Source organism: Streptomyces sp. PTL18, assembly GCF_059510295.1.
Map to the genome: position 1 here is coordinate 1 of NZ_JCAJZO010000022.1, position 55502 is coordinate 55502.

Below are 55502 nucleotides of genomic sequence, written 5' to 3' on the forward strand. Positions count from 1 at the left end.
ACAGGGATCAACGACCCGGAACACCTACCGTTTCGGATCAATAAAGTGGAGCTCAGCTCCCACCCTGCAGTGCGCTACTGATCTCCAGAAGGCGCCCCTCGGGCAGAGCGAATGCGTTGCTTGGGTTTCGATAGGAGTGCCCACCGTCGTTGATCCAGACGCCGCCCGCCGACCTCCACCGAGCGGGAGCCCATTGGCCCTGGTTCTCAAGGAGCATCCTTGCCACCTCAGCGGGCTCTTCCATCAGGGTGAGAGCCGCGAGCGACGTGGTGAGAGCCACGGCTGCATCGTCGGGAAGTAGCACGTCGCCGAGTGTGGGGAAGAGCAGCAAGAGACGGGCGTCAGCATCACCAATGCCTTCTGTTGCCGACTGCCGGGCAGCGGACAGCAGTTCCGGCCAGGCCATGCCGGGCCCCATGAAGTGACCGTCGACCACAGCGAGGGTTTCCGCTTCGGACCAAGCCGGCTGATGGATCAGATAGTCCACGCCCCATCCGTCCACGACGTTGCGGTAGACGATGTAGATGGTGTGACCGGAGCGCAGCGGCACACTGAACACCGGCCACTCATGCTCGGCGGACAGTGTGCGATACAGCTCCATGGCCGCATCCCAGTCGGCGCCGAACGCGGCTCGTTGTGCGTCCTCCCCACGCAGGCAGGAGCCCAGGTGCACAGGCCAGAACAACGGGTCGTCCAGGTAGGCGTCGCCCCGCACCAAGGGGCCGCCTTCGTATCCGGGGATCTTGAGCACGTGCAGATGATGACACGCGGGACAGCCACCGTGTCAGGAGCGAGGTTCGGCCCTCTTCCGTCTCAGTTTCCGTCTCATTCAGCGCCGGTCACGGCCGTTCAGACGAGACCAGGGGCGGTAGCCGCCCAGACCGACCGGCCGCCCATGAACGCAGGTGAACAGCCCCGCCCAAGGCGCCCGCGGCCACCACCACAGTTGGAAAGCGTGTTGGGGGCAACCCCTCACGAGTTCGAATCTCGTATCCTCCGCAGCCGCCTGAACAGGCGAAACGAAGCGGCCCCGCTGATCACAGTGGGGCCGCTTCGTTGTTCACTCAGTCGTCGTTGTCCTGGTTTCTGTCCACAGGGGGCGTTTCCAGGGGTCCCCAGATGGCATCGGCGATCTTCTTGGCCACGTCCTTGAGCATGGCGTCCGGCACATGCGGGTACCTCGCGCGCATGCTCGCGGAGGTGCCCGGCTCCCATCCCGTGATCTGATCGATGACGCGGTCCGGGACTCCGAGCAGCATGAGCACGGTGGCGGCCGTGTGCCGGGCGTCGTGCAACCGGGCTTTCCGGACTCCCGCGTCTTCCAGCAGCCGCTTCCAGCCGTGATAGTCCGTGTTCGGGCTCAGCGGGCCGCCCAGCGGCTTGGTGAACACGTAGTCCGACTCGGCCCACAGGTCGCCAGCCGCCTTGCGCCCGCGCTCTTGCGTCTCGGCGTGGGCCCGGAGCATGGCGACCAGCGGGCCGGGCAGGGGCGCGGCGCGGCGGCCGGCGCGGGACTTGGTGTTGGTCTCGCGCCGGACCTGCATCTTGTCCGGGCAGTAACCCGCCTTCGCACGGCCGCGTGGTGAGGCTTCCGGGCACCCGTGCTTGTACTGGGACGCAGACGGTCCGGTGCAGCTTCAGGTACTCGTTGGCGAGGTCGACGTCAGACCAGCGCAACCCGAGCGTCTCACTCTGCCGTAGCCCGAGCCCCAGTGCCAGCATCCAACGTGCGCTGGTCCGGCGCTTGTTGGCTTTGAGCAGCAGGCACTGAACCTCTTCCACGGAGTAGGGCTCTCACTCCGATTCGTCCTCTTCCATCCGGGGAGGCTTCGCCAGCGCAGCAGCGTTCTTCGCCGCGTAGCCGCGCCGTACCGCTTCCCCGAGCGCGGTCCGGGCGGTGCGGTGCGCCTGGTCTGTTCCACCCGAACCTGGTCCTTGAAGGGGTTGGGGTGCGCGTCGCTGTCCACGCGGCCGACAAGGGCGCGGTCCGGGCCGGCGGCGTCCTTGGCCGTCACCAGCCCCACGAACGTCACGTCAGGTCCGCGCTCCGGTGGTGCGCGCGCACAAGGACGGGAAGTACGACGGTGTGCGGCGGTACGAGGTACACGCCGGCCGGGGCTCGATCAGCCCATCGGCTTGTGGGGAACCTCGGCGCCTGGGCTGCCGACCGCTTCCAGCCGGCCTCGCCGCGTGAAGGGTGAGGTCCGGCATCTGCCTCCGAGAACGCTTCACAACTGCCAGCCACGGCCATGATGTCGCGCTGCCGCCCCCTTCTTACCCGTTCCCCGCTCGCTCTGCCGCTCAGCTTGTTCCCGGTCGATCTCCTTCTGGTACTCGTCCAATTGCCGCTGGCCCTCGGCTTCTGCAGCTCGGCGCTCTTCAGCGCTCATCTGCTCGTACGCACGCATTCCCAGCGCGGCCCTCTCGTGCAGCGCCTCCCGGTAGGTGCCCGTCCGCATCGCTTGGCGCAACCCGACCCTGCCGGCCAGCACTTCGCGGGCCATCTCCCGCACGGTTTCGTCTCCGCTACCGGCGAGCTTCTGCAGCGACCTGCGCAACGCCCGCGCTCGAGCCGGGTCCTTGGCGATGTCGAGGAATTCCTCGTCACCGACCTCGCGTCCATCCATGAGCACAGCTCCTCACATGGGGCTTCCTGCACAGCGTTAGAGTAGCTGGCGGCTATGGAACGCAAGCATGTCGACGGGGTGAGGAATGACGTTCGCGGTCAAGCCGGATGACCTTGACGGGTACAGCCGCCAGGTGGAGCGTGCAGCCGAAGACGTACGTCAGGCGCAGGAGTACCTCAAGAAGTACGGCGATATGGGGGCCGTGACCGGGCAGGGGCTGTTCCTGTGGGCGACCGGCATGCATGCGCAGGCCATGGACGGGGTCGACGACGTGGTCACGCGACTTCACGGCATCCTGACCGCCAGCGCAAAGGAGCTGTCGAAGTCCGCGGACTACTACCGCACAACCGATCAGGACCAGGCGTCGAAGCTCGACGCCACTTACCCGCCGAGCAAGCGCTGACGTACCTGGAGACATCGCTCAGATGAGTTTCACAGACGTTGTCGAACCGGTCGACAACCTCAAAGCACCCGGCAAGCCCGAAGAGTTCTCCAAGGGTATTGTCGGCGACACCGTCAGCACGGTGAGCGATTTCCTCAGCCCCAGCGAATGGGCACTCTCGACGATTCAGTTCGTCTTCGGTTTCAACCCCTTGGAAGAAGCCATCGCCTGGTTCACCGGCGACTGGGAGTCGTACGTCAAATGCGGTGAGATGTGGGCGAACACAGGCAAGCTCGCCAAGGACGTGGCAGCGAACCTGAATTCCGGCAGCAAAGAGCTGGACGCGACGTGGAACGGCAACGCGGCCGACGCCGCCTACGTCTACTTCAGTGAGCTGGCGAAGAAGATCGACTCCTTGGATGGTGACCTGAAGGAGATTCAGAACGCTTACAACGATGTCGGCCTCGCCGTGGCCAGGGGCGCGGACCTCATCAAGGGCCTGCTCGAACAACTGGCGGATGAGGCAATCATCGCCGAGGCCGAGCTCGCGGCGGGCACGCTGCTGGCCGAGACAGGTGTGGGCGCTGTCGTGGGCTACGCGGCTGCTGCTCTGGAGATCGCCGAGATGATCAAGACGTGGGGACGTATCACCGAAGCCTACAGCGCTGTCCAGCAAGCCGTGGATGTGGCCACGACCGCCAGTGGATTGGTGGTCGGCAGGCTCAGCGTCGCCCTGAAAAGCTTTCCCGAGCCAGGGAAGAGCTACGACAATCCCGCGGTGTAGTCGCTCTCAGCTCAGGAGCCCGGCCAGCAGCGTCAGGAGGAGACAGACGCCAGCACCGGCGAGGCCTCCGCGAACGAACCACTTGCGCACCAGGCCGACCCTGGTTCCTGATACCGCCCGGGTGATCACGGCGACTTGCATTCCGCTGCGGGGGAACATGCCTGTGGCGGCGAACGCCATGCCGAACGCCGCCACGAGCCAGCCGAGGAAGAACACGGCGATCCACCGGGTCGTCTCGCCGAAGCCGACCTTCACGTACCAGTCCCCGGCCTGCTGCACGGAAACCTTGCTCCCCGGTTGCACCTTCGCCCGGATGCTCGCCTGATCGTCAACGACCTTGCCGTTGTCGGACCTGAAGGTCCCCCCGCATACCGTGGTGTCGCTGGAGCTGCGGCTACCTTGTTTGACCCAACAGCGCTCCACGGTCAGAGTGCCATGGGTCCCGACGACGCCGGCCGCGTGGGACGCGTTATAAAGGCCGATCCCGAAGACCACCAGAGCGAGAACGAAGAACAGTCCTCCGAGAGCACGGCCCATGACGCCAGGTCGGGGGAGCGTCGTGATCGGCGCGAGCGGCGTCAATTCTGGCTGCGCCACTACGCGCCCTCTCCCCCGTCGTACTCGTCGGCCGGTGTCGTGGGACAGTGCGACTTCGCACACGCACCGACCGTGTCGCGCTTCCTCATACCGCCCAAGTAAACCAGGACGCCGGCCCGGTGCGCAGTCGCGGTGCGGCTGCCCCCGTGCCTATGACGTTCGAGGTCTGGCACACAAGCACCAAGTGGTGTTCTCCTCCTTGAGCTGCGGCCGTCCCAGCCCGGTCGGCCGCGGCAAGAAGGCAAGAACTCCCGTTCGCCGAAGGCCAAGAACGGACTGCCGCCCGCCAGGAGCCTTGCTCTTCGTCCATGGGAATCAACCCGGGAACGTTCCCTGAGGCTGGGGCATGCCGTGAGCGTCGGCCGAGTGTTTGCGCCGGCCCCACGTTGCGAGGAGCACACCGCCGAGCAGGGACACGAACCCCCCGCCGGCAGCGACCAGACCCGTCGTCCACAGCCCCTGCGCCGGCGGCGCGTCCTTGGTCTTCGGTGTGCCGACCGGAGTCGCCAGGTGCAGCTTGCCCTTGTACGCCACCGGAGCTGTGCCGTCCTCGGGGGGTGAGGCAGCGGCCTTGACCGCCGCGGCCGCGTTGATCGGTCCGTAGCCGAGCAAGGCGCTGTTTCCACCCGCTGGGTGATGGGCGGTGGTGCTCAGGATGTCGTTCACTTGCGCCGGAGTCAGCTTCGGGTTCTTCGCGTACATGAGGGCCACGACACCGGCGACCAGTGCACAGGCCGGCGAGGTTCCGTCGATCGCCTCGTAGCCGCCCGTGTTCGTGGCGCCCTCCCGGCCGACGCCAAGCCACACGGTCACAAGTACGCCATCGATGCCGTGCTCGCTGTCATCGCACGCCAGCAGAAGGGGCAGGTCACCGTCTTCACCTCGGACGTGCACGACCTGGAGAAGCTCCTCCCGGACACCGCCGTCGTCAAGAAGGTATGACCCGGCGCCCTGGTCTCAGTTCTGGTCTCATTCATACCCGTCCAGCACCGTCCACCGCCCTCCACCGGGTGCGCATCCGCGCCGCTCCTCCAGTCTCCCAACCCGTGATCGCCTCGGTCACGACCTCCGGGACTCCGAGGATCAGGAAAACGGCCGCGGCGGTGTGGCGAGCGTCGTGGAGGCGACGTTGTGCACGCCCGCATCCCGGAGAAGCCGCTTCCAGACGTGAAAGTCGGTGTTCGGGCTCAGCGACCCGCCGATTGGCGAGGCGAAGACGTACCCCTTGTCCTCCCGGTCCGGACCGGCCGCGATCCGCTCCCTGCCCGGTACCTTGAACGCCGGGCTTGGGTGCCAACCCGTTTGGTCCGGGGCTGTGACCTGGGGTTTCGGTGGTGCGGCGACCAGCGCATCCTGCGCAAGCTCGGCTTCACTTCCCGTACCCAGGTGGCCACCTGGGTGCAGGAGCACATCCAGGCCCGGTGATCCCCGGGCACATCGCGTGCACGGTGACACGGGGGAACCGGCCGCCGCTCAGGGGCCGCTGTCACGACGGCGGCTTCCCCTCGCCCTGCGCGGCCTGCAGATCGGCGAGCAGCTCGGCCTGGCCGGCCAGCACCCCGGACAGGATGGTCCGCGCCACCCGCAGCAGTTCGGCGACGTGCGGACTGGTCAGCGAGTAGTGCACGGTCGAGCCCTCCTTGCGGGTCTTGACCAGGTTCGCCCGCCGTAGCACGGCCAGCTGCTGCGAGAGGTGGGCGGGCTCGATGCCCACCTCGGGCAGCATCTCCGCGACCGCGTGCTCGCGTTCGCTCAGCAGTTCCAGGACGCGGATGCGGGCCGGGTGGCCGAGGGTCTTGAAGAACTCGGCCTTCAGCTGGTACAGCGGCGTGCTCACCGGGCCGGCCCCTCCCCCGTGCAGCGGCACGGCACTATCGGCCACGGCTCGGCGCATCGCATCCACCCACTCGTCAAGAACATGCGGCCCATCCTCGCCTGCCGCCCCGGCCGGACCGAATCCGCGCCGGGAAAGCGGGCCGCGGAATCCGGCAGTGACGACCTCCGCGCCGCGGCCCGCCCCTGCGAGACGGCGAAGCGGCTTCGGCGGTCGCGGTCCGGCCCTCGGCCGGCCGACCGCGCAGCTCGCCCGGGCCCGCCCGGGGAGCGGCGGACGCGTCCGGTCCCGGGTGGCCGGCGACGGAGAGGACGCGGACGTTCTCCTCAACGCTGTGACGCCGGTCGACGGTCATCGGGGATCTTCCTTGCGTGCGGCTCGTCGGGGTCGGGTCAGAGGGGGAGGGTGACCCGGATGCCCTTGCCCAAGCCGTCGGCATCCGCGCGGACCACCGCCGTGCCGTCCAGAGCGAGCACGAGCTCCATGACGGTGCTCAGACCTCCGTGGCCGGCGCCGGTGGCCGCCCCGTACAGCAGAGGCTGGTAGGGGTGGCGGTCGTGCACGGCGAAGGCCAGGCAGTCCGTGCCGGCCGCGTAGATCACGGTCATCGTGGGCGAGAGGACGGCGGCGTGCCGGACGCTGTTGGTGACCAGCTCGCTCAGGATCAGCAGAGCCGGGCCGACGGTGGGATGGTCCAACCCGATCCCCCACTCGACCAGGGCCTGCTCGGCGGTCTCGCGGGCGAGGCGGACGGCGGACGGTTCGGTGGGCAGCGTGAGCACGTGCCGGTGGGGCAGGGCCTCGAGTCGCGTGGACATCGCTCACGCCTCCGCACGGGTGAGCCGGCGGCCGGTGACGGGCTTCGCGCCGGCTGCCACAGGCCGGTGCCCTCCGGCAGGAACAGGGCCGCCACGCCGGAGAGCTCGACCATGTGGAAGGGGGACGGCAGGGGTACTCATCGCAGGGCTTCCTCGCTGGAGGACCGGGGCTTCCGTGCGGGAAGCGGGGGCAGCGCTCCGGCCGTCCGAAGACGGTCGCGAGCGGCACGGATCGCGTCGGGGGTGGTGGCGTACTCCCCGCCCTCGTGGCGCAGCAGGTCCAGCGCGCCGACAGAGTCGAGGACCTGGCGCTGGCCGGGCCGTATGCCGGAGGCGAGGACGCTGATGCCACGGCGCCGCAACTTCTCCACAGCGTCCTTGAGGACGAGGGCGCCGGTGGCGTCCATCGTCGACACCCGGGACATGCGAAGGACGACGACCCACACGTCGGCGACCTCGGTCAGTTCCAGCAGGAAACGGTGGGCGGCGGCGAAGAACAGGGGTCCGTCGATGCGGTAGGCGACGATGTGCTCGGCAAGCAGGGCGTGCTCCTCGGCGGTGTGGTCGCCGCGTTCGAGCGGCACCTGGTCGAAGCGGGCCTGCTTCGCGACGGCACGCAGGGCGAGGGCGCCCGCCGTCGCCAGGCCGAGGACGACTGCGTAGACGAGGTCGAGGGCCAGGGTCGCGACCGCGGTCAGTACCAGGATCAGCGCGTCCGAGCGGGTGGCCTTGGCCATGGCCCGCAGCGAGCCGACCTCGACCATGCGGATCGCGGTGGCCAGCAGGACGCCCGCCAGCGCGGCGAGCGGGATCTTCGACACCAGGGGTGCCGCAGCGAACAGGATCAGGGCGAGGACGGCCGCGTGGGTGAGCGCGGCCAGCCGGGAGCTCGCGCCGGTGCGGACGTTGACCGCGGTGCGGGCGATCGCGCCGGTCGCGGGTACGCCGCCGAACAGCGGGGCGGCGATGTTGGCGAGGCCCTGGCCGAACAGTTCGCGGTCCGGGTCGTGCCGCTCGCCGACCGTCATGCCGTCGGCGACGGACGCGGACAGCAGGGATTCCAGCGCGGCGAGGGCGGCGACCGCCACCGCCGGGGCGAGCAGGGAGCCCAGGGAGCCGAGCTCCAGGAAGGACAGCGAAGGCGCGGGCAGGCCGGAGGGCAGGGCGCCGATCGGCTTCGCCGCGCCGAGGTGGGCGAGCTGCGCCACGGCCGTCGCGGCGATCACGGCCAGGATGGAGAACGGGGCCGTCGGACGCCACCGGGCACCGACGAGCATGACCGCGGCCACCGCGAGAGCGATGCCGACTGCGGTCCAGTGCGGGGACGCGGTGAACTCCTCGACCGCCCGCCAGGCCACCGGCAGCACCCGGTCGCCCCGGGGCTTGGGCACGCCGAGGGCGTTCGGGATCTGCTGGAGCCCGATCACGCAGGCGATGCCCAGAGTGAAGCCCTCGACCACGGGCGCGGGAACATACCGCACGTAGCGGCCGGCCTTCAGTACGGCCAGCGCCACCAGCATCACGCCGGCCATCACACCGACCGTGAGGACGCCCGTCGGACCGTACGCGCCCACGATCGGAACGAGGACCACGGTCATGGCGCCGGTCGGCCCGGACACCTGCAGACCGGATCCGCCGAACACCGCGGCGAGCGCCCCCGCCACCACGGCGGTCGCCAGGCCCGCCTCGGCGCCCAGACCCGAGGACACGCCGAAGCCGAGCGCAAGGGGCAGCGCGACGATCGCCACAGTCAGGCCGGCGAGCAGGTCCCGGCGCGGATCGCGGCGTATCTCCGCCAGATCGGTGCGACCGGGCAGCAACGCCGTGATCCGGCCCCACCCCAAGCTCACTGCCCTCCTCATGGCGCGGCGACCTCGGCTTCCCCTGTTGAGCCCCGGCCCGGGGCTGGTGCGAAGAGCTGTGCCCGCGGCTACTTACGAGAACAGTAAATACAGCATCTAACCAATTGCGAAATTTTGCAATTCCTCGCGAGGCGCTGTCGCCGTCGGCAGTGAGCCTCCCCGGCAGTGCGTTTCCGGGGCCCGCACCTGCCCCGCGTCCGGCGGGCGGACGCGGATGCCCCGCCCGTCGGGTCGGGCGGGGCATCCGGTGGCGTGAGGGTGGGGGAAGTCAGGGAACCGACCTGTAGGTGTTGCTGGCCCACAGGGCGCCGCCCGTGCCGGGGCCGCCGCCGCTCCTGTAGACGACGAAGTTGCCGTCGCTCTGCAGGAGGGCGTAGGCGCCGGAGTGGCCGTAGGTGTGGCTGGACCACAGGGCACCGCCGGTGCTCGGGCCGCCGCCGCTCCTGTAGACGACCAGGTTGCCGTCGGACTGCATGTACATGTAGGCGCCCGCGTGACCGTAGGTGCCGGAGGACCAGATGGCCCTGCCGTCGTGCTTGCGGTACATCACGACATTGCCGTCCGACTGCACCACCAGGCGGGTGTACCGGGTCTGGGTCCACCAGCCGCCCTTCAGCTTCTGGCCGGACCCGATCGTCGTCGAGCGCACGTTGGTGCCGTCCGCCCACAGGGCGCCGCCGGTGCTCGGGCCGCCGCCGGGACCGTAGACCACGAGGTTGCCGTCGTCCTGCAGCAGCAGGTAGGCGCCGGAGTGGCCGTAGGTGTGGCTGGACCACAGGGCACCGCCGGTGCTCGGGCCGCCGCCGCTCCTGTAGACGACCAGGTTGCCGTCGCTCTGCATGGAGGCGTACGCGCCCGAGTGGCCGGAGGTGTGGCTGGACCAGATTGCCGGGCCGCTGCCCGATCCGCCCGTCCTGAGGTAGGCGACCAGATTGCCGTCGCTCTGCATGGACAGCGTGACGTTCGCGCTGCTCAGCCGGTGCCCGGAGGTCAGCTGCTGTCCGGGCTGGAGCGCGTTGACGCTGTTCGGCCCGCCCCCGAAGGCAGCGGTTCCGTCGGGGGTGCCGAGGCCGGTGGGGCCGTCGTAGCCGGCGCCCGCGGTGCACAGGTAGGTGGGTGAGCAGGTGCCGTTGGAACCCGCGGTGACGTCGTTCAGCGCTCCTGTGTGGCCGTAGGGGTACGAGGAGGGGTAGCTGTTCGCGGTCGGGGTGCCCGCGAGGGCGTAGGTGGCCGCGATGACGGGCGACGATGCGCTGGTGCCGCCGTAGACGTCCCAGCCGGAGGCCCCGTAGGTGTCGTAGACGGCGACGCCGGTGGCCGGGTCGGCGACCGCCGAGACGTCCGCGGCGCTGCGACGGGAGCAGCCGGTGTCCGACTGCCAGGACGGCTTGGGCTCGTCAGCGGAGCATCCGGACCCGGTGCCTTCGGCGGAGTCGGTGGACCACACCGACTCGCTCCAGCCGCGGGCGTTGCTCGCGCGGGAGAGCGAGGTGCCTCCGACGGCGGTGACGTACGGGGAGCTGGCCGGGTACTCGGCGCCGTAGTCGCTGTCACCGGCGCTGACGGTGACAGCGACGCCGGGGTGGTCGAAGTACTGGACGTCCGCGGTGGTCTCGCTCGGGTCCTCGGTGCCGCCGAAGGAGTTGGAGACGTACTTCGCGCCGAGGGCGACGGCCTTGTTCTCGGCCGCTCCGAGGTCGGACATGCCGGCGGAGTTCGCCTCGACGAGCAGGATGTGACACTGCGGGCAGACGGCGCTGACCATGTCGAGGTCGAGGGAGATCTCACCGGCCCATCCGGAGTCCGCGCTCGGGTAGGTGGTACCACCGGTCTGGTCGACCTTGCGGAAGCAGCCGTTCGCGGTGGTGCAGGCGGGGAGGCCGTACTGGGACCGGTAGGTGGCGAGGTCCGACTCGGCGGTCGGGTCGTCGTAGGCGTCGACGATCGCCACGGTCCGGCCCGAACCGGCCGTGGAGGACGGCAGGTTGTAGGCGCTCTGCAGGTCCACGGGACCGTAGCCGGACGGTGTGGTGTTCGGGCTGAGCGTCATGTGCTGGACGATGTCGGTCCTGGCCTCGGCGAGGCACGCCATCTGGCCCGGCTTGGAGGCGTGGGCGCACAGGTGCTTCACGTGGGCCGCCGAGGTGGCCGAGGCCGCCGACGCGGTCACCGTGAGCGGTCCGCCCGCCAGGAGTGCCGCGGCGGAGAGCAGCGCGGCCGCGGCGGAGCCCGCCCGGCGCCTGCGTCTGCCGCGCGGCTGCTCCGCTGTCGCGTGTTCGGCGCTTGAGCGCAAGGAGTTGCCCTTCTGTGGGGTGCCGTCGGGGAGCGTTCGGAGAGCGACCGGTCCGGGATGGTCCGACCGTGACCGTCGTTTCGAGGAGGGCTCGGCCTACGTCCGGGCGACGGCTGCGGCTGCGCCGCCGCGGCCGGTCGACGCCGTGTGACGTGCGCGCGGGGACCGGAGAGATGCCTCGGGGCGGCCGCGGACGGCCGCGGAGGACGTTGCTGACCCCCCGTCAGTGACACCGGAAACACTCCTGGAAACCTTCCCCGACCCAGGGTCCGGTGAGTGAGGGAGGCCGCTGGCGGGGACGTTATCCGCCTTGTTCGACCAGAAACAATCAGGTGATGGTAAATCCTTGATCAGGGTCGGACAGTCGCCGTTGCACGGCGCGGACCGGGGCGACCGGCGTGGCCGAGTTGTGCGCCCTGGAACGGCCCGATCGGGGTACCCGCGAACGCAACCGGACGGTCGGGGCGCCATGGCGCCGGCCGATCGCAGGACGCGAGACGGATGGGTGGTGATCTCCGTGACGAGCACGCAGCCGCACTACGCCGGACACGACCGCAGCGGGAACCGCTCCGGTCGGGAGCCGGTGAGCGAGCTGGTGCAGCGGGCTTCGCAGCAGTTGACGGAGTTGGTGCGCGGCGAACTGAGGCTGGCGCAGGCGGAGATGAAGGAGAAGGGCAGGCGATACGGCAGGGGCGGCGGACTGTTCGGCGGTGCCGGAGTGGCCGGTCTGCTCACCCTGCAGGCCCTGGTGACCACGGTCGTCGCGGCGCTGGCGGTGCCGCTGCCGGTGTGGGCCGCCGCCCTGATCGTGACCGTGGCACTGGGTGTGGTCACCGCGGTCCTGGCCGTGACCGGGAAGAAGCAGGTGGGCCGGGCCGCGCCGCCCGCGCCCGAGCAGACGATCGAGAACGTCAAGGCCGATCTGGCCGAGATCAAGGAGAGTGCGCACCGATGAGCAAGCCGACGGGCGGCGAACGGACCGCCACGGAGACGGGCAAAGGCATGGGCACGAGCACGGAGGAAGTGCGCGTACAGCTCGAGCACAGCCGCGAGGAGCTGGGGCGGACGGTGGAGGCGCTGGCGGCCAGGACCGACGTCAAGGCCCGCGCCCAGGAGAAGGCGGCGGAGGTGAAGGAGCAGGCCACTGCCAAGGCCACCGAGCTGAAGGCCAAGGCTGCCGGCGTCGCGCACCAGGTGCAGGACAAGCTGCCCGACGCGGTCAGGGACAAGGCGACCCGGGCGGTCGGCGAGGCCCGTGCACAGGCTTCCCAGGCCGGTCGGGCGTGGGAGGAGAAGGCCCCCGAGCCGTTGCGGCGGAAGGCGGCGCAGGGGGCCCGGGCGGCGCGCGACAAGCGCACCGTGCTGCTGGTGGCCGCCGCCGGTGCCGCGACACTGTGGCTGGCCCGGCGCCGCGCAAGCCGGGGCGGGGGCGCCCTCTCGTAATCGTTCGCGACGACCGACAGGGGGCGGGGGCGCCCGGTGGCCGTCCCGGGGCGTGGGGTGCGGTCGCCCGGCGGCCGGGGTGCGCGTACGCCCGGCTTCGGCGGACGCCCCGCTGTTGGCGGTGGGCGCCGACCTTCTCGGGCATGTCCGATCACGACGACCGACGCCCGCTGTCGGACCCCTGGCCGCTCGGCGACGGCGAGCGGCCGGGCGCCCGACGCCCGGCCTCGGCGGTGACACCCGCCCACCAGGGCGACGCACGACACACCGCCGACCCCCACCACCGCCACCCAGCACCCACCCACGGCACAGGACAGACACCCCGCCACGCCGCCCCCACACCCCAGCACGCGGCACACGGCCCGCGCCCGACGCCCGCCCGGCCTCCGGTCTCCCGGCTCCGGGGCGCAGGCCCGCCGACGTCCGCACCCCGGAGCCGCCCGGCGCGGATCCGGGCCGGCTCCGTCCCCGGCTGTCCAGGTCACCCGCCCAGGGGCAGCATGGAGATACCGGAAGCCTGATTCAGACGTGGAGCGATGGCCATACAGGGCGCCATGCCGCGCTTGGCAGGCGGAGGGAGGTCCCGATGTCAGCCGAGTCCTTCCCGGTGGACGGCGACGAGTCCGGTCCGGCGCACCCCCGGCGGACCGGTCTGCTGGACGTGCTCAGCGTCGCCGCGGTGGTGCTGGACCGAAGCGGGCGCATCGTGTTCTGGAGCCCGCAGGCCCAGGAACTGTTCGGCTACACCCCCGAGGAGGCGCTCGGGGAGTACGCGGCCCGGCTGCTGGTCCATCCCGAGCACTTCCAGACCGTGCTCGGCCTGTTCGCCGAGGTGATGGAGACCGGCCGGAGCTGGGCCGGGTCCTTCCCCATCCGGCACAAGAACGGCGACACCCGGTTGATGGAGTTCCGCAACATGCGGCTGTGGAACGTCCGAGGGGAGGTGTACGCCCTGGGCATCGCCGCCGACCACACCATCCTCCAGCGTCTGGAGACCGACCTGGCGCTGTGCGAGCGGCTGGTCAACCAGTCCCCGATCGGCCTCGCCCTCATGGACCCCGACCTGCGCTACCTCCTGGTGAACCCCGCCCTGGAGCGGTTCGACGGCATTCCCGCCGAGGAGCACATCGGCCGGCATCTGCGGGAGACCGTACCGTTCGCCGACGTCGACACCATCGAGTCCGCGCTGCACCAGGTGCTGGCCACCGGCACTCCGCTCGTGGACCAGTACCACGTGGGCCGTACCCCCGCCGACCCCGACCACGACCACGCCTGGTCCCTGTCCTTCTACCGCCTGGAGGACCCCGGCGGACGCGTCCTCGGCGCCGCCGCCTCGGTCATCGACGTCACCGAGCGGCACCGCGCGGCCACCGAGGCGGACCGGGCCCGGCGGCGCCTCGCCCTCATCGCCGACGCCTCCGCCCGCGTGGGCAACACCCTGGAGGTGGAGCAGACCGCCCGCGAGCTGGCCGAGGTCGCCGCGCCGGAGCTGGCCGACGTGGCCGCGGTGGACGTCCTCGACTCCGCCCTCGCCTTCCGCCACACCGGCAAGCTGGACAGCGGCCCGGAGCTGTTCCGCGCCCTGGCCCTCAAGGCGGCCCATCCCACCGTGGCCCTGCGCGCCGCCGACTCGCCCGGCGACCTCGCCGCCTACGAAGGCGACCGGCTCGTCACCCTGTGCGTGCACACCGGCCGGCCGGTCCTGGTGCGCCATGTGGGCGAGCACGATCTGCAGCGCATCGCCCGGGACCCCGAGGGCACCACGCTGCTGGCACGCGCCGGGGTCCACTCCTACCTCGCGGTGCCGCTGATCGCGCGCGGCGAGGTGCTCGGCGCCCTCGACCTCAAACGCACCCGCAACCCGCTGGCGTTCGACGAGGACGACGTCGTCCTGGCCACCGAGCTCGCCGGGCGGGCCGCCGTGGCCATGGACAACGCGCGCTGGTACCAGAGCGTCCGCAACACCGCCCTCACCCTGCAGCGCAGCCTGCTGCCCGACCACGCCCCGCACCACACCGGCCTGGATCTCGCCACCCGCTACCAGCCCGCGCAGACCACCAGCGAGGTCGGCGGCGACTGGTACGACGTGATCCCGCTGACCGGTGACAAGACCGCCCTGGTCGTCGGCGACGTCATGGGCAACGGCATCGACGCGGCCGCCACCATGGGCCGGCTGCGCACCGCGACCTGCGCCTACGCGGATCTCGACCTCGCCCCCGAGGTGGTGCTCCAGCACCTCGACAAGATCACCTGCGATCTGGAGCACTACATCGTCACCTGCCTGTACGCGGTGTACGACCCCCACCTGCGGCTGTGCCACATCGCCAACGCGGGACACCTGCCGCCCGCACTGGCCGCCGCCGGCCGTGCCCCGACCCTGCTGAACCTGCCCAGCGGGGCCCCGCTCGGCGTCGGTGGCATCCCCTTCCAGACCACCACCACCGACCTGAACCCCGGCGACCTGCTGGTCCTGTACACCGACGGTCTGGTGGAAACCCGCCACCACTCCATCGACGACCGCCTGAACGTGCTCCTCGGCCTCCTCGACCAGCCCCAGCGGCCCCTGGAGGAGATCTGCGACCTCCTGCTGCACGGCCTGCGCCACCCCGACGACCACGACGACGTCGCCCTCCTCGTCGCCCGCGCCCAGTGAGACCCGGTGATACCAGCGAGGCACCGGCGACCCCGTGAACCCGGTGAAAACGGGGGCCCCGGCCGATCCCGGCCGGGGCCCCTTGACGGTCGCCGTCACCCTCGCGTCACGGACACGGCCGCCGTCCCCCTCGCGTCACGGCCACGGCCACCGTCACCCTCGCGTCACGGCCACGGCCACCGTCACCCTCGCGTCACGACCACAGCCGCCGTCACTCCCGCGTCACGGTCGCCGGGGTTCCCGCACGACCGCCACCTCGCCCGGCTCCACCGTCACCGAGCCGGGCGCCGGCTTGCCCGTCAGCAGCTCCACCGCGTCCTCGGCCACGGTGACCCGCGCGCCGCGACCCGCGTGGTCGATGACGAACAGGTAGTCCGCGGACGGACCCCGCCGCCGGACCACCTCCACGCCTTCGGGGGCGGTCCGCACCGGTTCCACGCCCGCCTCGGTGCGGATGCGGGCCAGCAGGGCGGCGAGGGTCTCCGGGTCGGGCCGGGTGGCCAGGTACCAGGCGGTGCCCTCGCCGTGGGCGTGGCGCGTCACCGCGGGCACACCCTTCAGCGGGCCCTCCTCGTACGACGACACGGCCTCGGCGCCCGCCAGGCGCAGCCGCTCCGACCACAGGGTCGCCGTCCCGCCGCCGCTCAGCGGCACCGTCTCGCCCGGCAGCAGCGGGAACAGCTCGTCCGACCTGACGCCCAGCGCCGTGCGGAAGGCCCCGGGGTAACCGCCCAGCCGGACGTGGCAGTTCTCGTCCACCGCCCCGCTGTGGAAGCCCACGGCGAGGGTTCCGCCGCGCTCCGCGAACCCGGTGAGGTTCGCCGCGCCCGCGTCGTCGACCAGATACAGGCTGGGCGCCAGGACCAGGCGGTAGGGCGACAGGTCCGCGTCGGGCCGGACGAAGTCGACGGCGACGCCCGCGCGCCACAGCGGCTCGTACCAGGCCCGGACCAGGTCCGCGAAGCGGACGTCGGCGCTGGGCTGGGAGGGGAGTTCCAGGGCCCACCGGGCGTTCCAGTCCCAGACGATCGCCACCTCGGCGGTGCCGGTGCTGCCGCGCACCTCCGCGAGGGCCTTGAGGTCGGTGCCCAGGCGGACGACGTCCTGCCAGATCCGGCTGTCCGTCCCCGCGTGCGGCAGCATCGCCGAGTGCCACTGCTCGGCGCCCGCCTTGGAGGCCCGCCACTGGAAGTAGGCGATGCCGTCCGCGCCGTGGGCGACGTGCGCGAGGGCGTTGCGGCGCAGCTCGCCCGGGTGCTTGGCGCGGTTGACGGGCTGCCAGTTGACGGCTCCGGTGGAGTGTTCCATCAGGAACCAGGGGCCGCCCGCCATCGAGCGCATCAGGTCACCGCTGAGAGCGATGTCGATCTGCGACTCCGGGTCCGTGGAGCGGAGGTAGTGGTCGTTCGAGACGACGTCCAGCTCCGGGGCCCAGCGCCAGTAGTCCAGCGCCTCGAAGCTGAAGTTCACCATGAAGTTGGTGGTGGCCGGGATCGAGGGGGCCGCCGCGCTCAGCACGTCCCGCTCGGCCGTGTACAGCGACAGCAGCTCGTCGGAACAGAAGCGGCGCCAGTCCAGCTGGTGGGTCGGGTTGGGGACGGCGCCCGTCGCGCGCGGGGGCAGGATCTCGTCCCAGTCGTAGTACCACTGGCTCCAGAAGGTGGTGCCCCAGGACCGGTTGAGCGCCGTCAGGTCGTCGCCGTACTTGGCGCGCAGCCAGCCCCTGAAGGACGCCGCGCTGGTGTCGCAGTGGCACTCGGCGTTGTGGCAGCCGTACTCGTTGTGGACGTGCCACATCGCGACGGCCGGGTGGTCGGCGTACCGCTCGGCCAGCTTGCCCGCGATGCGCAGGGCGGCCTCCCGGTAGGCGGGGCTGGACGGGCAGAAGGTCTGGCGGCTGCCGTAGGACAGGGTGCGGCCGTCGCGGTCGACCGGCAGCGCCTCGGGGTGGGCCCGGAAGAACCAGGCGGGCGGGGCCGCGGTGGGGGTGGCGAGGTCGGCGGCGATGCCGTTCTCGTGCAGCAGATCGAGGATCCGGTCCATGCGCGAGAAGTCGTACACCCCCTCGACGGGCTCCAGCAGGGCCCAGGAGAAGATGCCGACGCTGGCCATGGTGACCCCGGCCTCGCGCATCAGGCGCATGTCCTCGGCCCAGACCTCCTCGGGCCACTGCTCGGGGTTGTAGTCGCCGCCGTAGGCGATGCCGGGGACGGACAGGGTGCGCTTCACCGGGAACCTCCCGTGAGGAGACGGCGGGTCGTGGCCACGCCCCACGCGTCCAGGGACAGCAGGCGGTCGCTGGAGGCCATCAGGCCTCCGGTGGCCTCGACATGGGCGGCCCAGCGTTCGCGGGTCTCCACCGCGGGGCGCGCCATCAGGCAGTCGGGGTCGTTGATCCAGAGGCGGCCGTGCTGCCACTGGCGTGCCCGGCCGGTGAACTCGGCGGCGGCCTGACCGGGCTGGCTGAAGTCGTCCGCCTCCGGAAGGCGGTGCGGGGCGGTGTCCGGGCTGACCCGCATCGCGTCGAACAGGCCGATGGACGGCAGGATCGGCGCGCCGCAGCCCAGCAGGTACGACTCCGGGCCGATGGCGTCCCGGATCAGGGCGATGCCCGCGCGGTACGCCGCCAGCGGGTCGGCACCGGAGTGCCGTACGCCGTCCAGGGCGCCCGCGTAGAGGAAGTCGACCTTGAAGTAGTCGTAGCCCTCGGTGCGCAGGGTGGCGAAGACGTGCGTCAGGTAGGCCGCCGCGTCCGGGTGGGTGGTGTCCAGGATGTACAGGCCGTGGCCCCAGTTGCGGCCCGCGTGCACGGGCGCGCCCTCGCTGTCCCGGACCAGCCAGTCGGGGTGGGCCGTGGCCGGCTCGCTGTCGGGGGCCACCAGGAACGGTGCGGTCCAGATGCCGGCCCTGCGTCCGCGTGCCCGGATCGTGTCGGCGATGCCGGCGCGGGAGCGGAAGCGGCCGGAGAGGGTGAGCCAGTCACCGAGGGCGCTCTGGTAGCCGTCGTCGATCTGCACCACGTCGACGGGCAGGTCCAGGGTGTCCATCGCCCGCAGGTTCTCGTGGATGTCGTCCTCGGTGACCTCGGTGAAGTACTCGTACCAGGAGCACCACACGGTCGGCGCGGGCCGTGGCGGCGTCACGCCGAGACCGTCGGCCCACCGGGCGAGGACGGACTGGATGTCCGGCCCGGTCAGCTCCTCCACCGGTCCGTCCGCGCTCACCTCGGCCCGGTCGCCGTGCACCTGAAGCCGGATGGAGGGCACGGCGCGGTACGGGTCCGCCGCCGCCCAGAGCCTGACCGGCGTGCCGTCGCCCGGGTCGAGCGCCAGCAGCCCCTCGCCCTGGAAGGTGCCGGAGGGGACGGTGCGGCCGGGGCGGTAGCAGACGGTCGCCCAGTTGTCGTTCGCCGGGCGGTGCGGCTTCTCACCGAGGGCGTAGGCGCCGGTCGGGCTCCAGGACTGCCAGCCCTCCTCGTGGACCCGTGCGCGGGCGACGTCCACGGGCACGGAGGCGAGCGGCGTGAAGGGGTGGGGCACAGTGGTTCTCTTCTCGGAAAAAAGGGTCGGTCAGCCCTTGTTGGCGCCCAGGGTCAGGCCGCTGACGAACTGGCGCTGGAGCACGAAGTACACGATCAGCGTGGGGATCGCGGTGAGCAGGGCGCCGGCGGCGACCAGGTTGGGGTCGGTGAAGTACTGCCCGGACAGGTTGTTCAGGGCCGAGGTGATCGGCATGTTCGCGCCGGTGGAGATCAGCACGATGGCCCAGAAGAAGTCGTTGTAGATCCAGATGGACAGCAACGTCGCCAGGGCGGCCATCGCCGGCTTGCACAGCGGCAGCACGATCTGCCAGTACATCCGCCACACCGACGCGCCGTCGACGAGGGCCGCCTCGGTCAGCTCGTGCGGCAGCATCCGCATGTAGTTGCTCAGCACGAACGCGCAGAACCCGGACTGGAACGCCACGTGGATGAGCACCAGGCCCAGCGCGGAGTCGTACAGCTTGCCGCTGACCGTGATGCCCGGCAGGTCGATCAGCAGGTACATGCGGTACAGCGGGGTGATGATGACCTGCTGCGGCAGCAGGTTGCCCGCCGTGAACACCAGCAGCAGCGCGATGTTGAACCGGAAGTCGAAGCGGCTGACGTAGAACGCGACCATCGACGACAGCACCAGCGTCAGCAGGACCGCGGGCACCGCGATCAGCAGGGTGTTGCCGAAGTAGTGCATCATGTCGGACTGCTCGAACGCGTTGGTGAAGTTGTCGAAGCTCAGCTTGTCCGGCCAGGAGACATAGCCCTTGGTGCTGGTCTCCGAGTACGGACGCAGGGCCGCGAAGACCGCCCACAGCAGTGGTGCGAGCCAGGCCAGCGAGGTGACGACGAGGAACACGTGCAGCAGGACCCTGGCCGGGCGGAGGGGGGTGCGCTGCCTGGCGCCGAGCGCGACGGTGGGGGTGCTCATGCGCGCCTCTCCTTCCGGAAGGTCGCGATCAGGTACGGGATGATGACCGCGAGCGAGATGACCAGCAGGACGACGGCGATCGCCGACCCGTATCCGATCCGGCTGGACTCTCCGATGATGTTGTTGGTGATCAGGATCGACAGCAGCTCGGTGCCCTGAGCGCCCTTGTTGAAGACGAACACCAGGTCGAAGGCGCGCAGTGCCTCGATGATGGTGACGACCAGGACGACGGTGTTGGTGGGCCGCAGCGTCGGGAAGATGACGTTCTTGAACGTCTGCCACTCGTTGGCGCCGTCCAGCGCGGAGGCCTCCCGCAGGGACGGGTCGACGCCCTTCAGACCGGCCAGGTAGAGGATCATCATGTAGCCGCTGTGCCGCCAGGACGCGGCCACCAGGACGGCCCACAGGTTGAGATGGGGGTTGCCGATCCAGTCGATGTAGTGGCCGGGCTTGTTGGCCCCGATGAGGCTGTTGATCAGACCGGTGTCGGGGTTGTAGACGAGTTGCCAGACGAACCCGGTGACCGCGAGCGACACCACGACCGGCAGGAAGAATGCGGTCTGGTAGACGCGGCTGAAGCGGATCTTCTTGTCCAGCTGCACGGCCAGGAACAGGCCCATCGGCGTCGGGATCAGGATGAGCACGACGAACCAGATGATGTTGTGCTCGACCGCCGGCCAGAACTGCGGGTTGTCGGTGAACAGTTGCCTGAAGTTCTGCAGTCCGACCCACTTGATCGAGTCGAACCCGATGCCGTCCCATGTGGTGAAGGCCAGCGCGATGGAGGCGAGGGCCGTCACCCACACGAGCGCGACGTGCAGGATCGTGGGAACGCCCGCCATGAGCCCCAGGGTGAGGCGGTCACGGCGGGTGAGCAGGCGGCGGTGCCCCTGCGTGGCGCGCTTGGCCTTCCGGGCGTGCGCGTCGCCCGGAGGCGGCACTTCGGTCGCCTCCGGGTTCTGGATGCCGGTTTCGATGCTCATGAGGACGCGAAGATCGTCTTCTTCTGGCGCTCGATGGACGACAGGATGCCGTCCACGCCCTTGGGGTTACGGACGAAGTTCTGCAGTGCGGGCTGCATCACCGTGGAGGTGAAGTCCGGGCGGCTGTCGCGGTCCATGAACTGCGTCAGGTTCTTGGCGCCCGAGATCATCGTGTACGCCTTCTTCTGCAGCGCCGTGTACGCGGAGGTGTCGGCCTTGCTGGAGGCGGCCACCACGCTCGGGTCGGACTTGAGGTAGATGGCCTCGGCGTCCGGCGTGCCCAGGTACTCGAGCAGCTTCACGGCGCCCGCGTGGTTCTTCGGGCTCTTGCTGAGCATGAAGCCGTCGGTGGGCGCCTCGACGGTGTCCTGGCCGTAGGCGGAGTTGATCTCCGGGAAGGCGAAGAAGTCGAGGTCCTCGACGTCGGCCTTGTTGGTGAACTGCTGCGCCACGAAGGAGCCCAGCAGGTACATGCCCGCCTTCTTCGACACCAGCGTCTGCGCTGCGTCCTGCCAGGTGCGGCCGACGGCGCCGTCCTGGTGGTAGGGCAGCAGCTCGGCCCAGTGGTCGAAGACGGCCTTCACCTTGGCGTCGGTCCACGACTCCTTGCCCGCCATCAGGGACTTGTGGAAGTCGTAGCCGTTGAGGCGGAAGTTGATCTGGTCGAAGGTGCCCATCGCCGGCCAGGCGTCCTTGTCGCCGAAGGCGATCGGGACCAGGCCGTCCCTCTTCATCTGCTTGCACAGGGCGACGAGTTCGTCCCAGGTGGTGGGGACCTTGTAGCCGTGCTGCTGGAAGACGCTCTTGCGGTAGAAGATCGCCCACGGGTAGGTGTACAGCGGCACGAAGTAGTACTTGCCGTCCTCGCCCTTGCTGAGCTGCTTCATGGCGTCGGGGAAGTTCCCGCCGATGCTCTGCCACACGTCGTCGATCGGGGAGGCGAGCCCCTTGGCCGCGAAGAACTGCATGCGGTAGCCGGCGAACCAGGTGAACACGTCGTCCGGCGTGCCCTGCAGGTAGGAGTTGATCTGCTCCTGGAACGTGTTGTGGTCCTTGGTGTTCACCGCGACCGTGATGCCGTCCTTCTTCTGGAAGGCCGCGTAGATGTCGGCGAACGCCTTCTTCGGCACCGCGTCCGAGGCGTTGGAGCCCAGGGTGACGGTCTTCGCGTCACCACCCGAGCCACCGCTGCCGGCGCAGGCGCCCAGGAGGGGCACGGCCGCGCCCAGCGCTGCGGCGCCGCCTATCCCGCGCAGCAGGGTGCGGCGGCTCGGGCCGGGGAGGGAGAGACCGGAGGGTGAGTGAGGCATGTCGGCTCCTGAGGGCAGTGGGTCTTGCCGGCTCCGATCGAGGGGGTCAGAAACGATCAGAATCCAACTTGACCAAACATCGTGGGCGTCATAAGACGCGAATGTCCGCTCATACGTCAAGAGCCGCCGGGGGCCGTTTTTGAAACGTGACCGACACGTCCTTGATCGACAGCCCTTACATCGGCCGGCGTCAAGGGCAGCTTCCGGCAAAGAAAGTAAACAGTTTCAGACAACACCTATCTGCGGGCCGCAGTGGACCCGGTGGTCGGCGGCTGCGGAACCGGTGGCTCCGCCAGCCGCCGCGCACCGTCTTCGAGACCGCGACCTGGTCGATGTCGCCGGTGCGGACCGTGGCCTTCGCCGTCCACCGCCCGGCAGCGGGAGGTTGAGGGTGCCGGTGGCCCGGTAGCCGCCCGGTCGACGAGCCCGGAGTCGAGCGGGGCGACGCCCCGGCTCTCAACGGGGGAAGGTGAGCCGCGATTCGGGGACCGTCGCGATGCCGCCGTCGCGCCCGAAGACCAGCACCTGCACCCCGTTCTCGCCCCCCCAGGCCGGGCGCCAGTTCGATCCGCGCCTTGCCCTGCCCGCCGGGGCTGCCCACGTCGAAGGGGATCACCGTGGCGGAACCGAGGGGCTGTGCGGCGGCCGTCGCCCTCCCCGCCCCCTCGGCCGCCCGGCTCGGCCGGGCGCCGGTGACGCCCAGGACGGCGACCGCCGCGAACGCCGGCCGGGAGAGGCGGGCGACCGCCCGGGTGGTCGGTTCCCCGGGCGTCCGCTGCACCACGGTCACCAGGGCCGCGAGGCCGCCGAGCCACCCCGCCGCCGCCAGCAGGTGCAGCACGGCCGAGACCATCGCGAGCGGCACCCGGATCCCGGCGGACGCGTGATCGAACACCGCCCAGGCCAGGGCCAGGCCGAGCGACAGAACGCTCACGATCGCGAACCGGAGCCGGCCGGAACCGCCGGGCCACGCCCGTCGGCCGGGGAGCGCAGCACCCCGGCCCGCACCGCGACCGGTGCCGCCACCGCCGGCAGCCGCCCGCACCAGCAGCGCGGGGCCCGGCCGGCTCGTCCCCGTCTCCCGCAGCACCGTGAGTCCGAACACCGTCGCCCGGCCGCTGCCGCGCTCGTACGGGCCCCGGAGCAGCAGCCGGGCGGGCGGGGCGGCGAGCAGCGTCCGCCATCCGGCCGGAAGCAGCCCGCGCCGCGCGAACACGCGGGCGACCGCGTCCGAGCGACCGTCCGCGAGTTCCTGTTTGCCGGTGTGAACCCGGTGGCTCTCGGGGGCGGACACGCGGATGGAGTCGTCCACCACACAGGCGTCGCCGACGTCCCCCGGCCGGCCGGTGGGCGTCCGCGGCCGGCAGGGCGACGACGGCGGTGCCCTGCGGGCGTCCGTCGGCCCGGGGCGCCCCGTCCAGGTCCGGCGGAACCGGCCGCCCGCACGCGGGACGGGCTCCAGGCCGTACCGGGCGAGGAGATCGTCGGGTCACGGCACGCGGACGGCGTCGCAGGAGTCAGTCCGTCGGACCGCCCGGGTGGCGGGGCGTCGGGACCCGTTCCCAGCATGGTTCATGACCGACGCACCGACCGGGCCCCCCGGTGGCCCGGAATACGACGACCGTCACGTCCACGCCGCGCGCGGCACGCACACGACGAGACCGGCCTGGGACCTGCAGGAACCGCCCTTCGAGGGGCCGTTGCACGTCCTCGCCCGCACCGCCTGGCAGGTCGTGCTGCTCACCGGCGTCGCGTCGCTGATCCTCGGCGTCCTGGTCCTCCTCTGGCCGGGCCCGTCCCTGCTCGCGGCCGGGGTGCTCTTCGGGGTGTACCTGCTCGTGAGCGGTGTGCTCCAGCTGGCCGCCGCCTTCGGCACGCACAAGACCGCCTCGCTGCGCGTCCTGGCCTTCATCAGCGGTGCCCTGTCGATCCTGCTCGGCCTGTTCTGCTTCCGCGGCCGCCTGGAGTCGCTCCTGCTGCTCGCGCTGTGGATCGGGATCGGCTGGCTGATCCGCGGGATCACCCAGACCGTGGCCGCCGCCCACGATCCGGCGGTGCCCGCGCGCGGCTGGCAGGTCTTCCTCGGCATCGTCACCTTCGTCGCGGGGATCGTCCTGATCGTCTCGCCGTTCCGGTCGATCGCCCTGCTCACCCTGGTCGCCGGCTGGTGGCTGGTCGTGGTCGGCATCGTCGAGATCGTCACGGCCGTACGGATCCGGGGCGGGACGCGGCGCATCCCGCGCACCGTGTGAAGACCACGTGGCGGCCTCGTGACGGTCTCGGGGAGAGGGTCAATCGTGCGCCCGGACGGTACACCGTGCGGGCGGTTGTCGGTGCCGACACGATGAAGAACGTGCGTCGGACGGGGAGATGACCCCGTGTGACCCACGCACCGCGCCCCCCACGCACCGCTCGACGGTATGCCTGGCTCCGGGTGCTCGTGGTGCTCGTCACCCTTCTCACGGCCGGCGCGTACACGGATGCGGTGGAGACCGGCTCCGTCCCCGCGTCCGCAGTCCAGGCGTGCGACACGGACTATGACGCCCTCGCTCCCGCGCCGCGGACCGCCACCCTCCAGGGGCCCCGCACGGTCACACCGCTGCGGCCGGTACAGCAGGCCGCCGCCCCCGCGCCGTCCGGCCCGGACAATCCGCCTCCCTCCCCCGCCCCGGTGTCGCGCTCGGCCGCGCTCCACGCCCTGCGCACGGTGGTCCTGCGCTGCTGACAGGTCCGGCCCACCCGGAACCGTCACACCACCGGCAACGCGAGGAACCCTTCATGCTCATCGACCCCTACGCGGTCCTGCACGCCCTGGTGCGCGCGGAGGCCCTGCGCAGCACGAAACCGGATCAGGAACCCGAACCACCGGAATCCGACACGGTGGACCAGCCACCCCCGACGGCCCCGTCGGAACGGAACCGCGCGCGGCGCCCGTGGACCCGCCCCCACCCGTGACCCACGACAGCGGCCGCCCCCAGCCGGGCGGCCGCCCCTCTTGCCGCACGACCAGATCCCCAACCCTCTCCCTTTTTGCACCGTTTACCGCATCTTTTCCGCGGGCGCACTCCGTCGCCATGGCTGCGCCCGGAACGTGTCGACCGGTAGGCTTTCCGTGTGATCTTCAAGCGCATCGGAAACGGCCGGCCGTACCCCGACCACGGCCGGGAGAGCACCCGGCAGTGGGCGGACGTCGCACCGCGCCCGGTCCGCCTCGATCAGTTGGTGACGACCAAGCAGCAGCTCGACCTGGAGACCCTGCTCGCCGAGGACTCGACGTTCTACGGCGACCTCTTCGCGCACGTCGTGAAGTGGCGGGGCGACCTGTACCTGGAGGACGGCCTGCACCGCGCCGTTCGCGCGGCGCTGCAACAGCGCCAGGTGCTGCACGCCCGGGTGCTCGAACTCGACTGATTCCTCCGGGCCGCTCCGCCTGAGCCGTCCGGGCGGCCGTACGGACGCTCCTTTGACCCTTTCGGGTTGCACCGCGCGGGACTCAATGATCATCTAGTAGGCATTGCTGCCCGGGCGCACTACGCTGCGCCCATGAGCATGCTGACTCCCCCCGGCATGGGTGGCCAGTACCGGATCACGGGTGACAAGTACCCGCGGATGCGCCCGCCCCGACGCCGCGGCAGGCTCGTGGTCGCCGTCGTCGCGTCCCTGGTCGCCGTCGGGCTGATCGGCTGGGGAACCCTGCAGCTCATCGACGTCTTCACCGGCGGCAGCGGCGGAACGTCGGCGGCCGGCGCCAAGACGGGCTGCTCGACCAGGGTGAGCGCGTCACCGGCCGCCGCCAAGGCCCTGCCCGAGCCGGGCCGGATCACGGTCAACGTCCTCAACGCCACGGAGCGGGGCGGCCTCGCCAAGGAGACCGCGGACGAGTTGAAGAAGCGCGGCTTCCACATCGGGACCGTGGGCAACGCCACGGAGCAGTACGACAAGAAGATCAAGGGCGTGGGGATGCTGCTCGGCCCGAAGACCTCCCTGCACACCGCGCTGACGGTTCTCGCCACCCAGCTCGCGGGCGCCGACCAGCGCACGGACGCCCGCACGGACGCGTCCGTCGACCTGATCCTGGGCGACGGCTTCAAGTCCCTGACGGCCGAGCCGGACGCGGACAAGGCCCTGGCGGCCCTGAAGAACCCGACGCCGACGGCGTCACCGGGCACCGGCAAGAAGAGCTGCTGAGCTTTCGGCGGACCGCGGTCCCGGGTCCCGGTCCCGGCCGGTCAGGGCCGTGCGGTCGACGCGCGGCCGCGCGCCTCCGTGTGGAGGCCGCACGGCACCTCCTGTGTCGCGTACGAGCCCCGTACGAATCCTGGCCGGCCCCTACTCCGCCGCCCCGTACAGGCGGTCCCCGGCGTCCCCGAGGCCCGGCACGATGTAACCGTGCTCGTTGAGGCGCTCGTCGACCGCGGCCGTCACCACCGTGACCGGCGTGCCCGCCAGTTCGCGCTCCATGATCTCGACGCCCTCCGGGGCGGCCAGCAGCACCACGGCCGTCACATCGTCCGCACCACGCTTGATCAGCTCCTGGATCGCCGCGACGAGCGTGCCGCCGGTCGCGAGCATCGGGTCCAGCACGTACACCTGCCGCCCGGAGAGGTCCTCCGGCATGCGGGTCGCGTACGTGGAGGCCTGAAGCGTCTCCTCGTTGCGGATCATGCCCAGGAAACCCACCTCGGCGGTCGGCAGCAGCCGCACCATGCCGTCCAGCATGCCGAGCCCGGCGCGCAGGATCGGCACCACCAGCGGGCGCGGGCGGGACAGCTTCACGCCGGTGGTCGTGGCGACCGGCGTCTCGATGTCGATCGCCTCGGTGCGCACGTCCCGCGTGGCCTCGTAGGCGAGCAGGGTGACGAGTTCGTCGGCCAGCCGACGGAACGTCGCGGAGTCGGTGCGCCGGTCGCGCAACGTGGTGAGCTTGTGGGCGACCAGGGGGTGGTCGACGACATGGAGACGCATGCCCCCACAGTAACCGGGCGGCGGCGTCCGTCCGGACCTGGCATCGAACCCCCCATCAGAGGGAAAGTGGGAGGAACGGAACAGGGGTGGTGTGACGATGCCGGACCAGGAGTCCCCCAGGGAGCCGGAAGCACAGGAGCCGGACGCCGAGCGCAGGCGGCGCCGCGCCAGGTTCCTGCGTGAACTGGCGGAGGCACGGGAGCTGCGCGCCCGCGTCCAGCCCCGCCGCGCCAAGGCCGCACGGCTGCGTCACGCCATGCGTATGCGCACCTTCCGCTGGTAGCGACGCGGCCGTGGCGGGGTGGCCGTGCGGCCACACCGGCCAAGGCCGCGTACGATCCGCTGGTGGCGGCAACGAGTGCGCTGGTGAGTGGACCGCTCTGCTCGAGTGCCCGCGATCAAAACAGCCAGACACAGGGAGCCGAAGACGTCCCCTGAACGCCTTGTTTCTGCCACGATTCCGAGTGGGTGGGGCTCGGAGCCCAGCTCTCTCCGCCCAGAACCTCCGCCGGGGGGACCCCCAACCGGCACGCCTATGACCAGTGGGAGAGTCACGGTGTACTTCGCCGCACTGCTCGCGCGCACCGAAGACGGGTGGGAAGCGAGCGACACAGAGCTCGACGATGTGGAGACGCTGGCCGACCTGGCCGACCTGGCCCGGGAGGCCTCGGCCGACGACGACACGGTGCTCGTCCTGATCGAGCAGGAGGACGCGTGGTTCGGCGTCGTCCGCGTGGACGGTGAGGACGACCCTCGTATCTACGTCTCGGACGCCGCGGCCGCAGCCCGTAGTTCGTACGGCGAGATCCTGCTCACCGACGAACTGCTCGGAAGGGAGCCCGGCGACGACGGTCCGGACCTGGACTCCCTCGACCTCGACGGCACGGAGGACGGTGAGCCCGAGGACGCCGACGAGGACGCGCCCGGCACGGACGCCTCCGCCGTGCCGCACGGTCCCGTGGGGGACAGCGAGGTCCTCGACGACCTCGGCGTCTCCGAGAAGGAGCTGCGCGCCCTGGACGCCGACGACGCGCTCAACGCGATCGCCGAGGCCCTGGGTGCCTCGGAGGTCCTGGAGACCGTCCGCTAGGTGTTCCCCGTGACCGAGGAGCGGGCGCCGGCCCCCGACCCGGTGCGCGACCCGTGGCGGGCCGCGATGCGTCTCGCCCTGGACGAGGCCGCGCGGGCCGTCGAGGGCGGTGACGTGCCCGTCGGTGCCGTCGTGCTGTCCCGGGACGGCTCGGTGCTGGCCACCGGTCACAACGAGCGCGAGGCGACGGGCGATCCGTCGGCCCACGCGGAGATCGTCGCGCTCCGCGGGGCCGCGGCGGCGCTCGGCGAGTGGCGGCTGCCCGGCTGCACGCTCGTCGTGACCCTGGAGCCCTGCACCATGTGCGCGGGCGCGGTGCAGCAGTCCCGGGTGGAGCGGCTGGTCTACGGCGCACGCGACGAGAAGGCGGGCGCGGTCGGGTCGCTGTGGGACCTGGTGCGCGACCGGCGCCTGAACCACCGCCCGGAGGTGGTCGCCGGCGTTCTCGAGGACGACTGCGCGCGGCTCCTGACAGACTTCTTCCGGACTCGCTGAGACGTAGGCGCCGCGTCGGCCCCGGACGGCCCCGGACGGCCCCGGAAACGGATTTCAGACCATGGCCCACCTTGGGGTAGGGTCTCCCTCGGTAGCGTGTCCGAGCGGCCGAAGGAGCTCGCCTCGAAAGCGAGTGTGGCGCAAGTCACCGAGGGTTCAAATCCCTCCGCTACCGCTGGAGAAGGGCCCCGCCGACAGGCGGGGCCCTTCGCGTGTGCCGGGGCCGGGAGGGCTGGGGTCGGAAGAGCTGGGCCGGGAGAGCTGGGGCCGAGAGGGCTGGGGCCAGGAAGTGCAGGGGCCCGAAGGGCTGCGCGAAGCCCCGGCGTGCCGCTCAGTTGCGCCGGGGCTTCGGCCCGCCCCCTGGAGCGGGGCGGCGGCCTCGGGGAACAGGACGCCGTCCCTCCCCTGAGGACACGGGCGTCGGGGCCGCCTCACGGCTCGGGGACCTCGCACCGCGGATCCCAGCCGGGTCCGGTCACCCGGTCCGGTCCTCCCGCCCTCCGGGCCCCTGCCGGTCCGGTGGGCTCCTCTCCATCCTCCGGCCTCCCGCCGTCCCGGCAAGCCGGCCGAACGGCCCCTCGCCCCGGGCCATTGGTCCCCGAAGGCCCGGCACGGAGGGGAACGGTGAGGACATGGTGCATACGGGATCTTTTATAAAGCCCCGAACACCTGGTCGGGTTACACTCACCCGCGGCGAACCGGCCCCGCGGGGCGGAAGAGACGGGGGAGGCCACCGTGGCGGTACCGGGAAAGAAGGTCGCGCTCTACGCGATCCTGGTCTTCGTGCTCTATGTGATCATCACCGACCCGGCCAAGGCCGCCGACTACGTGCAGATAGGGTTCGAAGGCATCTCGAGCGCCGCCAAGGCGATCGGCCACTTCATGACCTGGCTCGCCGACGGGACCAAGTAAGGTCTCCGCGGTCCTCCGGCACCCCGCGCGAGCCCGGCCGGCGGTCCGCCGTCGCCGCACCCCCTGGGAGTCACCCGTGATCCGCCACCTGGTCCTCTTCAAGCTCAACGAGGGCGTCCGGCGCGACGACCCGCGCGTCGTGGAGGGCGTCCGCGCCTTCGAGGCCCTCGACGGCCTGATCGAGGAGCTCCGCTTCTGGGAGCTGGGCTGGAACATCAGCGACCGCCCCATCGCCTACGACTTCGCGATCAACTCCGCGGTGGACGACACCGACGCCCTCAAGCGGTATCTGGAACACCCGGCGCACCAGGCGGGCGTCGCCCTGTGGCGTGAGTTCGCCACTTGGGTGATCGCCGACTACGAAATCTGAGCGACAGCGCCCACCGATTCCGGGCGACACAACCGACGGAGCCCTCCACGGGAACAGTGGAGGGCTTTCCTGCGTCTTGTGCCCCAATCTCTGCCCCAGCTTCTCCCCCAACACGGAGTTATGCGGTGCTTGCACACAGTGTCCATTTCTTGTGATGCTATGACCGCTTTTGACGGTGAGTTGACAGATGTGTTGATGGATGAAGAGGTGGCGTTGACCGTGTCGGCCAGTACTGCGCCGCCCCAGGAGGACGAGGCCCCGGCCCCGTCCTCCGACCGGCATCAGGCATCCGCCACGGACCCCGCCCACCCCGATCCCTCCGAGCCGCCCCCCGACACCTCCGCCCGCCCCCAGGAGGCCGCCAGACGCCGTGGCGCCGACACCCGGGCCCTCACCCAGATGCTCTTCGCCCAGCTCAAGGAGCTCCAGCCGGGCACTCCGGAGCACCACCGCGTGCGCGGAGCACTCATCGAGGCGAACCTCCCCCTCGTCCGCTACGCCGCCGCCCGCTTCCGCTCCCGCAACGAGCCCATGGAGGACGTCGTCCAGGTCGGCACCATCGGCCTGATCAACGCCATCGACCGCTTCGATCCCGACCGCGGCGTGCAGTTCCCGACCTTCGCGATGCCCACCGTCGTCGGCGAGATCAAGCGCTACTTCCGCGACAACGTCCGCACGGTCCACGTCCCGCGCCGGCTGCACGAGTTGTGGGTGCAGGTCAACAGCGCCACCGAGGACCTGACGACGGCGTACGGGCGCTCCCCCACCACCGCCGAGATCGCCGAGCGGCTGCGCATCACCGAGGAGGAGGTGCTGTCCTGCATCGAGGCGGGCCGCTCCTACCACGCGACCTCGCTGGAGGCCGCCCAGGAGGGCGACGGGCTGCCCGGCCTGCTCGACCGGCTCGGCTACGAGGACCCCGCCCTCGACGGTGTCGAGCACCGCGACCTCGTACGGCACCTGCTCGTGCAACTGCCCGAGCGCGAGCAGCGGATCCTCCTGCTGCGCTACTACAGCAACCTCACCCAGTCCCAGATCAGCGCCGAGCTGGGTGTCTCCCAGATGCATGTGTCAAGGCTCCTGGCACGGAGCTTCGCGCGTCTGAGATCCGCAAACAGAATCGACGCATAACCCACGAGAGCGAACCACCCGCAAGCGCTCTTCCCGACAACTCTCCACTGAAAAACCATCAGAACCCTTCCAACCAGGGCGCATTCACGCTTCACATGTCGACATGTCGCTACAGCGTGTTGCCGACATGTGACATTCTTCCGGCAGCGCGTTTGCCGCGGCCTCGCGACCGGTATCTCAGGGGAGGCTGCGTTCCTCACGACGGGAGCGTCCGCCGCGACCGTCCCGCGACCCAAAGGGGGTGGCATGTCCGCAGACCAGGGCAGCTCGAAGGTGCTCACGCTCATGCAGAGCGACTCCGCGCCCGACGTGCTCCAGGACCTTCAGGCCCCTCAGGACCTCCCGGGTGCCGAGACCCTTCCCGCCCAGGACCTTCCGGGCGCCGAGGCTCTGCCGGCCCCCGAGGCCCCGGACCTTCCGTCCACGGAGGGCATCGACACCCGCACCCTGTCCCGCTCCCTGTTCCTGCGGCTCGCCGCACTCGACGAGAACAGCCCCGAGCGCGCCTACGTCCGGGACACGCTCATCGAGCTGAACCTCCCGCTGGTGCGGTACGCCGCGGCCCGCTTCCGCAGCCGCAACGAACCGATGGAGGACATCGTCCAGGTCGGCACCATCGGGCTGATCAAGGCGATCGACCGCTTCGACTGCGAGCGGGGCGTGGAGTTCCCGACCTTCGCGATGCCGACGGTCGTCGGCGAGATCAAGCGGTTCTTCCGGGACACCTCCTGGTCGGTGCGGGTGCCGCGCCGCCTCCAGGAGCTGCGCCTGGCCCTCACCAAGGCCAGTGACGAGCTGTCCCAGAAGCTGGACCGCTCGCCGACGGTCACCGAGCTCGCCTCCGTGCTGGGCGTGTCGGAGGAGGACGTGGTCGACGGACTCGCGGTCGGCAACGCGTACACGGCATCCTCACTGGACTCCCCGACCCCCGAGGACGACGGCGGCGAGGGCTCGCTCGCGGACCGGCTCGGCTACGAGGACTCGGCCCTGGAGGGCGTGGAGTACCGCGAGTCCCTCAAGCCGCTGCTGGCGAAACTGCCGCCCCGCGAGCGGCAGATCATCATGCTCCGCTTCTTCGCGAACATGACGCAGTCGCAGATCGGCGAGGAGGTCGGCATCTCCCAGATGCATGTCTCCCGCCTCCTGACCCGCACGCTGGCACAGCTGCGGGAGGGCCTGATCTCGGACTGAGCCACCCGGCGGCCCCGGGCGTCCCGGGTAGACGGCGCCCGCGACGACCCGCTCCTTGGGGAGCGGGTCGTCGCGGGCGCGCACATGCGCTGCCGAACGGCGCTTCCGCACCGAGGGACACGTCAGCCGCTCCGGCGCGATGCTTCCAGCGACGCGGTGGCGAGGCCGTCACGGGCGGATCCCTGCCGGTGCGTCGACGGCAGCCGTTCACGGCCGCGTCCGGCCGGCCGCCGTGTCCCCGAAGGACCGCTCCGGCCGGCGAGCCGCCCGGCGGCGGCACGTCGCCGTCGGCGACCGGGGTTTCCTCCTCACCGACGTCAACCGCACCCCATCCCACGCCGAACGGCCCCCGCGCTCACCGCGGGACCGGAGCGGCAGCCCACCGACCGCCGTCGGCGGGGGGACGCGACCGTCTCCTTCCACACCACCGGCGGCACATCCGTGTGGATGCGACGCCGAAAAGGAGCCGGGTGTCAGAGGAGGTGCGGGCGGCGGCCTACGTCAGCGCCAGCCAGGCGACCGCCGCGACGATCGCGACGGCGACCACGATGCCGACGATCAGGCCGATGCGGGGGCCGGCCGGAGCGGCCGCCTGCTGCCGGCCCTGGGGGGCCGCCTCGTCGACGAACGCGCGGAACATCTGCGTGCTGCCGGCGGGGTCGTAGTTGCCCTGGGGGCCCTGGGTGTTAGCCATGGCCCCGGACCCTAGCGAATACGTGGGGGACTGCCCAAGTGAGGGTTGTGTAAGGGGGCCGCCCGAGTCATGGCACGAGGGCCGCTCACAGCGATGCCACAGGCAGGCACGCCCCGCCATCTGCACATTTACTTCCACCAGCGCTTTCCTTGGTCAACTCTTTGCCTTCAGGCGCCCCGATTAATTTGCCTGCAGCAACCAATCTCTCTATGGTTGCTCTAGGCAACGATAAGAAGGAGGTGCCATGGCCGAGCGAGCGCTGTACGAAGAGCTGGCGCGTCAGCTCAGCGCCTTCGGCGCCGTGAAGCGGGACCTCGGGCGCTGCCTGCCGCCCGACTGCCCCGGCGGTTCCGCCGCCGTGCTGACCCTGCTCGGCCGCCACGGCGACATGCGCATGAGCAAGCTCGCCGAGCTGCTCGCCGTCGACACGTCGGTCACCAGCCGCCACGTCGCACACGTAGCGGACCGTGGCTGGATCGAGCGCTGCCCGGACCCCGCGGACAAGCGCTCCCGCATCCTGCACCTGACGGCACCCGGCCGCGCCCAGCTCGACGAGCTGTCCCGGCGCACCGCCGCGCTGCTCGCCGACCGGCTGAGCGACTGGCCGGAGGACGACGTCGGCAGGCTCGTCCAGCTCATGGCACGGCTCAGGGAGAGCTTCGGCGACTGCCGTTCCACTCCCCGGCTCGCACAGGCGGCATCCGCGACGCAGTCCGTTGCCCACGAGACCACCCGTACACCTGCAAGCACGTAAGTAAAGGAAGCTCCATGGCAACGACCACACCAGCCGGTGTGCGGGCTCACCGCAAGCACGGGGGAGGCTCCCCGGACGGCGCTCCCATGACGCACCGGCAGATCATGGAGGCCCTCTCGGGGCTTCTGCTCGGCATGTTCGTGGCGATCCTGTCGTCCACGATCGTGTCCAACGCGCTGCCGCACATCATCAACGACCTCGGCGGCGGCCAGTCCGCCTACACCTGGGTCGTGACCTCCGCCCTGCTGTCGATGACCGCGGCCACCCCCCTGTGGGGCAAGCTGGCCGACCTGTACAGCAAGAAGGCTCTCGTCCAGATAGCCCTCGTCATCTACGTCGCCGCCTCGATGGCGGCCGGTCTGTCGCAGAACCCCGGCATGCTCATCACCTTCCGGGTGTTCCAGGGCATCGGTGTCGGGGGTCTGTCGGCACTCGCCCAGATCGTCATGGCGGCGATGATCTCCCCGCGTGAGCGCGGCCGTTACTCCGGCTACCTGGGCGCCACCTTCGCCGTCGCCACCGTCGGCGGCCCGCTGCTCGGCGGTGTCATCACCGACACGTCCTGGCTGGGCTGGCGCTGGTGCTTCTACGTCGGTGTCCCCTTCGCGGTCGTCGCGCTGATCGTGCTGCAGAAGACCCTGCACCTGCCCGTGGTCAAGCGGGAGGTCAAGGTCGACTGGGGCGGCGCGTTCCTCATCTCCGCCGCCGTCTCCCTGCTGCTGATCTGGGTCACCTTCGCCGGTGACAAGTACGACTGGCTGTCGTGGCAGACGTACACGATGGTCGCGGGATCGATCGTCCTCGGCGCGCTGTTCGTACTGGTGGAGGCCAAGGCGAGCGAGCCGATCATCCCGCTGCGCCTGTTCCGCAACAGCACGATCACGCTGGCGTCGCTCGCCTCGCTGTTCGTCGGCATCGCGATGTTCACCGGCACGGTGTTCTTCAGCCAGTACTTCCAGCTGGCCCGCGACAAGTCCCCGACGATGTCCGGTGTCATGACCATCCCGATGATCGGCGGTCTGTTCGTCTCCTCCACCGTCTCCGGTCAGTTCATCACCCGCACCGGCCGCTGGAAGGCCTGGCTGGTCAGCGGTGGCGTCCTGGTGACGGCCGGCCTGTGCCTGCTGGGCGGCATCCGGTACGACACCGCCTACTGGAAGATGGCCGTCTTCATGGCCCTGCTGGGTCTCGGCATCGGCATGATGATGCAGAACCTGGTCCTCGCCACGCAGAACCAGGTGGCCCCCTCCGACCTCGGCTCGGCCAGCTCCACGGTCACCTTCTTCCGCTCCCTCGGCGGTGCGGTCGGCGTCTCCGCGCTCGGCGCGGTGATGTCCCACCGGATCACCCACTACGTCCAGGACGGCATCTCCGCCCTGAGCCCCAAGTACCAGGCCGCGCTGGCCGGGTCGAGCTCGACCGACCGCATCCCGGACATGGGCGCGCTGCCGGCTCCGCTGCGCACGCTGCTGGAGAGCGCCTACGGCCACGGCATCGCCGATGTCTTCTTCATCGCCGGCTGCCTCGCCGCCCTCGCCTTCCTGATCACGCTGTTCATCAAGGAGGTCCCGTTGAAGACCAAGGGCGCGCTGGCGCAGGCCGCCGACTCGGCACCGCAGGAGGCCCCCACGGCGGCCACCCCGGCCGAGGCGTCCGCGCCGGCCGAGGAGAGGGTCCCGAGCTGGGCGGTGGCGAGCACCGAGGCAACGGACGAGGGCACAGGCACCCAGCGCCTCACGGCCGTCGCCACGATCGCCCGGCCGGAGGCGGCCGGTGACGGCGGTGGCATCCCGGTCCGCGGTTTCGTCCGCGGCGGCGAGGGCGCGCCCGTCCCGCAGGCCGCCGTCACCCTGATCTCGCTGGGGGGACGGCAGCTGGGCCGGTCGGTCGCGCAGGCCGACGGTTCCTACGCGGTGGACGCTCCGGGCACCGGCTCCTACGTACTGATCGCCTCCGCCGACGGCCACCAGCCGCAGGCCTCCACGATCGTCGTGCACGACGAACCGGTGTCGTACGACATCCTGCTCAGCGGCACCAGCGGCCTGAGCGGCGTCGTCCGCGCCGCCGAGACCGGGCTGCCGGTCAAGGACGCGATGGTCATCGTCACCGATGTGCGCGGCGACCTGCTGGCCACCGCCACCACCGGCGAGCAGGGCACCTTCTCCTTCGCCGAACTGGTGCCGGGTGCCGTGACCGTCGCGGTGAACGCCGCCGGGCACCGCCCGCGGGCCCTGCCCGTCGAGGTCGGCGCCACCGGGGTGACCCGCGTCGAGATCGACCTCGACTCCGGCTCCCAGGTCCAGGGTGTCGTACGGGCCCCGCACGGCCCCCTCGCGGACGCCCGGGTGACCCTGGTGGACGCGGCGGGCAACGTGGTCGGCACGGCCACCACCGGCGCGGACGGCGCGTACGCCTTCACCGATCTGAACGGCGGGGAGTACACCGTCATCGCGACGGGCTACCCGCCGGTGGCCACCGCCGTGACCCTCTCCGGCGACGGCGTCGACGACCACGACATCGAACTCGCCCACCCGGGCGAGTAGGCCGGAAGCCCGGCTCGTGGGGGCGCGCTGTGAGCGCAAGGCGCCCCCTCGGGCCGGATTTTTTTCGGCCGCCACGGGGATTTATCAAGGATTCAAGGGATTTGAGGGGAACCACGCGATGGGGCTGACCGCACGGATCCGTACGCGAGACGGATGGGCCGTGTCGCACGCGGTCGTCACCGTGACCGACACGACCGGGACGCAGGTCCTGCGCGCCGAGGCCGACGCCGAGGGCGTCGTCCGCGACGCGACCGAGCTGGCGCCCGGCGCCTACACCGTGATCGTCACGGCGGTCGGGTACGCGCCCGCCGCCTCCAGCGCGATCGTGACCGCGAGCGGCCGGGCCGAGGTCGGCCCCGTGACGCTCGCCCGGCAGGGCGGCACCGAGCTGCCGCCGCCGGGGCCGTGGACCATCGACCCGGCGCACTCCTCGGTGGGCGCCGTCGCCCAGCACCTGGGGATCTCCAGCGTGCACGGGCGGTTCACGGACTTCTCCGGGCGCATCGAGATCGCCCCGGACGAGGTGGAGAAGTCCCGCGTCGAGGCCGTCATCCGCGCCGCATCCATCGACACGGGCAACGGCATGCGCGACACCCACCTGAGGTCCGCGGACTTCCTGGACGTCGAGAAGTACCCGGAGATCACCTACCGCTCGACCGGCCTGACGGCCGCGGGCGCCGACCGCTGGACCGTCCACGGCGAGCTGACCCTGCACGGGGTGGTCCGCCCGGTCGATCTGGACCTCGCCTACCTCGGCACCGGTTCCGACCCGTGGGGCGGCACCCGCGCGGCCTTCCGCGCCACCACGGAACTGCGCCGCGAGGACTTCGCGATGAACTACAACCAGATCGTCCAGGCGGGCATCGCCGCGATCGGCACCACGCTGAAGGTGGAGCTGGACGTCCAGGCCGTGCAGGGCGAGTCGCTACCGTCCGCCTGACGGCGGACGGCCCTCGCCCGAGACCCGGGAGACCAGATCGGTGGCCAGGTCGCGGAGCTTGGTGTTCGTGTGCTGCGAGATCCGGCGCAGGCGCTCCAGGGCGATGCCGGCGCTGACCCGCTCCTGCGCCATCAGGATGCCGATCGCCTGGTCGATGACGCTGCGGGAGAGCAGCGCGGTGCGTACGTCGGACGCGTCGGCGCGTTCGCGTTCCACGCGCAGGGCCACGTCGACGGCCTCGGCCGTCCGCGCCGCGAAGGCACGGGCCCGGTCACGGGCCGTGCCGAGCACACCGGGCTCGCTGCCGTAGAAGTTGAGCGCGGCGCCGGTGTCGCCCTCCACGGCGAGCGGCACCGCGAGCACACACCGCACCCCGACCGACAGCGCGTACTCGGTGTACACGGGCCACCGGGCCTCGGCGGCCAGGTCGGGCGCGTACTGCTCGGTCCCCGTCTCGGCGGCCGTGACGCACGGCCCGGTGCCGTTCTCGTACTGGCGCAGGTCCAGGCCGCTGGGCAGGGTGCCGCTGCCCGCCAGGGTCAGCAGGCGGTCGCCGCGGCGGACGGTGATGCTGCAGGCGGCGCAACCGGGCACGGCCTCGACCGCGCGGTCGGTCAGGTCCCGCAGCAGCGTGTCGAGACCGCCGCTGCGCACGATCGCCTGGTCGAGCGGGTAGGGCATCTCGGATCTCATGTCATGCTTTTGTCCCCGTTTCGGCGATCAACTCCTGACCGTCACGTGGCGTGGTTCGCATCGACGATGCGGCGGGCGAGATCCCGCAGCTTGACGTTCTCCCGCTGCGAGGCGCGCACCAGGCTGTCGAACGCCTCCGTTGCGTCCATGTTCAGGCGCTCCATCAGGATGCCCGTGGCCTGGCCGATCAGGTCCCGGGTGTGCATCGCCTCGGTGAGCTGCTCTCGCACGGTCACCGACTCCAGCGCGAGACCGACGTGCGCGGTGAACAGCCGGCCGATCCGCGTCGCGGCCTCGTCGAAGGCGTGCGGCTTGCGGGCGTAGACGGTGAGCACGGTCAGCCGTCGCTTGCCGGCGCGCAGCCGCAGCGCGAGCGCCGAGCGCAGGCCCAGACCGGACAGCACGGCGCCACCCGCGTCGTTCTCGCTGTCCGCCACGCGCACCACGGGCGTGTGCCACAGGTGGCTCCAGTACGGGGCCTGCTCGCTGCCCGGGTGGGCGTCGTGGGCGGTGCGGACGACCTCGTCGCTCCAGGCGAGCGTACGGAAGTGGTCGCCGCGCTCCGCCTCGCAGACGGCCGCGTGTTCGGCGCCCGGCAGCAGGCGCACGGCGAGACAGACGGCGGTGCTCATCGTGCTGTGGGGGGTGAGCGTGTCGTGCAGTTGCCGAGCTGCTTCGGCCAGCGCTTCGGCCAGCTCGAAACCCCGTGGAAAATCAGGCAGATCGGAAAAGTCGGACGCAGGCACACGAACCTCTTCGGCGTGCACGGCCGCATGGCCATGCGCAGGAGAGCTCCGCAGCACATTCCCGACTGCGAGCACAGGACGGACAGAATTTTATCTCCTCCTCTGCGGGGAGATTGACGCCCGGTTGATGCTCGGCGTTCCCCCCTTTCGGAGTGGCACGCGGGAGTGGTGGAATGAGCCGACAGGTCAGGAAGCGGCCTCTCCGAGCCCGGACGAACCTCTGCCAGGTGAGTGCCATGACCCATGTCCCGAGCCCGTGCCGGGTGCGCGACCTGCCCGGTCGCAGCCTGATCGCCCTGCCCCCGGAGATCGACCTGTCCAACTCCCCCTCGCTGTGCGCCGCCATCACCTCCTTCGCCGAGGCGCGCGCCACCCGGCTGAGCGTGCTGATCCTGGACTTCGCCCACACCGGCTTCATGGACTCCCAGGGCGCCCGCCTCGTCCAGGACGTGCGGTACCGGCTGCCCGCCCGGGTCGGGCTACGGGTGGTGGCGGAACCGCTCGGCATGCCGCGCCGCGTCCTGGAGCTGACCGGGGTACGGCGGGACGTGCCCGTGTACGACAGCCTGGCGGAGGCGTTGGAGTCGTGAGTGAGCCGCGCGGTCGTCGGCACGGCGGGATCAGGCTCCCCGCCCTCCCGGAGGCCTAGGCTGCGGGCATGGCACCGAACATCGCGACCAACACCGCCGTATCACGGGACGAGCTGCTGGACTTCGTGCGTCCCCGCCACCGCGCGGTCCTGCTGACCCGCCGCGCCGACGGCAGCCCCCAGGGGTCACCGCTGACCTGCGGCGTCGACGACTCGGGGCGGATCGTCGTCTCCACCTACCCGGACCGCGCCAAGACCCGCAACGCCAAGCGCGACGAGCGGGTCAGCGTCATCGTGCTCAGCGACGACTGGAACGGTCCCTGGGTCCAGATCGACGGCACGGCCGAGGTCATCGACACGCCGGACTCCGTCGAACCGCTCGTCGAGTACTACCGCAACATCGCGGGCGAGCACCCGGACTGGGACGAGTACCGCGAGGCCATGGTCAAGCAGGGCAAGTCGATCATCAGGATCACCCCGGTGCGCTGGGGCCCGGTGGCGACGGGCGGCTTCCCGGCCCGGCTGGTCTCCTCCGAGGACTGAGAGACGCGGATCCCCTACCCCCGGGCGACCATCGCCTCGATCCCCGCGATGAGCGTCTGAAGCGCGAAGGCGAAGTCCCGCTCACGCGTCTCCTCCACCGTGTCGCCGCCGCGGGCCCGCATGAGGTCCGCGGACCGGGGTACGACCTCGCTGAGCTCCGGGCGCTCGGTCACCGCGCTCATGGCGCGGCGGACGTACTCGTCCTGGCTCAGCCCGGCCGCCGCGCAACGCTCGATGAAGTGGCCCTCGACCGTGCCGAAGCCGTAGACGAACTGGAAGACCGCCGAGATCGCACCCATCCGGCCGTGCGCCGGCAGCCCGGTCAGCCCGATCACCCGCTGCACGGCGAGCGAGAAGGCGACCGCGTGGCGGGCCGATGTTGAGGAACGTCCCGGCGAGCGGCGCCAGCCAGGGATGGCGCACCAGCAGCGCCCGGTACTCGGAGGCGAGCGCCCGCAACTGGTCGCGCCAGTCCTCGTCCGAGTCCGTGCCCGGCAGCCGCACCTCCCCGAAGGCCGCGTCCAGCGCCAGCTCCAGCAGGTCGTCCTTGGTGTCGACGTACCAGTAGACGGACATCGCCGTCACGTTCAGCTCGGCCGCGAGCCGCCGCATGGAGAACCTGGTGAGTCCCTCGGCGTCCAGCAGCCGTACCGTCGCCTCGGTGATCCGCTCCCGGTCCAGCCCGGAGGGCTGCCCGCCGCCGCGCCCGCCACGACGCGCCCCGCCCTCCAGCCAGACACTGGCCCGCGCCGCGCCCCTGGCCCGCCGGGCTGCCCTCACCATGGCGCCCCTTCCCCGAGACTCCGGCCGCGGCCGCGGTGCCACGGGCCGGTCAGCGACCACCACCTTCGAGTCTTCCCTCTTCCCCGTCGCCCGACCCTCCGTCAGTCCCCGTCGGCCCCGCGGGAAAGGGGCGGTGGGCCGGGGCACCGTTCGGGGTGCCCGGACCCACCGCCCGGAGCGAGCCGCGGAGTGCGGTCAGCCGCTCGTCTTCTGCGTCAGGTCGTAGAAGGTGGCCGAACCGACCGTGACCTTCTTGAAGTTCTGCTGAACCCACGAGCTGATCCGCGAGGAGACGCTGGAGCCGCCGTTGCCGCCCCCGCCGCCGAAGCCGCCGCCCGAGACGAAGTAGTGGATCCTGCCCTCGGCCACGTACTTCTGGAACTGGGACAGCGTCGGGGACGGGTCGCTGCCGTTGAAGCCGCCGATCGCCATCACCGGGTAGCCGGTGGCGAGCTGGTAGCCGGCGGCGTTCTGGGAGCCGATGGACGCGGCGACCCAGGTGTACCGACTCGCGTCCTTCTGCAGCAGCGCCTTGGCCGCGGAGCTGACGCTCGTGCCGTTGAGCAGGCCGCCGATGCCGCCGCGACCACCCATACCGCCGTCGGCCGTGCTCCCGCCGGGGAAGCCCTGGCGGCCGTTCCGGCCCCGAGGGATGCCGTTGCCCTGCTGGTTCCGGCCCGGCAGGCCGCCGCCCGGGAACCCGCCGGCGCCGTTGCCGCCGGGGAAGCCCTGGCCGCTGCCGCCCCGAGCGGTGCCCTTCTGCTGGTTCCGGCCCGGCATGCCGCCGCCGAAACCGCCGCGCATACCCGCGCCGCCGGGGCCGCCGCGCCCGCCGGGGCCCATCGTGCTCGCGCCCGCCGGACCGGCTGTGACGATCGACCCGGTGTGGCCCTGGTTCACCGTGGTGAGGGTGTACGCCGTCGGACCCGCGAGGGCGGCCACGAAGCTGAGGCCCACCGCCGCGAGGGCGAGCTGCCGTCCGAGCCCGGCCACGAAGACGAGCCCCAGGGCGCCGGCCAGGCCGCCGACGAGGACCAGCCACTTCAGCCAGGGCAGGTAGTCCGGGGTGCGGTCGAGGAGCACGTACCCCCAGGCCGCGGTCGCCGTGGCGGTGGCGGCGAGCGTGAGCGACGCCCACGTCCTCGACCGCTCCTCCCACAGGACCGTGACGCCCATGCCGACCAGGGCGGCGATGTAGGGCGCGAGAGCCACCGTGTAGTACTGGTGGAAGATGCCCGCCATATAGCTGAAGACCACCGCGGTCATCAGCAGCGAGCCGCCCCAGGCGAGGAACGAGCCGCGGACCAGGTCCGTCCGCTTGCTCTTCCGGGTGAGCACCAGGCCCGCGACGAGCAGCATCAGCGCGGCCGGGAGCAGCCAGGAGATCTGGGAGCCGATCTCGGAGTTGAACATCCGGTCCCAGCCGGTCGCGCCCCACTGGCCGCCGTTGCCGCCACCGCCGCCGCCGACGCTGCCGGTCTCGTCGCCGTTGATGCGGCCGAGGCCGTTGTAGCCGAAGGTCAGCTCCAGGAAGGAGTTGTTCTGCGAGCCGCCGACGTACGGGCGGGAGGACGCGGGCCACAGCTCGACGATCGCGACCCACCAGCCGCCGGAGACGACCAGCGCGGCGGTCGCGAGGCCCAGTTGCGCGATCCGCTTCCTCAGCCTCACCGGGGCGCAGACGCCGTACACCAGCGCCAGCGCGGGCAGGATCAGGAAGGCCTGCAGGGTCTTCGTCAGGAAGGCGAAGCCGACCGCGACACCCGCCCACACCAGCCACTTGGTGCGGCCGTCCTCCAGCCCCCGGACGACGAAGTAGACCGTGAGCGCCATCAGCAGGGCCAGCAGCGCGTCCGGGTTGTTGAACCGGAACATCAGCGCCGCGACCGGGGTGAGCGCGAGCACCGCGCCCGCGATCAGCCCGGCCGCCGGGCTGAACCGGCGCCGGACCGCCGCGTACACCACGGCGACCGTGAGGACGCCCATGACGACCTCGGGGACGAGGATCGCCCACGAGGTGAGGCCGAAGACCCTGACCGACAGGGCCATCGGCCACAGGGAGGCCGGCGGCTTGTCGACGGTGATCGCGTTGCCCGCGTCCAGCGAGCCGAAGAAGAACGCCTTCCAGGACCTGCTGCCGGCCTGGACCGCCGCCGAGTAGAAGGAGTTGGCGTACCCGGAGGCGCTCAGGTCGTACAGGTACAGCAGCCCGGTGGCGAGCAGCAGGCCGAGGAACGCGGGGCGTACCCAGCGGGGGTCCTCGGGCCGCCCGCGCCAGAGTCTGCGCGGGAGCGGCTGCTGGGGCTCACCGGCCCCTGGTGCGGGCGCCGGCGGCGGGGCGGGCGCCTCACCGGGAGCGGTCGCGGGCGGCCCCCAGACGGGGGAGCCCGCACCCGCCTGGTGGGTCGACTGTTCGGACTGTGTGGTCATCGGTGGTCCCTCGGGTCGGTGTCCTGCGGGCGCACCGGCTGCAGCGGCGTGGTGGCGTCCCGGAAGGAGGTGCGGTCCGCGTCGGCACCGGCGCGGAAGGGGGTGGTGTCGTACGAGGACTGCGGCCCCGCGTGGCGCCGGGGCAGCGGCGGGAGCCGCCGGTGCGGACCCGCCTGGGGCGGGTGGGTGACGCCGGGCTGTGCCGTCGGCGCGTCGTCGCGCCGGTCGGAGAACACCCAGGCCCGGAAGAGCAGGAACCGCAGCACGGTCGCCGCGAGGTTGGCGGCGATCAGCACCGCCAGCTCCGTGGAGTGCGTCGGGTTGCTCGTCGCCGCGTTCAGGGCGGCGAGCGAGCCGCTGGTCAGGGCGAGGCCGATGCCGAAGACGACCAGGCCCTGCGCCTGGTGACGGACGACGCCGCCGCTGCCGCGCACGCCGAAGGTGAGCCGGCGGTTGGCCGCCGTGTTGGCGATCGCCGACACCAGCAGGGCGAGCGCGTTGGCGATCTGCGAGCCCGAGAACTGCCGGAAGACGCTGTAGAGCGCCAGGTAGAACAGGGTGGACAGGCCGCCGACCACGCAGAAGCCGACGAGCTGCCGGGCCAGACCCCCCGGCACGTTCGCAAGGTCGCGGTCGCGCGGATCGTCGCCGAACGGCCGGGCGAGCCGGTCCAGCGGCAGCGACCCGGTGGCCAGCGCCCTGCCGATGCGCCACACGCCCCTGAGGTCGTCGGTGGCGGTCTTCACGATGTGGACCGTGGAGTCCGGGTCGTCGACCCAGTCGACCGGCACCTCGTGGATGCGCAGCCCGGCGCGCTCGGCGAGCACCAGCATCTCGGTGTCGAAGAACCAGCCGGTGTCCTCCACCAGCGGCAGCAGCACCTGGGCCACGTCACGACGGATCGCCTTGAAGCCGCACTGGGCGTCCGAGAAGCGGGCCTGCAGCGAGCCGCGCAGGATGAGGTTGTAGGCGCGGGAGACGAACTCCCGCTTGGGGCCGCGGACGACCCGGGAGCTCCGGGCGAGCCGGGAGCCGATCGCCAGGTCGGAGTGGCCGGAGATCAGCGGCGCGACCAGCGGGAGGAGTGCGTTGAGGTCGGTGGACAGGTCCACGTCCATGTAGGCGAGGATCGGGGCGGTGGAGGCGGACCAGACGGTCCGCAGCGCCCGGCCGCGGCCTTTCTGCTCCAGCCGGAAGGACCTCACCTCGGGGATCCGCTCCTCCAGCCGCGCGGCCACCTGCGGGGTGGTGTCCGTGGACGCGTTGTCCGCGATCGTGATGCGGAACGCGTACGGGAACGTGCGCTCGAGGTGCTCGTGCAGTCTGAGCACACACGGCTGGAGGTCCTTCTCCTCGTTGTAGACGGGAATCACCACGTCCAGGACAGGCGTACCGGCTCCTGCGGCCGGGAGGTGCTCCCGCGCCGGCAGGGTGCCGGGAGAAGAGTCGGTTCGCATGGAACCGACTCTTCTCAAGCGCCCTGTCGCACCCGTGTGGTGACGCTGTGCTGTGCCTGTGAGTGCTGTTCCCAGGCCGTTTCGGGGGCGGGCGAGGGCACGCGCGGGGTCGGCGCGGGCAGACGCACGGTGAACACGGTGTGCCCGGGAACGCTGTCGACGGTGACGGCGCCGCCGTGCGCGGTCGCCACGGCCTGCACGATGGCGAGCCCGAGCCCGGTGGAGCCGGTGGACCGGGAGCGCGCCGAGTCACCGCGCGCGAACCGTTCGAAGACGTGCGGCAGCAGATCGGGCGGGATGCCCTGCCCGTCGTCCTGGACGTCCACGCACAGCCACGGCCCGCGCCGCTGCACCCGTGCGGTGACGGTGGTACCCGGTGGTGTGTGCGTCCGGGCGTTGGCGAGCAGGTTGACGAGCACCTGTTGCAGCCGTGCGGCGTCGGCCGACACGAGGGCGGGTTCGTCGGGCAGTTCGAGGTGCCAGTGGTGGTCGGGGCCCGCGGCGCGCGCGTCGCTGACGGTGTCCACGACGAGGGGGACGAGGTCGGTCTGCTGGAACCGGAGCGGGCGGCCGGCGTCCAGCCGGGCCAGCAGCAGCAGGTCTTCGACGAGGAGGGTCATCCGCCCGGCCTCGGACTCGATCCGTCCGAGGGCGTGGCGGGTGTCGGGGCCCTGCTCCTCACGTCCCCGTCTGGTCAGTTCGGCGTATCCGCGGATGGAGGCGAGCGGTGTGCGCAGTTCATGACTGGCGTCCGCGACGAACTGCCGTACCCGCATCTCGCTCTGCTGCCGCGCGTGCAGGGCACCGTGGACGTGGTCGAGCATGCGGTTGAGGGCGGCCCCCACCTGCCCGACCTCAGTGTGCGGATCGGTCTCGGACACCGGCACCCGCTCGTCGAGGGTCACCTCGCCGGTGTGCAGCGGGAGTTCGGAGACCCGGGTGGCGGTCGCGGCGACCTTGCGCAGCGGTCGCAGGGCGATGCCCACGAGCACCGAGCCGGCGATCCCGGCGGCGACGAGACCGGCGGCGGTGACGCTGACCTCGACGATGACGAGGGTGTCGATGGTGCTGGTGACGGTCCGGGTGGGCAGGGCGACGTAGAAGGCGCCGTGGGGGCCGGTGACGTACATGGCCCGGTAGTCCCCGAGCCCTGGGAGCGTGACGGTGTGCACCTTTTTGTCACGGGGGACGGAGCCGAGCGCGGAGGTCTGCGCCCGGGACAGTTCGACGGCCTTCATCCGCTCGAAGCCGGCGCTGGTGGAGGAGACCTCCTTCTTGATGACCGCCTTCGTGACGGCACCGGTGGAGTCCGTCTGCGCGGCGACGGTGTCGGGTTGCGCCGGTCCCTTGGTAATGAAGTCGTCCAGCCTGTCCTGCGTCGTCACGGTGCCGGAGGAGCTCCCCGCCGCATGGCCGTTGAGGTTCTCCGGGCCGCCCGGACGACCGTTCCCGAGGCCGGCCGGGCTGCCCCCGGGCGGACCCGAGACACCCTTGCCGACATCGGCCACCTGCACGTCCAGCTCCCCGTACAGGTGCTGCCGCAACGCGATGGTCGTCACCGTGCCGATCACCGCGCACACCACGGCGATCAGACTGACCGCCGAGACGACGAGCCGCGTCCGCAGCGTGCGCGGCTGTCGTCCTCGCCCCTGCGTACGCGGCCGTCGTCGCCCGCTCATGACGCCGCGGGCTTGATCATGTAACCGGCGCCGCGCCGGGTGTGGATCATCGGCTCCCGGCCCGCGTCGATCTTCCGGCGCAGATACGAGATGTAGAGCTCGACGACGTTGGCCTGGCCGCCGAAGTCGTACGACCACACACGGTCGAGGATCTGTGCCTTGCTGAGCACGCGCCGCGGGTTGCGCATCAGGAAGCGCAGCAGCTCGAACTCGGTGGCGGTGAGGTGGATGTTCTCCCCGCCCCGGAACACCTCGTGGCTGTCCTCGTCCAGCATGAGGTCCCCGACGACCAGCACCGAGTCGGCGCGACGGTCGGCGGCACCGGACCGCCGGATCAGCCCGCGCAGCCGGGCCACGACCTCTTCCAGGCTGAACGGCTTGGTGACGTAGTCGTCGCCGCCGGCCGTCAGACCCGCGATCCGGTCCTCCACGGCGTCCTTGGCGGTGAGGAACAGCACCGGCACGTCGGGCAGTTCACGCCGCAGCCGTCCCAGCACGGAGAGCCCGTCCATGTCCGGAAGCATCATGTCGAGCACGACGGCGTCGGGCCGGAACTCGCGCGCGGTCTGCATCGCGCCCTGTCCGTCACCCGCGCTGCGGATCTGCCAGCCTTCGTAACGAAGGGCCATGGACAGCAGTTCGGTGATGGAGAGTTCGTCGTCCACCACCAGCACTCGGACGGGACTCCCGTCCGGCCTCAGCAGTTCGGTGCGCCCCTGGGGCGAGGTCGTGGTCATGAGGGACACCCTGTCGGGATCCTCTGAGAGCGCCCTTTCACGATTCTGTAATTTCCCTGAAAAACACACAGGCGCCGCTCAGGAAACTCCTGGGAAGATTCCTTGACGCCCCCTCAGAGAGGGGGCGCCTGTTCGCTCACTCGGGCGTCCGCTCGAACGTATGGCTGCGCTCGACCTTGGCGACGTGCAGGGTGTACCCCTCGTACCACTGGGCACGCCCGCGCTTCTGGGCGGCGCGGTGCTCCAGGTTGCTCCGCCACTCCTCGACGGCGGCCAGGTCCCGGAAGTAGCCGACCGTGATCGACAGCCCGCCCGGCGTCCGGGCCTGGTCCATTCCGAGGAACCCGGGGACCTCGTGGACGAGCTCCTCCATCCGCTCGGAGGTCTCCGCGTACCCCTCGTCCTCCTCGGCCCGCACGGAGGTGAAGACGACGGCGTAGTAGGGGGGTTCATGGGCGGTGACAGGCGCAACGCGTTGATCGCTCATGTCACCACGATGAAGGAGACGGCACCCGGCGTCCAGCCTCCGCGCCTCCTCGTGCCGTCAGAACAGCCCGTCCTGCACCCCTTTCTCTCCCACCTCCCGCACCGGCACGGTCACCTCGTCCCGCTCGGTGGCCGTCAGCTCCCACCCCGGCATCAGCCGCGTGTCGAGCACGAGAACCCCGCGCCCGGTGGCGAGATGAAGATCAGGCCCCACGGCCACCAGCACCTCCCCGCTCACCCCTGCGCCCGCCACCAGTTCGCGCACCGCACCGTCCATCCGGGGCAGCCCCTCCAGCCCGAACACCCCGCCGTGGTCGACGGCCCGGAACGGCACCTGCTCCAGCGACTCCGGCCAGCCGCCGAGGGCCACCGCCCGCGCGTGCAGCTCCGCCAGCTCGGCGATCCGCTCCCCGGCCGGCGGCAGCGCGGCCCGCACCGCCCGCTTGTCGGAGTACGGGATCCGGTCCGGCACCCGGAGCGCGGCCCGCAGCAGTTCCTCCGCGCGCCGCGCCGCCATCAGCGGCCCGCATCCCAGCCAGCTGAAACAGACGGCACCCTGCTCCAGCAACCGCGCGGAGCCGCGCTCGGCCGCGGTGATCCCGACCTTGACCATGCCGGGCCCGAACCAGGCGAGATAGACGCGGTACGTCCGCGGATCGTCGGCGAAGGTATCAGCGGCGACGGAACGGGCCCGGTCGAGACGGGCGCACTCCTCGCACCGCCCGCCCGTACTCCGACCGGGTACCACGGCCCGCGCCGCACACCCGTGACCCCGTGCCCCCGCACACGTCCGCACGCCCCCGGCCAGGACCGCGAAGGCGACCCGCTTCCCCCGCTCCAGCGCACTGCGCCGCCCCCCTTCCCACGCCAGCACGGGCCCTTCGCCACCCCACCGCAGCCCCGCGCATCTCCACACCTGAGTCATCACTGCCGAGAGTAGGCGCCCTTACTGACAACGGGACCAGCCGGACCACAGCACGCCGACGACTCCCGGTCGGCCACTGAGCCCGCCGCCCGGCCGACCGGCAGGCCGTCGCGCCGAGTCCTACCGTCCCTGGCCCTCCAGGCCCCCCGGCACCGCTTCCACCCCCCGGGCGGCCACGAGAACGGCCAGGGTGGTGCGCGCCTCGCGCCTCACCACCTCATGACGCGCGAACGTCGCGGTCAGCGCGAGAACCGAGGCTGTCACCGCGTAGAGGACGACACCAACCGCAGACAGAAGCCCGACGATCACCGGGCACGCACCTTTCTCCCCCGACTCGGGTTACCCGGCCCTCGTGGCCGGAGTGCGCTCCGCGCCTTCAGCATACGAGGCCTGTCAACGAGCCCCACATCACCGGGACTTGGCTGCCTCCGGGGCAAGGCCGTCCGCCTGGCCCGGACCAGTACCCGGCCGCACCGGGACGCAGAGCCGTCAGAGCGGATTGAGGCGGGTCTTGAGCAGGCAGAACTCATTGCCCTCGGGGTCGGCAAGGACGTGCCAGGACTCCTCGCCGGTCTGGCCGATGTCGGCCGGGCGCGCCCCGAGATCCAGGAGGCGTTCGAGCTCGGCGTCCTGATCGCGGTCGGTGGCGTTGACATCGATGTGCAGCCGGGACTTCCCGGGCTCCGGCTCGTCCCTGCGGCTGAGGACGATCGTCGGCTGTGGGCCACCGAACCCCTCGCGCGGCCCGATCTCGATGCAGTCGTTCCCTTCGCGATCGAGCACCACGAAGTCCAGGACCTCGCACCAGAACCGCGCCAGCACCTCGGGGTCGCGGCAACCGAGCACGAGCTCACTGATACGACATGCCATTGACGAAACCTACTCTCAGCGTGGGAACTGCCGGGGCGGCCGAGACGGATCTCTTCGGCTCCCCGCAGTGGGAACACGCTCGAGACCGTATCGGGCCGGGCGACCAGGTGCGACGGGGTCCCGGGGTCCTGGCCCCGACGACGCTCAAAACCGCCCGATCGAGTGGACGGCGCCCGTGGGCAGGACGGCCCGGAAGCAGATGCAGACGGTGAGTGGGAGCAGGACGCCGAGGAATGATCAGCGTTCTCGGCCGCGTTGACGTCAGCGGTTGATGCCAGAAGCCCTCCGGGAGGATCCCGGAGGGCTTCAGATCTGTGCGCACTCGGCAGGATTGAACCTGCGACCTTCTGATCCGTAGGATCGGGCGGGCTGTTGGGCGGGGGCCCACCTTCCTTCCAGCTGATCGCTGATGGCCGTGAACGACGGTCTCTGTGTGCCGTCGTCGCCGTCAGGATCGCCGGCGGCACCGTCCGCTCCGGTGGGCCGCTCGGCGCGCAGCGTCGGAGCCCCGATCAGGGCGTCCGCGACCAGACCGCCCGGGATGCTCTCCGGTCGCGAGCACGCCGGTGCGCGATGTCCGACGCCAGGTAGTCCGGCGCACGGCACCTTTACTTCGGGCATGCGTTCGTTGGCGAAGGGCGCAGGGGTACCGGGGTCAGGGGGGTGCAGACCGGGGTGGCGACGCCGATGAGTTCCACAAGGCCCACGCCGCCTGTGGGCGGAACGATTTCTGCCCAGTTGTTGGCCACCCAGGCGTTGCCCGAGGAGTCGACCTGCACCGCTGTGAGGTGCTGCATCGCTTTGTTATGGAAGCCCTGTGCAGGGGACAGGACAGTGCCGGCAGAAGCGCCGGGCGGGCAGGCCGCGCTGTTCACCCCGCACAGGAGCGACACGGAGGAGTCACCGAAACCGGCGACCCACACACGGTCCTGGCCGTCGATGGCGGTCGACCAGGGGAAGACCTTCTTGGGCAGTTGGTACACGCCTGCCACGGTTCCCTCCGGTCCGATCTCGGTGACCGCGCTGCTGGCGAAGTTGGCCACCCAGGCGTTTCCCTTGGAGTCGAGGGCGAGCCCCACCGGGACCTGAATCGAACTGTCGGTGATCGTTTTGATCGGCTTGAAGTCGGGGCCGACGAGCGTGACACTGCCGCCGGCGCGGCTGGGTCGTCCCGCTTGCTTGAACTCTTCCAGGGAGAAATGGCTGTTGGTGACCCAGGCCCGCCCCTGGCCGTCGATTTGGACGGCGAACGGGTGGTTGAAGTTCTTGTCGCTGATGACGACGGCCTTGCTCGGGTCACCGTGGGGGTAGACGACGACGCTGCCCACGCCGGGTTTCCCCTTGACACCGTAGGAGTTGGCTATCCATACGTTGCCGCGTTGGTCGACGGCGACACCCTGCGGCTTGTTCAGTCCGCCGTTCGTCCAGCCGTCGGAGGGAGACAGCGGTGTGCCGGAGGCGGAGTACTTCGACATCGCGTTGCCGTTGTAGCTGGGTACCCACACGGATCCGTCGTGATCGACCGCGATTCCCCACGCTCCGGCCTTCATGCCGCCGCCGCTGATGGGACTGCCCAGAGCCGGCTGACCGGTGGGGTCCTGCACCGTGACATAAGGGCTGGACTCCCGTGTGCCCGGCTTCCAGTTGTTGGCCGCCCATACGTTGCCCTTGGCGTCGAACGCGATGCGGCCCGGCGCGTAGACCCCCGGAGCGCTGTAGCGCAGGGCAAGGATCCAGTCCGCGGGAGCTGAGGTGAGCGCCGGGCTGAAGACGTTCGCGTTGCGCGCCAGGGCTTCCAGGCCGCCAGGGGACAGTGTCGGATCGTGTACCAGGTTGAGGAGCGCCTGCACGGTGTCGGCAGGCTTGGTGCCGCCTCGCGGAGTCGCCAGTTGGAGCGCCTTGTCGCAGCGCGTGTCATCCGTCACGCAGAGGGAGACGAGGTTGGCCAGCGTGTTCTGCGTCGCGAGAGTGTCGCTGTTGGCGCTGTCGCCGGTAACTGGACCGCCGACCCTGCCGGTTGCCGGATCCGCCAGGTTGAACGAGGTCGCGGCGGCGTTCTGCAGCCCCGGGCTGGGTCCGGTGACGCCGTGTTGGTCGCTGAACCGGGCGAGGGCGTACGTGGCGGCGACGGTGGTCAGTTCGTTGACCGTCACCTTGCTCACGGTCCGTTCGGGCGCGCCACCGCCCGCGCCGAACCCCACGACCGAGCGCAGCCGGAGCTTGTGCGCCTGCGCGGGTGTGGCCTCGACGTACAGCACTCCGTCAGCCGGCCTGGTGTACGTCATCTGGAAGGAACCGAGTGCGTCCGTCGTTGCCTCGCCCAGCTTCGTGACTCCGGAACGTGAACCGGCCATGAGTGTGACCTGAACGCCTCCGAGTGGCTTCCCCGCCCCTGTGACGGTCCCCCGCACCGCCTCCGGCGCGGCACCCAGCGCAGGTGCCGCGGTGCCCACCAGCACCGGCAGGGCGAGGGCCGCACAGGCTGCTGCGGCGGTGGTTGATGTCCACCGCAGAGCCCTGGACCGCCTTCTTGCTCCGCGCCCTTCAGGGGAGGCCGGCCTGCGGGCACGTATGCCTGGAGTGCTCATAGTTCTCGAACCCTTCGCTGTGCGTGCCTGAATTAGGCAGAGAAATCGGTGCAGCGGTCCAACCGCCCGACATTGCCTCGTATCAGCGCCTGCTTGCATCTTGCACAAGTGCTGTCAGCCGGCCAGTTGAATCATGCGGTGTCGGATTCCTTCACCTCGGTCGCATCGGCACTTTCGAGCACCTTCAGTGAGAACCAGGCAACCCTGGTCCCCAGCAGCCAGACCACGCCCAGATACAGTCCAGGACTCACTTCGCGCATTTCATCGCGAACCCATCGGCCAACCAGTGAGAGTTTGGAGTAGTCGATGACGATGCACTCCTGCTCGTCCACCAGGCTCGGCCCGCGATAGACCTGAGCCAGGACGGCGAGGAAGTCGAACGCAGATATCCGATTGACCAGGTAGCCATCGGGAACGAACAGCTTTCCCCGCCACAGGACCAGGGGCACCAGCCGGGCGAAGGACCGGGCCAGCGAGCCATCTCCCCACCTGAGGAAGCCTGTCCCCTGCAGCGGACCCTTCGGCATGTCACCCGCAGGGCTGGAGCGGAACAGCTCCATCAGGTCAGCATCACCGATCTTGTACAGGTCCGTTTGGGTGAGCGCCATGATCGTCCTCCCGGCCGTCATCGAGACGCATCACTCGTGCCCGAACACGGATCCGACTCCGGCGGTGACGAGCTGCCCATGGCACCGCCGTCGCCTCAAACCGGCCTATGGAACAGGTTTGCTGGAAACGCAAAGAATCCAAGAACGGCGGCAGGCGCCACCCGCAGCCTGAGCCCACTGCCGATGACAACCGCCGTCGCGCAAAACATCGATCGATGGCATCCGGCCATCAACGCCCATTGTTGACGCTCTCGGGTGAAACCGCCAACGCGACGGGGACGAACGACCGTGCCGTACGCCATCCACCACATCTGGATGCGTGGAGTGGCACCGAACAGTCAGGGCGTACTCCTCGAGACCGGCGCGGCGCCCCAGCCTCTCCATTAAAACGGGTGTCGCAGATGCGATCAGCCGAGCAAGCCCGGAACGCGTCACGTCCAGCCACGGCGCTCGGCCACCTGGGATCACTGAGCCTTTTCCATCCTCGGCTCGAGCCGGCCAGATGGAGGGTGAGGACGGTTGGGACGAGGCTGGTGATTCGGGTCGCCGAGCAGCGGGGCCCGAGGAGGATCCGCCAGGACTTGAGGGTGGCGATGGCCTGTTGGACCGGGGCCCGGACCTTTGCGTGGGATCGGTTGACGGCCTGCTGACCGACGGAGAGGCGGTTCCCCTCTCCGATCTGCAGCCGGGATCCACTGACTGGACAGCGTTCGCTCCCCGTTGGACCGGCGGCGACGGTGCCCAGCAGGGAGGCAGCAGGCTCCCGGCGTGACGCCACGACTCCGTCGGAAAGCTCATGGGGAAAGTCTCCCGGCGGTGCCTTCCGGAGGGATCGGTGAACCTACGTAATCGAATACGTAGGTTCACCGGCCGGAGCTGGGAAAGCAGCGGTCAGCCAAGCTGACGATGGAAAAGGCTCACTGGACACCGAGGTTCGTGGCTTGTAGCTTGCCGGTGACCGAGTTCGCCTTTCCTGCATCAAACTTGAGAACAGGAGATCCAATGAAGCGGATAACCAAGGTGGCAATGGCGGCACTGGCCACTACCGCCAGCCTCATTATCCCCCTGTCCGCCGCGTCGCCGGCGAGCGCCGCCGTACAGGATTGTCCGTCCGGATCGTTCTGTCTCTGGTGGGACGCAAATTTCTCAGGTCCCATGGAGACCCCCAGCCTCTTCGGAACAACCGCCTGGCCAAACTTCGGCACCCGATTTTTCAATGACGTCGCCAGCTCGGGCCGGAACAACACAGGCGTCGGGTGGTGCGTCTACCAAAATCCTTACTACACGGGTGCGGTCGTCTACTTTCCGCCGAACACCCAATATTCAAGCTTCGGCTCCTTCAACGATATGGCCAGCAGTGCCCGCGTGTGCTGAGCATCAATCCCGCGCAGCTTAAGTTGATTTTGTGAAACCCGATTGAGAATCGATCTTCACAGAGAGGGCCCGCCGATGCCTGGCGGACCCTCTCCAGACTTACGGGGGTTGCCTCGTGATGTCGCGCCGTTGGTCAGGCGGGTCTGATGGTCAGGCCTCGGGAAGGGTCACGTCCGCTGGAGTGGTGTATCGACGGCCACTCGGTGATCTCGTCTTTGAGGCTATGCGGCCCTACCTTGTTCGTGGGTTGGACGGGCCACCGTAAGGTCCCGAGATCCAGAGACACTGGGTATGGCTTCTATGCGGTTGCCCTCGATGGTTCCCCTCACCTGGCCGCCCGGTGTCTCACGACGACTCGGCCGCTGATGAGGAGCTGCGAACGCCTTCGAGCGGATCGCTGAGTAGGACCGCGCCGGCGAGGTCGTCCGGGAGAACAGCACGTCGAACGACCGGAGGAACAGACTGTCGGGTGCGGTCATCGTGCTGATCTCTTTCGAGCTTCGACATCTCGAAGACCAGCCGGTGGCCGTTCTCATATCCGGGCCCTCACTCCGACCCCAGGCCAAACACCCGGATCAGGTGGGAACCCGTACACCACTTCCCAGGACGCAACCCGAAGCCCCGCCCACCCTGAGCCAGTGGATGGCGGACAACGCACGAGTGTGCTGGATCGAGCAGAACGAACCGTGGGATCTCGAGTCACAGCTCATCTCCCGACCCGACCTCCCGCTGAACCTCGACCAGAACAAATGGCCAATGAGGACCGACGACGACCGCTAGGCGCACGTGCCCGCCGCCCCTGACCAGCAGAGATCCCGCTCATCAAGATCCCCGGCAAGACCCGGGGCAAGAAGAAGTAACGCTCGTACGATTGGGCCTTCTACCTGCGATTTCAATCGCAGGTAGAAGGCCTCGGGCTTGTTGCCGGCCATCTCGTGCGAGTGATGTCCGGGAGGCTGTCGGAGATGGTCCGTGCCGCCGGGAAACGCTCGCGAACACGCTCGCTTTCAGACGTGGACGTAGGTCTGCGGACCCTGGGCGTCCACGTGCGCGCTGTCCGGCGTGTACCAGACGACGACCCAGGTGCCGCCGGTGGTCGCCTTGCCGCTGATCCGGTAGGCGCCGCTGCCGTCGGTCTTCACCCGGCCCCGCGACAGCCAGGTCTTCTGGCCCGCCGGGCGGAAGAGCAGCGTCACGTAGCTGTGGGTCACGGGCTTCCAGGGGCCGGTGGTGCCCTGCTCGTAGACGTGGCCGCTGAAGCTGACGTAGCTGTTCCTGGAGACCGTGGTGTGGTTCGGTCTCCCGCCCGTCACCTTCGTCGCATAGACGGAAGTGTGCACGGTGTTGCTGTACGCGGCCGGGAAGTCGGTCGCGGCCGGCGAGAACAGCCGCCAATAGCCGTGTGGGTTGCTGACGGTCAAGGTGACCGCCCGGGCGACGGGAAGCGGATTCGCCGGGATGCGGTCCACCGTCGTCCAGCCGGTCTTCCCGTCGGCGGACTGCTGGAGGTACAGGACGTTGCCGGGCACCGCGGCGTTCGTGCTGTTCGCGCTCACGGACAGGGAGAGCCTGGAGTGGGCGTCGACCTTCGCCGAGGCCAGGTGGAGCGTGGCGTGCTGGACGATCGAGGTGATGTCGAAACCGGCGGACGTGCCGGTCAGGTACTCGTCCCAGCCCCCGGTGTGGTCTCGCGCGTCCACGGTCCAGTGGGTCGGCGTGTTGTATACGTCCTGGGTAAAGGAGAACCGGCCGTCGCTGCCCGTGGTGCCGGCCTGCGTCGAGTACGCCCCCTCGAGCGTGAGGGGTTGGTCGGCGGCGGGGTGCCAGGTGCCGTCCTGCCCCTGGTACTCCAGGGTTCCG

The 55502-nt window shown here is 70.6% G+C and carries 53 protein-coding genes, 1 tRNA gene and 4 pseudogenes (1 of these 58 running past the window's edge); 25 read left to right on the top strand and 33 right to left on the bottom strand.

All coding sequences use genetic code 11. From position 1 onward, the window contains the following. Positions 1–52: 52 nt before the first annotated feature. The 3 genes and pseudogenes from AC5WS8_RS30290 to AC5WS8_RS30300 all read right to left on the bottom strand — a co-directional run bounded on the left by AC5WS8_RS30290 (position 53) and on the right by AC5WS8_RS30300 (position 2627). Positions 53–751: a hypothetical protein gene (locus AC5WS8_RS30290; protein WP_496106691.1), complete on the bottom strand. Its 699-nt coding sequence runs from the start codon at positions 749–751 to the stop codon at positions 53–55. Positions 752–1064: 313 nt separating this feature from the next. After that, positions 1065–1917, bottom strand: a pseudogene (locus AC5WS8_RS30295) (tyrosine-type recombinase/integrase); the annotation flags it as partial. A gap of 311 nt (positions 1918–2228) precedes the next feature. Beyond that, complete coding sequence (locus AC5WS8_RS30300) at positions 2229–2627, bottom strand: hypothetical protein (protein WP_496106692.1); 399 nt, start codon at positions 2625–2627, stop codon at positions 2229–2231. An 85-nt stretch (positions 2628–2712) separates the two neighbouring features. Here AC5WS8_RS30300 and AC5WS8_RS30305 point away from each other — a divergent pair, with 85 nt between their 5' ends. Further along, a complete protein-coding gene (locus AC5WS8_RS30305) occupies positions 2713–3030 on the top strand; it encodes a WXG100 family type VII secretion target (protein WP_496106693.1) in 318 nt (105 codons plus the stop codon). A gap of 22 nt (positions 3031–3052) precedes the next feature. Continuing rightward, positions 3053–3793, top strand: a complete 741-nt coding sequence (locus AC5WS8_RS30310; protein WP_496106694.1) for a hypothetical protein — start codon at positions 3053–3055, stop codon at positions 3791–3793. Positions 3794–3799: 6 nt separating this feature from the next. Here AC5WS8_RS30310 and AC5WS8_RS30315 read toward each other — a convergent pair whose 3' ends face one another. The 7 genes and pseudogenes from AC5WS8_RS30315 to AC5WS8_RS30345 form a co-directional block, all read right to left on the bottom strand. Beyond that, positions 3800–4390, bottom strand: a complete 591-nt coding sequence (locus AC5WS8_RS30315; protein ID WP_496106695.1) for a hypothetical protein — start codon at positions 4388–4390, stop codon at positions 3800–3802. 315 nt (positions 4391–4705) lie between these two features. Continuing rightward, a complete protein-coding gene (locus AC5WS8_RS30320; protein ID WP_496106696.1) occupies positions 4706–5203 on the bottom strand; it encodes a S8 family serine peptidase in 498 nt (165 codons plus the stop codon). A 187-nt stretch (positions 5204–5390) separates the two neighbouring features. Beyond that, positions 5391–5653, bottom strand: a pseudogene (locus AC5WS8_RS30325) (site-specific integrase); the annotation flags it as partial. Between the two features lie 223 nt (positions 5654–5876). Beyond that, the gene (locus tag AC5WS8_RS30330; protein WP_496106697.1) at positions 5877–6227 is read right to left on the bottom strand and encodes an ArsR/SmtB family transcription factor; all 351 of its coding nucleotides are present in this window, start codon (positions 6225–6227) and stop codon (positions 5877–5879) included. 389 nt (positions 6228–6616) lie between these two features. Beyond that, positions 6617–7042 carry an ATP-binding protein gene (locus AC5WS8_RS30335; RefSeq protein WP_496106698.1) on the bottom strand — a complete coding sequence of 142 codons (426 nt, stop codon included), beginning with the start codon at positions 7040–7042 and terminating at the stop codon, positions 6617–6619. 137 nt (positions 7043–7179) lie between these two features. Next, complete coding sequence (locus tag AC5WS8_RS30340; RefSeq protein ID WP_496106699.1) at positions 7180–8892, bottom strand: SulP family inorganic anion transporter; 1713 nt, start codon at positions 8890–8892, stop codon at positions 7180–7182. Between the two features lie 280 nt (positions 8893–9172). Then, entirely contained in the window at positions 9173–11116 is a 1944-nt protein-coding gene (locus AC5WS8_RS30345; RefSeq protein WP_496106800.1) for a hypothetical protein, read from the bottom strand. A gap of 664 nt (positions 11117–11780) precedes the next feature. Between AC5WS8_RS30345 and AC5WS8_RS30350 the strand changes: the two genes are divergently transcribed. The 3 genes from AC5WS8_RS30350 to AC5WS8_RS30360 all read left to right on the top strand — a co-directional run bounded on the left by AC5WS8_RS30350 (position 11781) and on the right by AC5WS8_RS30360 (position 15293). Further along, positions 11781–12152, top strand: coding sequence for a phage holin family protein (locus AC5WS8_RS30350; protein WP_496106801.1), 372 nt, complete (start codon positions 11781–11783; stop codon positions 12150–12152). Beyond that, on the top strand, positions 12149–12640 hold the full coding sequence (locus AC5WS8_RS30355) for a DUF3618 domain-containing protein (protein ID WP_496106700.1): 492 nt from the start codon (positions 12149–12151) through the stop codon (positions 12638–12640). The genes AC5WS8_RS30350 and AC5WS8_RS30355 overlap by 4 nt, the downstream gene beginning before the upstream one ends. Before the next feature lie 586 nt (positions 12641–13226). Next, complete coding sequence (locus AC5WS8_RS30360) at positions 13227–15293, top strand: SpoIIE family protein phosphatase (protein WP_496106701.1); 2067 nt, start codon at positions 13227–13229, stop codon at positions 15291–15293. A gap of 222 nt (positions 15294–15515) precedes the next feature. Here AC5WS8_RS30360 and AC5WS8_RS30365 read toward each other — a convergent pair whose 3' ends face one another. The 6 genes from AC5WS8_RS30365 to AC5WS8_RS30390 all read right to left on the bottom strand — a co-directional run bounded on the left by AC5WS8_RS30365 (position 15516) and on the right by AC5WS8_RS30390 (position 23361). Beyond that, positions 15516–17522, bottom strand: coding sequence for a beta-galactosidase (locus tag AC5WS8_RS30365; protein WP_496106702.1), 2007 nt, complete (start codon positions 17520–17522; stop codon positions 15516–15518). Next, entirely contained in the window at positions 17519–18832 is a 1314-nt protein-coding gene (locus tag AC5WS8_RS30370) for a glycoside hydrolase family 36 protein (RefSeq protein ID WP_496106703.1), read from the bottom strand. The genes AC5WS8_RS30365 and AC5WS8_RS30370 overlap by 4 nt, the downstream gene beginning before the upstream one ends. Positions 18833–18862: 30 nt before the next feature. Further along, positions 18863–19756, bottom strand: a complete 894-nt coding sequence (locus tag AC5WS8_RS30375) for a carbohydrate ABC transporter permease (RefSeq protein WP_496106704.1) — start codon at positions 19754–19756, stop codon at positions 18863–18865. Continuing rightward, a complete protein-coding gene (locus AC5WS8_RS30380) occupies positions 19753–20739 on the bottom strand; it encodes a carbohydrate ABC transporter permease (protein WP_496106705.1) in 987 nt (328 codons plus the stop codon). Before AC5WS8_RS30380 ends, AC5WS8_RS30375 begins: the two co-directional genes overlap by 4 nt. Beyond that, entirely contained in the window at positions 20736–22049 is a 1314-nt protein-coding gene (locus AC5WS8_RS30385; protein ID WP_496106706.1) for an ABC transporter substrate-binding protein, read from the bottom strand. The genes AC5WS8_RS30380 and AC5WS8_RS30385 overlap by 4 nt, the downstream gene beginning before the upstream one ends. A 190-nt stretch (positions 22050–22239) precedes the next feature. Then, the gene (locus AC5WS8_RS30390; RefSeq protein WP_496106707.1) at positions 22240–23361 is read right to left on the bottom strand and encodes a hypothetical protein; all 1122 of its coding nucleotides are present in this window, start codon (positions 23359–23361) and stop codon (positions 22240–22242) included. A 262-nt stretch (positions 23362–23623) separates the two neighbouring features. On the opposite strand from AC5WS8_RS30390, the gene AC5WS8_RS30395 reads away from it, so the two are divergent. From AC5WS8_RS30395 to AC5WS8_RS30415, 5 genes are all read left to right on the top strand, one after another. Further along, on the top strand, positions 23624–24301 hold the full coding sequence (locus AC5WS8_RS30395) for an HdeD family acid-resistance protein (protein ID WP_496106708.1): 678 nt from the start codon (positions 23624–23626) through the stop codon (positions 24299–24301). Between the two features lie 128 nt (positions 24302–24429). Beyond that, the gene (locus tag AC5WS8_RS30400) at positions 24430–24774 is read left to right on the top strand and encodes a hypothetical protein (RefSeq protein ID WP_496106709.1); all 345 of its coding nucleotides are present in this window, start codon (positions 24430–24432) and stop codon (positions 24772–24774) included. Positions 24775–24827: 53 nt separating this feature from the next. Next, on the top strand, positions 24828–25004 hold the full coding sequence (locus tag AC5WS8_RS30405; protein WP_496106710.1) for a hypothetical protein: 177 nt from the start codon (positions 24828–24830) through the stop codon (positions 25002–25004). A 159-nt stretch (positions 25005–25163) separates the two neighbouring features. Next, positions 25164–25460 carry a type II toxin-antitoxin system VapB family antitoxin gene (locus AC5WS8_RS30410; protein WP_004929488.1) on the top strand — a complete coding sequence of 99 codons (297 nt, stop codon included), beginning with the start codon at positions 25164–25166 and terminating at the stop codon, positions 25458–25460. 132 nt (positions 25461–25592) lie between these two features. Continuing rightward, entirely contained in the window at positions 25593–26237 is a 645-nt protein-coding gene (locus AC5WS8_RS30415; protein WP_496106711.1) for a LytR C-terminal domain-containing protein, read from the top strand. Positions 26238–26378: 141 nt separating this feature from the next. Here the strand turns inward: AC5WS8_RS30415 and upp are convergent, their stop codons facing one another. Beyond that, positions 26379–27014, bottom strand: a complete 636-nt coding sequence (gene upp / locus AC5WS8_RS30420) for a uracil phosphoribosyltransferase (protein WP_496106712.1) — start codon at positions 27012–27014, stop codon at positions 26379–26381. 97 nt (positions 27015–27111) lie between these two features. On the opposite strand from upp, the gene AC5WS8_RS30425 reads away from it, so the two are divergent. The 8 genes from AC5WS8_RS30425 (at position 27112) to AC5WS8_RS30460 (ending at position 32203) form a co-directional block, all read left to right on the top strand. After that, positions 27112–27297, top strand: coding sequence for a hypothetical protein (locus AC5WS8_RS30425; protein WP_496106802.1), 186 nt, complete (start codon positions 27112–27114; stop codon positions 27295–27297). Positions 27298–27570: 273 nt separating this feature from the next. Continuing rightward, the gene (locus AC5WS8_RS30430; protein ID WP_496106803.1) at positions 27571–28104 is read left to right on the top strand and encodes a tRNA adenosine deaminase-associated protein; all 534 of its coding nucleotides are present in this window, start codon (positions 27571–27573) and stop codon (positions 28102–28104) included. Positions 28105–28170: 66 nt separating this feature from the next. After that, complete coding sequence (gene tadA, locus AC5WS8_RS30435) at positions 28171–28599, top strand: tRNA adenosine(34) deaminase TadA (RefSeq protein WP_496106804.1); 429 nt, start codon at positions 28171–28173, stop codon at positions 28597–28599. 90 nt (positions 28600–28689) lie between these two features. Continuing rightward, positions 28690–28774 (top strand) — tRNA-Ser (locus tag AC5WS8_RS30440). A 560-nt stretch (positions 28775–29334) separates the two neighbouring features. Beyond that, positions 29335–29511, top strand: a complete 177-nt coding sequence (locus AC5WS8_RS30445; RefSeq protein WP_496106713.1) for a hypothetical protein — start codon at positions 29335–29337, stop codon at positions 29509–29511. 76 nt (positions 29512–29587) lie between these two features. Continuing rightward, a complete protein-coding gene (locus AC5WS8_RS30450) occupies positions 29588–29881 on the top strand; it encodes a Dabb family protein (RefSeq protein WP_496106714.1) in 294 nt (97 codons plus the stop codon). A 195-nt stretch (positions 29882–30076) separates the two neighbouring features. Next, positions 30077–31012: an RNA polymerase sigma factor SigF gene (locus tag AC5WS8_RS30455; protein WP_496106715.1), complete on the top strand. Its 936-nt coding sequence runs from the start codon at positions 30077–30079 to the stop codon at positions 31010–31012. Between the two features lie 246 nt (positions 31013–31258). Continuing rightward, a complete protein-coding gene (locus tag AC5WS8_RS30460) occupies positions 31259–32203 on the top strand; it encodes an RNA polymerase sigma factor SigF (protein WP_496106716.1) in 945 nt (314 codons plus the stop codon). Between the two features lie 496 nt (positions 32204–32699). Here AC5WS8_RS30460 and AC5WS8_RS30465 read toward each other — a convergent pair whose 3' ends face one another. Next, the gene (locus AC5WS8_RS30465; protein WP_496106717.1) at positions 32700–32897 is read right to left on the bottom strand and encodes a hypothetical protein; all 198 of its coding nucleotides are present in this window, start codon (positions 32895–32897) and stop codon (positions 32700–32702) included. A gap of 244 nt (positions 32898–33141) precedes the next feature. Between AC5WS8_RS30465 and AC5WS8_RS30470 the strand changes: the two genes are divergently transcribed. From AC5WS8_RS30470 to AC5WS8_RS30480, 3 genes are all read left to right on the top strand, one after another. Next, positions 33142–33651 (top strand): MarR family winged helix-turn-helix transcriptional regulator, encoded by a 510-nt coding sequence (locus AC5WS8_RS30470; RefSeq protein WP_496106718.1) that lies wholly within the window; start codon positions 33142–33144, stop codon positions 33649–33651. A gap of 86 nt (positions 33652–33737) precedes the next feature. Then, the gene (locus AC5WS8_RS30475) at positions 33738–36194 is read left to right on the top strand and encodes an MFS transporter (RefSeq protein ID WP_496106805.1); all 2457 of its coding nucleotides are present in this window, start codon (positions 33738–33740) and stop codon (positions 36192–36194) included. Positions 36195–36312: 118 nt separating this feature from the next. After that, entirely contained in the window at positions 36313–37134 is an 822-nt protein-coding gene (locus tag AC5WS8_RS30480) for a YceI family protein (protein ID WP_496106719.1), read from the top strand. Here the strand turns inward: AC5WS8_RS30480 and AC5WS8_RS30485 are convergent. Both AC5WS8_RS30485 and AC5WS8_RS30490 read right to left on the bottom strand, forming a co-directional pair. After that, positions 37120–37827 (bottom strand): GAF and ANTAR domain-containing protein, encoded by a 708-nt coding sequence (locus tag AC5WS8_RS30485; RefSeq protein WP_496106720.1) that lies wholly within the window; start codon positions 37825–37827, stop codon positions 37120–37122. The genes AC5WS8_RS30480 and AC5WS8_RS30485 overlap by 15 nt on opposite strands. A gap of 41 nt (positions 37828–37868) precedes the next feature. After that, on the bottom strand, positions 37869–38573 hold the full coding sequence (locus AC5WS8_RS30490; RefSeq protein WP_496106721.1) for a GAF and ANTAR domain-containing protein: 705 nt from the start codon (positions 38571–38573) through the stop codon (positions 37869–37871). Between the two features lie 236 nt (positions 38574–38809). Between AC5WS8_RS30490 and AC5WS8_RS30495 the strand changes: the two genes are divergently transcribed. Beyond that, complete coding sequence (locus AC5WS8_RS30495) at positions 38810–39163, top strand: STAS domain-containing protein (RefSeq protein WP_496106722.1); 354 nt, start codon at positions 38810–38812, stop codon at positions 39161–39163. 68 nt (positions 39164–39231) lie between these two features. Beyond that, positions 39232–39705, top strand: coding sequence for a PPOX class F420-dependent oxidoreductase (locus tag AC5WS8_RS30500; protein WP_496106723.1), 474 nt, complete (start codon positions 39232–39234; stop codon positions 39703–39705). Positions 39706–39719: 14 nt separating this feature from the next. On the opposite strand, the pseudogene AC5WS8_RS30505 reads toward AC5WS8_RS30500, so the two are convergent. From AC5WS8_RS30505 to AC5WS8_RS30560, 12 genes and pseudogenes are all read right to left on the bottom strand, one after another. Further along, positions 39720–40488, bottom strand: a pseudogene (locus AC5WS8_RS30505) (TetR/AcrR family transcriptional regulator). Between the two features lie 195 nt (positions 40489–40683). Continuing rightward, positions 40684–42918 (bottom strand): glycosyltransferase family 39 protein, encoded by a 2235-nt coding sequence (locus tag AC5WS8_RS30510; protein ID WP_496106724.1) that lies wholly within the window; start codon positions 42916–42918, stop codon positions 40684–40686. Further along, on the bottom strand, positions 42915–44375 hold the full coding sequence (locus AC5WS8_RS30515; protein WP_496106725.1) for a bifunctional glycosyltransferase family 2/GtrA family protein: 1461 nt from the start codon (positions 44373–44375) through the stop codon (positions 42915–42917). Before AC5WS8_RS30515 ends, AC5WS8_RS30510 begins: the two co-directional genes overlap by 4 nt. Before the next feature lie 14 nt (positions 44376–44389). After that, complete coding sequence (locus tag AC5WS8_RS30520; protein ID WP_496106726.1) at positions 44390–46054, bottom strand: sensor histidine kinase; 1665 nt, start codon at positions 46052–46054, stop codon at positions 44390–44392. Next, complete coding sequence (locus AC5WS8_RS30525; RefSeq protein ID WP_496106727.1) at positions 46051–46791, bottom strand: response regulator transcription factor; 741 nt, start codon at positions 46789–46791, stop codon at positions 46051–46053. The genes AC5WS8_RS30520 and AC5WS8_RS30525 overlap by 4 nt, the downstream gene beginning before the upstream one ends. Before the next feature lie 136 nt (positions 46792–46927). Continuing rightward, a complete protein-coding gene (locus AC5WS8_RS30530; RefSeq protein WP_496106728.1) occupies positions 46928–47278 on the bottom strand; it encodes an antibiotic biosynthesis monooxygenase family protein in 351 nt (116 codons plus the stop codon). 57 nt (positions 47279–47335) lie between these two features. After that, entirely contained in the window at positions 47336–48202 is an 867-nt protein-coding gene (locus AC5WS8_RS30535) for a DUF2797 domain-containing protein (RefSeq protein WP_496106729.1), read from the bottom strand. Between the two features lie 120 nt (positions 48203–48322). Continuing rightward, positions 48323–48511 carry a hypothetical protein gene (locus AC5WS8_RS30540; protein ID WP_496106730.1) on the bottom strand — a complete coding sequence of 63 codons (189 nt, stop codon included), beginning with the start codon at positions 48509–48511 and terminating at the stop codon, positions 48323–48325. A gap of 180 nt (positions 48512–48691) precedes the next feature. Then, positions 48692–49072, bottom strand: a complete 381-nt coding sequence (locus AC5WS8_RS30545; protein WP_496106731.1) for a VOC family protein — start codon at positions 49070–49072, stop codon at positions 48692–48694. A 608-nt stretch (positions 49073–49680) separates the two neighbouring features. Next, positions 49681–51426 carry an NHL repeat-containing protein gene (locus tag AC5WS8_RS30550; protein WP_496106732.1) on the bottom strand — a complete coding sequence of 582 codons (1746 nt, stop codon included), beginning with the start codon at positions 51424–51426 and terminating at the stop codon, positions 49681–49683. Positions 51427–51791: 365 nt separating this feature from the next. Next, positions 51792–52268 carry a hypothetical protein gene (locus tag AC5WS8_RS30555; protein ID WP_496106733.1) on the bottom strand — a complete coding sequence of 159 codons (477 nt, stop codon included), beginning with the start codon at positions 52266–52268 and terminating at the stop codon, positions 51792–51794. A 490-nt stretch (positions 52269–52758) separates the two neighbouring features. After that, positions 52759–53046: pseudogene (locus AC5WS8_RS30560) on the bottom strand (transposase family protein); the annotation flags it as partial. A gap of 224 nt (positions 53047–53270) precedes the next feature. Here AC5WS8_RS30560 and AC5WS8_RS30565 point away from each other — a divergent pair. Further along, entirely contained in the window at positions 53271–53642 is a 372-nt protein-coding gene (locus AC5WS8_RS30565; protein WP_496106734.1) for a peptidase inhibitor family I36 protein, read from the top strand. 579 nt (positions 53643–54221) lie between these two features. Then, positions 54222–54422: a GIY-YIG nuclease family protein gene (locus tag AC5WS8_RS30570; protein WP_496106806.1), complete on the top strand. Its 201-nt coding sequence runs from the start codon at positions 54222–54224 to the stop codon at positions 54420–54422. 227 nt (positions 54423–54649) lie between these two features. Here AC5WS8_RS30570 and AC5WS8_RS30575 read toward each other — a convergent pair whose 3' ends face one another. Next, on the bottom strand, positions 54650–55502 hold the 3' portion of the coding sequence (locus AC5WS8_RS30575) for a hypothetical protein (protein ID WP_496106735.1). It continues 506 nt past the right edge of the window; 853 of the gene's 1359 nt are visible here — the last part of the coding sequence; the start codon falls outside the window, past its right edge; it ends in the stop codon at positions 54650–54652.

What these genes read in the sequence shown, in the direction of transcription:
- AC5WS8_RS30520 (WP_496106726.1), bottom strand. Translation starts at nt 46,054, where the DNA reads ATGAGCGGGCGACGACGGCCGCGTACGCAGGGGCGAGGACGACAGCCG.
- AC5WS8_RS30455 (WP_496106715.1), top strand. Translation starts at nt 30,077, where the DNA reads ATGGATGAAGAGGTGGCGTTGACCGTGTCGGCCAGTACTGCGCCGCCC.
- AC5WS8_RS30460 (WP_496106716.1), top strand. Translation starts at nt 31,259, where the DNA reads ATGTCCGCAGACCAGGGCAGCTCGAAGGTGCTCACGCTCATGCAGAGC.
- AC5WS8_RS30355 (WP_496106700.1), top strand. Translation starts at nt 12,149, where the DNA reads ATGAGCAAGCCGACGGGCGGCGAACGGACCGCCACGGAGACGGGCAAA.
- AC5WS8_RS30510 (WP_496106724.1), bottom strand. Translation starts at nt 42,918, where the DNA reads ATGACCACACAGTCCGAACAGTCGACCCACCAGGCGGGTGCGGGCTCC.
- AC5WS8_RS30475 (WP_496106805.1), top strand. Translation starts at nt 33,738, where the DNA reads ATGACGCACCGGCAGATCATGGAGGCCCTCTCGGGGCTTCTGCTCGGC.
- AC5WS8_RS30530 (WP_496106728.1), bottom strand. Translation starts at nt 47,278, where the DNA reads ATGAGCGATCAACGCGTTGCGCCTGTCACCGCCCATGAACCCCCCTAC.
- AC5WS8_RS30550 (WP_496106732.1), bottom strand. Translation starts at nt 51,426, where the DNA reads ATGGCCGGTTCACGTTCCGGAGTCACGAAGCTGGGCGAGGCAACGACG.
- AC5WS8_RS30535 (WP_496106729.1), bottom strand. Translation starts at nt 48,202, where the DNA reads ATGACTCAGGTGTGGAGATGCGCGGGGCTGCGGTGGGGTGGCGAAGGG.
- AC5WS8_RS30500 (WP_496106723.1), top strand. Translation starts at nt 39,232, where the DNA reads ATGGCACCGAACATCGCGACCAACACCGCCGTATCACGGGACGAGCTG.
- AC5WS8_RS30385 (WP_496106706.1), bottom strand. Translation starts at nt 22,049, where the DNA reads ATGCCTCACTCACCCTCCGGTCTCTCCCTCCCCGGCCCGAGCCGCCGC.
- AC5WS8_RS30485 (WP_496106720.1), bottom strand. Translation starts at nt 37,827, where the DNA reads ATGAGATCCGAGATGCCCTACCCGCTCGACCAGGCGATCGTGCGCAGC.
- AC5WS8_RS30360 (WP_496106701.1), top strand. Translation starts at nt 13,227, where the DNA reads ATGTCAGCCGAGTCCTTCCCGGTGGACGGCGACGAGTCCGGTCCGGCG.
- AC5WS8_RS30465 (WP_496106717.1), bottom strand. Translation starts at nt 32,897, where the DNA reads ATGGCTAACACCCAGGGCCCCCAGGGCAACTACGACCCCGCCGGCAGC.
- AC5WS8_RS30515 (WP_496106725.1), bottom strand. Translation starts at nt 44,375, where the DNA reads ATGCGAACCGACTCTTCTCCCGGCACCCTGCCGGCGCGGGAGCACCTC.
- AC5WS8_RS30310 (WP_496106694.1), top strand. Translation starts at nt 3,053, where the DNA reads ATGAGTTTCACAGACGTTGTCGAACCGGTCGACAACCTCAAAGCACCC.
- AC5WS8_RS30545 (WP_496106731.1), bottom strand. Translation starts at nt 49,072, where the DNA reads ATGGCATGTCGTATCAGTGAGCTCGTGCTCGGTTGCCGCGACCCCGAG.
- AC5WS8_RS30375 (WP_496106704.1), bottom strand. Translation starts at nt 19,756, where the DNA reads ATGAGCACCCCCACCGTCGCGCTCGGCGCCAGGCAGCGCACCCCCCTC.
- AC5WS8_RS30425 (WP_496106802.1), top strand. Translation starts at nt 27,112, where the DNA reads ATGCCGGACCAGGAGTCCCCCAGGGAGCCGGAAGCACAGGAGCCGGAC.
- AC5WS8_RS30335 (WP_496106698.1), bottom strand. Translation starts at nt 7,042, where the DNA reads ATGTCCACGCGACTCGAGGCCCTGCCCCACCGGCACGTGCTCACGCTG.
- AC5WS8_RS30395 (WP_496106708.1), top strand. Translation starts at nt 23,624, where the DNA reads ATGACCGACGCACCGACCGGGCCCCCCGGTGGCCCGGAATACGACGAC.
- AC5WS8_RS30525 (WP_496106727.1), bottom strand. Translation starts at nt 46,791, where the DNA reads ATGACCACGACCTCGCCCCAGGGGCGCACCGAACTGCTGAGGCCGGAC.
- AC5WS8_RS30480 (WP_496106719.1), top strand. Translation starts at nt 36,313, where the DNA reads ATGGGGCTGACCGCACGGATCCGTACGCGAGACGGATGGGCCGTGTCG.
- AC5WS8_RS30565 (WP_496106734.1), top strand. Translation starts at nt 53,271, where the DNA reads ATGAAGCGGATAACCAAGGTGGCAATGGCGGCACTGGCCACTACCGCC.
- AC5WS8_RS30415 (WP_496106711.1), top strand. Translation starts at nt 25,593, where the DNA reads ATGAGCATGCTGACTCCCCCCGGCATGGGTGGCCAGTACCGGATCACG.
- upp (WP_496106712.1), bottom strand. Translation starts at nt 27,014, where the DNA reads ATGCGTCTCCATGTCGTCGACCACCCCCTGGTCGCCCACAAGCTCACC.
- tadA (WP_496106804.1), top strand. Translation starts at nt 28,171, where the DNA reads ATGCGTCTCGCCCTGGACGAGGCCGCGCGGGCCGTCGAGGGCGGTGAC.
- AC5WS8_RS30380 (WP_496106705.1), bottom strand. Translation starts at nt 20,739, where the DNA reads ATGAGCATCGAAACCGGCATCCAGAACCCGGAGGCGACCGAAGTGCCG.
- AC5WS8_RS30405 (WP_496106710.1), top strand. Translation starts at nt 24,828, where the DNA reads ATGCTCATCGACCCCTACGCGGTCCTGCACGCCCTGGTGCGCGCGGAG.
- AC5WS8_RS30555 (WP_496106733.1), bottom strand. Translation starts at nt 52,268, where the DNA reads ATGGCGCTCACCCAAACGGACCTGTACAAGATCGGTGATGCTGACCTG.
- AC5WS8_RS30470 (WP_496106718.1), top strand. Translation starts at nt 33,142, where the DNA reads ATGGCCGAGCGAGCGCTGTACGAAGAGCTGGCGCGTCAGCTCAGCGCC.
- AC5WS8_RS30305 (WP_496106693.1), top strand. Translation starts at nt 2,713, where the DNA reads ATGACGTTCGCGGTCAAGCCGGATGACCTTGACGGGTACAGCCGCCAG.
- AC5WS8_RS30300 (WP_496106692.1), bottom strand. Translation starts at nt 2,627, where the DNA reads ATGGATGGACGCGAGGTCGGTGACGAGGAATTCCTCGACATCGCCAAG.
- AC5WS8_RS30495 (WP_496106722.1), top strand. Translation starts at nt 38,810, where the DNA reads ATGACCCATGTCCCGAGCCCGTGCCGGGTGCGCGACCTGCCCGGTCGC.